At 68.3% G+C, this 57671-nt stretch carries 44 protein-coding genes and 1 tRNA gene (2 of these 45 only partly in view); 33 read left to right on the plus strand and 12 right to left on the minus strand.

Features of this window, described 5'->3' with window-relative positions:
• From ABD719_RS04080 to ABD719_RS04090, 3 genes are all read left to right on the plus strand, one after another.
• Positions 1-1016, plus strand: partial view of a M14 family metallopeptidase gene (locus tag ABD719_RS04080; protein WP_344692112.1) — the final stretch only. 1771 nt of this gene lie to the left of the window's left edge; the window shows 1016 of its 2787 coding nt (coding positions 1772-2787); its start codon lies off the left edge, out of view; its stop codon occupies positions 1014-1016.
• 356 nt (positions 1017-1372) lie between these two features.
• On the plus strand, positions 1373-4423 hold the full coding sequence (locus ABD719_RS04085) for a TonB-dependent receptor domain-containing protein (protein WP_344692113.1): 3051 nt from the start codon (positions 1373-1375) through the stop codon (positions 4421-4423).
• 25 nt (positions 4424-4448) lie between these two features.
• Positions 4449-5909, plus strand: coding sequence for an amidohydrolase (locus tag ABD719_RS04090; RefSeq protein WP_344692114.1), 1461 nt, complete (start codon positions 4449-4451; stop codon positions 5907-5909).
• Positions 5910-6346: 437 nt separating this feature from the next.
• Here the strand turns inward: ABD719_RS04090 and ABD719_RS04095 are convergent, their stop codons facing one another.
• Entirely contained in the window at positions 6347-7339 is a 993-nt protein-coding gene (locus ABD719_RS04095) for a FecR family protein (RefSeq protein WP_344692115.1), read from the minus strand.
• Positions 7340-7855: an RNA polymerase sigma factor gene (locus ABD719_RS04100; protein WP_344692116.1), complete on the minus strand. Its 516-nt coding sequence runs from the start codon at positions 7853-7855 to the stop codon at positions 7340-7342.
• Between the two features lie 156 nt (positions 7856-8011).
• Here ABD719_RS04100 and ABD719_RS04105 point away from each other — a divergent pair, with 156 nt between their 5' ends.
• Entirely contained in the window at positions 8012-10546 is a 2535-nt protein-coding gene (locus ABD719_RS04105) for a TonB-dependent receptor (protein ID WP_344692117.1), read from the plus strand.
• Between the two features lie 427 nt (positions 10547-10973).
• Here ABD719_RS04105 and ABD719_RS04110 read toward each other — a convergent pair whose 3' ends face one another.
• On the minus strand, positions 10974-11672 hold the full coding sequence (locus tag ABD719_RS04110) for an arylesterase (RefSeq protein ID WP_425567119.1): 699 nt from the start codon (positions 11670-11672) through the stop codon (positions 10974-10976).
• 30 nt (positions 11673-11702) lie between these two features.
• On the opposite strand from ABD719_RS04110, the gene ABD719_RS04115 reads away from it, so the two are divergent.
• From ABD719_RS04115 to treY, 10 genes are all read left to right on the plus strand, one after another.
• Positions 11703-12386 carry an ABC transporter ATP-binding protein gene (locus tag ABD719_RS04115; protein WP_344692119.1) on the plus strand — a complete coding sequence of 228 codons (684 nt, stop codon included), beginning with the start codon at positions 11703-11705 and terminating at the stop codon, positions 12384-12386.
• Complete coding sequence (locus tag ABD719_RS04120; RefSeq protein ID WP_344692120.1) at positions 12383-14887, plus strand: ABC transporter permease; 2505 nt, start codon at positions 12383-12385, stop codon at positions 14885-14887. The genes ABD719_RS04115 and ABD719_RS04120 overlap by 4 nt, the downstream gene beginning before the upstream one ends.
• Before the next feature lie 204 nt (positions 14888-15091).
• Positions 15092-15457 carry a DUF4440 domain-containing protein gene (locus tag ABD719_RS04125; protein ID WP_344692121.1) on the plus strand — a complete coding sequence of 122 codons (366 nt, stop codon included), beginning with the start codon at positions 15092-15094 and terminating at the stop codon, positions 15455-15457.
• A gap of 152 nt (positions 15458-15609) precedes the next feature.
• Positions 15610-15951 carry a DUF2934 domain-containing protein gene (locus ABD719_RS04130; protein WP_344692122.1) on the plus strand — a complete coding sequence of 114 codons (342 nt, stop codon included), beginning with the start codon at positions 15610-15612 and terminating at the stop codon, positions 15949-15951.
• 14 nt (positions 15952-15965) lie between these two features.
• Positions 15966-17978, plus strand: a complete 2013-nt coding sequence (locus ABD719_RS04135; protein ID WP_344692123.1) for an alpha-1,4-glucan--maltose-1-phosphate maltosyltransferase — start codon at positions 15966-15968, stop codon at positions 17976-17978.
• Between the two features lie 11 nt (positions 17979-17989).
• Positions 17990-21217: a maltose alpha-D-glucosyltransferase gene (treS, locus tag ABD719_RS04140; protein ID WP_344692124.1), complete on the plus strand. Its 3228-nt coding sequence runs from the start codon at positions 17990-17992 to the stop codon at positions 21215-21217.
• 222 nt (positions 21218-21439) lie between these two features.
• Positions 21440-23539 (plus strand): glycogen debranching protein GlgX, encoded by a 2100-nt coding sequence (glgX, locus tag ABD719_RS04145; RefSeq protein ID WP_344692125.1) that lies wholly within the window; start codon positions 21440-21442, stop codon positions 23537-23539.
• Positions 23536-25245, plus strand: coding sequence for a malto-oligosyltrehalose trehalohydrolase (gene treZ, locus ABD719_RS04150; protein ID WP_344692126.1), 1710 nt, complete (start codon positions 23536-23538; stop codon positions 25243-25245). Before glgX ends, treZ begins: the two co-directional genes overlap by 4 nt.
• A complete protein-coding gene (malQ, locus tag ABD719_RS04155) occupies positions 25242-27224 on the plus strand; it encodes a 4-alpha-glucanotransferase (RefSeq protein WP_344692127.1) in 1983 nt (660 codons plus the stop codon). Before treZ ends, malQ begins: the two co-directional genes overlap by 4 nt.
• Positions 27221-29611: a malto-oligosyltrehalose synthase gene (gene treY, locus ABD719_RS04160; RefSeq protein WP_344692128.1), complete on the plus strand. Its 2391-nt coding sequence runs from the start codon at positions 27221-27223 to the stop codon at positions 29609-29611. The genes malQ and treY overlap by 4 nt, the downstream gene beginning before the upstream one ends.
• Positions 29612-29708: 97 nt before the next feature.
• Here treY and ABD719_RS04165 read toward each other — a convergent pair whose 3' ends face one another.
• On the minus strand, positions 29709-31649 hold the full coding sequence (locus ABD719_RS04165; RefSeq protein ID WP_344692129.1) for an AI-2E family transporter: 1941 nt from the start codon (positions 31647-31649) through the stop codon (positions 29709-29711).
• A gap of 86 nt (positions 31650-31735) precedes the next feature.
• Here ABD719_RS04165 and ABD719_RS04170 point away from each other — a divergent pair, with 86 nt between their 5' ends.
• Positions 31736-32854: a YihY/virulence factor BrkB family protein gene (locus ABD719_RS04170; RefSeq protein WP_344692130.1), complete on the plus strand. Its 1119-nt coding sequence runs from the start codon at positions 31736-31738 to the stop codon at positions 32852-32854.
• A gap of 60 nt (positions 32855-32914) precedes the next feature.
• Positions 32915-35533 carry a TonB-dependent receptor gene (locus ABD719_RS04175; RefSeq protein WP_344692570.1) on the plus strand — a complete coding sequence of 873 codons (2619 nt, stop codon included), beginning with the start codon at positions 32915-32917 and terminating at the stop codon, positions 35531-35533.
• 170 nt (positions 35534-35703) lie between these two features.
• On the opposite strand, the gene ABD719_RS04180 is transcribed toward ABD719_RS04175, so the two are convergent.
• The 3 genes from ABD719_RS04180 to ABD719_RS04190 all read right to left on the minus strand — a co-directional run bounded on the left by ABD719_RS04180 (position 35704) and on the right by ABD719_RS04190 (position 38937).
• Positions 35704-36642: a DUF808 domain-containing protein gene (locus ABD719_RS04180; RefSeq protein WP_344692131.1), complete on the minus strand. Its 939-nt coding sequence runs from the start codon at positions 36640-36642 to the stop codon at positions 35704-35706.
• Positions 36643-36714: 72 nt separating this feature from the next.
• Positions 36715-37899 (minus strand): mechanosensitive ion channel family protein, encoded by a 1185-nt coding sequence (locus tag ABD719_RS04185; protein WP_344692132.1) that lies wholly within the window; start codon positions 37897-37899, stop codon positions 36715-36717.
• Positions 37900-37911: 12 nt separating this feature from the next.
• A complete protein-coding gene (locus tag ABD719_RS04190) occupies positions 37912-38937 on the minus strand; it encodes a DNA topoisomerase IB (protein ID WP_344692133.1) in 1026 nt (341 codons plus the stop codon).
• Positions 38938-39056: 119 nt separating this feature from the next.
• On the opposite strand from ABD719_RS04190, the gene ABD719_RS04195 reads away from it, so the two are divergent.
• The 3 genes from ABD719_RS04195 to ABD719_RS04205 all read left to right on the plus strand — a co-directional run bounded on the left by ABD719_RS04195 (position 39057) and on the right by ABD719_RS04205 (position 41853).
• Positions 39057-39617 carry a type 1 glutamine amidotransferase domain-containing protein gene (locus ABD719_RS04195; RefSeq protein ID WP_344692134.1) on the plus strand — a complete coding sequence of 187 codons (561 nt, stop codon included), beginning with the start codon at positions 39057-39059 and terminating at the stop codon, positions 39615-39617.
• Between the two features lie 106 nt (positions 39618-39723).
• On the plus strand, positions 39724-40206 hold the full coding sequence (locus ABD719_RS04200) for a hypothetical protein (protein ID WP_344692135.1): 483 nt from the start codon (positions 39724-39726) through the stop codon (positions 40204-40206).
• 69 nt (positions 40207-40275) lie between these two features.
• Positions 40276-41853, plus strand: coding sequence for a spinster family MFS transporter (locus ABD719_RS04205; RefSeq protein ID WP_344692136.1), 1578 nt, complete (start codon positions 40276-40278; stop codon positions 41851-41853).
• 18 nt (positions 41854-41871) lie between these two features.
• Here ABD719_RS04205 and ABD719_RS04210 read toward each other — a convergent pair whose 3' ends face one another.
• Positions 41872-42420, minus strand: a complete 549-nt coding sequence (locus tag ABD719_RS04210) for a superoxide dismutase family protein (protein WP_344692137.1) — start codon at positions 42418-42420, stop codon at positions 41872-41874.
• 16 nt (positions 42421-42436) lie between these two features.
• Complete coding sequence (thpR, locus tag ABD719_RS04215; protein ID WP_425567105.1) at positions 42437-43018, minus strand: RNA 2',3'-cyclic phosphodiesterase; 582 nt, start codon at positions 43016-43018, stop codon at positions 42437-42439.
• A 123-nt stretch (positions 43019-43141) separates the two neighbouring features.
• On the opposite strand from thpR, the gene ABD719_RS04220 reads away from it, so the two are divergent.
• The 4 genes from ABD719_RS04220 (at position 43142) to ABD719_RS04235 (ending at position 45842) form a co-directional block, all read left to right on the plus strand.
• The gene (locus ABD719_RS04220) at positions 43142-43882 is read left to right on the plus strand and encodes a Bax inhibitor-1/YccA family protein (protein ID WP_344692139.1); all 741 of its coding nucleotides are present in this window, start codon (positions 43142-43144) and stop codon (positions 43880-43882) included.
• Positions 43883-43979: 97 nt separating this feature from the next.
• Positions 43980-44768 (plus strand): transglutaminase-like domain-containing protein, encoded by a 789-nt coding sequence (locus ABD719_RS04225; protein ID WP_344692140.1) that lies wholly within the window; start codon positions 43980-43982, stop codon positions 44766-44768.
• Between the two features lie 60 nt (positions 44769-44828).
• The gene (locus tag ABD719_RS04230; RefSeq protein ID WP_344692141.1) at positions 44829-45104 is read left to right on the plus strand and encodes a hypothetical protein; all 276 of its coding nucleotides are present in this window, start codon (positions 44829-44831) and stop codon (positions 45102-45104) included.
• A gap of 183 nt (positions 45105-45287) precedes the next feature.
• The gene (locus ABD719_RS04235) at positions 45288-45842 is read left to right on the plus strand and encodes a hypothetical protein (RefSeq protein WP_344692142.1); all 555 of its coding nucleotides are present in this window, start codon (positions 45288-45290) and stop codon (positions 45840-45842) included.
• Between the two features lie 21 nt (positions 45843-45863).
• Here ABD719_RS04235 and ABD719_RS04240 read toward each other — a convergent pair whose 3' ends face one another.
• The 3 genes from ABD719_RS04240 to ABD719_RS04250 all read right to left on the minus strand — a co-directional run bounded on the left by ABD719_RS04240 (position 45864) and on the right by ABD719_RS04250 (position 47511).
• Complete coding sequence (locus ABD719_RS04240) at positions 45864-46595, minus strand: extensin-like domain-containing protein (RefSeq protein ID WP_344692143.1); 732 nt, start codon at positions 46593-46595, stop codon at positions 45864-45866.
• Complete coding sequence (locus ABD719_RS04245; protein ID WP_344692144.1) at positions 46595-47362, minus strand: NUDIX hydrolase; 768 nt, start codon at positions 47360-47362, stop codon at positions 46595-46597. Before ABD719_RS04245 ends, ABD719_RS04240 begins: the two co-directional genes overlap by 1 nt.
• A 73-nt stretch (positions 47363-47435) precedes the next feature.
• Positions 47436-47511 (minus strand) — tRNA-Ala (locus ABD719_RS04250).
• Between the two features lie 237 nt (positions 47512-47748).
• Between ABD719_RS04250 and ABD719_RS04255 the strand changes: the two genes are divergently transcribed.
• From ABD719_RS04255 to mraY, 10 genes are all read left to right on the plus strand, one after another.
• Positions 47749-48957 (plus strand): DUF2171 domain-containing protein, encoded by a 1209-nt coding sequence (locus ABD719_RS04255; RefSeq protein WP_344692145.1) that lies wholly within the window; start codon positions 47749-47751, stop codon positions 48955-48957.
• A gap of 131 nt (positions 48958-49088) precedes the next feature.
• The gene (locus ABD719_RS04260) at positions 49089-50069 is read left to right on the plus strand and encodes an NADP-dependent oxidoreductase (RefSeq protein WP_344692146.1); all 981 of its coding nucleotides are present in this window, start codon (positions 49089-49091) and stop codon (positions 50067-50069) included.
• A 266-nt stretch (positions 50070-50335) separates the two neighbouring features.
• Entirely contained in the window at positions 50336-50839 is a 504-nt protein-coding gene (locus tag ABD719_RS04265) for a division/cell wall cluster transcriptional repressor MraZ (RefSeq protein WP_344692148.1), read from the plus strand.
• 14 nt (positions 50840-50853) lie between these two features.
• Entirely contained in the window at positions 50854-51792 is a 939-nt protein-coding gene (gene rsmH, locus ABD719_RS04270; RefSeq protein WP_344692571.1) for a 16S rRNA (cytosine(1402)-N(4))-methyltransferase RsmH, read from the plus strand.
• Positions 51789-52421, plus strand: a complete 633-nt coding sequence (locus ABD719_RS04275; RefSeq protein WP_344692150.1) for a hypothetical protein — start codon at positions 51789-51791, stop codon at positions 52419-52421. The genes rsmH and ABD719_RS04275 overlap by 4 nt, the downstream gene beginning before the upstream one ends.
• Positions 52418-54136 carry a peptidoglycan D,D-transpeptidase FtsI family protein gene (locus tag ABD719_RS04280; RefSeq protein WP_344692151.1) on the plus strand — a complete coding sequence of 573 codons (1719 nt, stop codon included), beginning with the start codon at positions 52418-52420 and terminating at the stop codon, positions 54134-54136. The genes ABD719_RS04275 and ABD719_RS04280 overlap by 4 nt, the downstream gene beginning before the upstream one ends.
• A gap of 10 nt (positions 54137-54146) precedes the next feature.
• Positions 54147-55562, plus strand: coding sequence for a UDP-N-acetylmuramoyl-L-alanyl-D-glutamate--2,6-diaminopimelate ligase (locus tag ABD719_RS04285; protein ID WP_344692152.1), 1416 nt, complete (start codon positions 54147-54149; stop codon positions 55560-55562).
• Positions 55559-55747 carry a hypothetical protein gene (locus ABD719_RS04290; protein WP_344692153.1) on the plus strand — a complete coding sequence of 63 codons (189 nt, stop codon included), beginning with the start codon at positions 55559-55561 and terminating at the stop codon, positions 55745-55747. Before ABD719_RS04285 ends, ABD719_RS04290 begins: the two co-directional genes overlap by 4 nt.
• Positions 55744-57105, plus strand: a complete 1362-nt coding sequence (locus ABD719_RS04295) for a UDP-N-acetylmuramoyl-tripeptide--D-alanyl-D-alanine ligase (protein WP_344692154.1) — start codon at positions 55744-55746, stop codon at positions 57103-57105. Before ABD719_RS04290 ends, ABD719_RS04295 begins: the two co-directional genes overlap by 4 nt.
• Positions 57105-57671, plus strand: the 5' portion of a protein-coding gene (gene mraY, locus ABD719_RS04300) for a phospho-N-acetylmuramoyl-pentapeptide-transferase (protein WP_344692155.1). It continues 504 nt past the right edge of the window; the window shows 567 of its 1071 coding nt (coding positions 1-567); its start codon is at positions 57105-57107; the stop codon falls past the right edge of the window. Before ABD719_RS04295 ends, mraY begins: the two co-directional genes overlap by 1 nt.

Here is a 57671-nt window from a genome sequence, read left to right on the forward strand (position 1 = left end):
ACGAGACCAACAACGGCTTCATCCTGACCAACCGCCTGCTGAAGGCCGGGGTGCCGGTGGCATGGGTGAAGGCGGAGACGAAGGCCGGCGGCCGCACGCTGGCGCCCGGCGCGATCTGGATACCCGCGTCCGCCGCCGCGCAAGCCGTGCTGACCCGCTCGGTCGCCGAACTGGGGATCGACGCCTATGCGCAAGGCCGCGCGCCCACCGCGACGCTGGCGCTGAAGCCGGTGCGGATCGGGCTGGTCGACCGTTATGGCGGCGTGATGCCGGCGGGGTGGACGCGTTTCCTGCTCGAACAGTTCGAATTCCCGTTCACCGTCGTCTATCCGCAGGAACTGGACGCCGGCAATCTGAACGCGAAATACGATGCGCTGCTGTTCGCCGACGGCACCGTGCCGACCGTGCGCGGCGGCCCCTATCCCGGCGGCTACCGGTTCGACCTGCCCAGGCCGGAGGCGATCCCGACCGCCTATCGCAGCTGGCTGGGCGAGGTGACGACCGACGCCACCCTGCCGGCGGTGAAGGCGTTCGCGGAAAGCGGCGGCACCGTGCTGACGGTGGGCAGCGCCAACCGGCTGGCCAGCCTGCTCGCGCCATCGCTGCAACCCGCGCTGGTGACGAAGAAGGCGGACGGCACGCTCGCGGCGCTCGACAACAAGACCTTCTACATCCCCGGCGCGATCGTGCAGGCCAGCGTCGATCCGCGCCAGCCGCTGGGCTATGGCATGACCGCGACGGTCGACATGTTCTTCGACGACAGCCAGCCCTTCCGCCTGGCGGACGGTGCCGGGGCGCGGGTGGCATGGTTCGACAGCCCCCGGCCGCTGCGCAGCGGCTGGGCGGTCGGGCAGGAGAAATTGCAGGGCACGATCGCGGTCGCCGACCTCGATCTCGGTCGCGGCAAGCTGTTCGCGATGGGACCGGAGGTCACGCAGCGCGCCCAGCCCTATGCGACGTTCAAGCTGCTGTTCAACGGCCTGCTCTACGGCCCGGCCGTGACGGCGACGCGCTGACGGCGGGCGCAGTCATCCGGGCGGGTTCGAGGCGTCATAGCGTCCGACCCCGCCACTGGACCGTGATGACATTGGCCCGACCCGGCCCGTCCTTGCGAGCATAGCGAAGCAATCCAGAGCCCGGTTCGCGACGCCCTGGATTGCTTCGCTACGCTCGCAATGACGACAGGACAGGTTTCACGCCGTCATGCGCCAGTGCCTCCGCCGGAGTGGCTAAATGTTTGATGTCCCAACTTCCCTCAGCGACAAAATCCCCCCGGAACTTTTTCTCTCATCCCGAGTGAGGTAGCGCCCGCCCCCCGCGTCTCCCCCCATGAAGCCGCTCAACGAAGCGGCCACCATCGGGGGCTGACATCATGGTACGACGCATTCTCATCCGTTCCCTGCTCGCCACGGGCTGTGCCACGCTGGCGCTGAACGCCGGGCAGGCCGCTGCGCAAATCGGCGTGCCGACGCCCGAAAATCCCACCCCCGCCGCCGCCGAGGCGATCGCGGAGGCGCAGACGGACAGCGCGCCGCCGCCCTCCGACGAAATCCTCATCACCGGATCGCGGATCGCGCGGCAGGATTATGCCGCCAACAGCCCGATCGTGTCGCTGTCGCAGGATACCATCCAGAACACCGGTCGCGTCACCGTGGAAAGCGCGCTGACCCAGATGCCGCAATTCGCCGGCGCGTTCGGCGCGGCGAACGGCGGCAGCACCTCGACCGGGCTCAACGGCGGACAGGCCTATGCCTCGCTGCGGGGCCTGGGGTCGAAGCGCACGCTGCTGCTGCTCGACGGGCGGCGCATCCAGCCGTCGAACCCCGACGGCTCGGTCGATCTCAACATCATCCCCGATGCGCTGATCGAGAATATCGAGGTCATCACCGGCGGCGCGTCGACCACCTATGGCTCCGATGCGACCGCGGGCGTCGTCAATTTCCGTCTGCGCCGCAACTTCAAGGGGCTGGAGATCGGCGGCCAGACCGGGGTCAGCGATTATGGCGACGGCAACAGCTATCGCCTGACCGGCACGGTCGGCGGCGCGTTCGACGAGGGGCGCGGCCATGCGGTGATCTCGATCGATTACACCAAGCGGCAGCGCGCGCTCCAGAACGAGCGGTCCTATTACACCGCGCGCCAGACCACGCCGGGCCTGTCGACCATCCCGCAGGGCACCGTGCTGTTCGGCGCGAACCTGCCGTCGCTGGCGGTCGTCAATTCGATCTTCCAGGGGCAGTACGGCACGGCGGCGCTGCCGGGCAACGCGGCGGGGCGCTATACCGGGCAGATCGGCTTCAACACCGACCAGACCCTGTTTTCCGGGGTCGGCGTGCCGGTGCTCAACTTCCGCGATCCGCAGACCGACGAGGCGTACATCGTCAACAGCGGCACCAACAGCCAGCAGGTCAATTTCGGTTTCAACGGCAGTTCGCTGCAGGCCAATCTCAGCCGCTACAACGTGTTCGGCAAGATCGATTACGACGTGACGGACACGATCAAGGCGTTCGTGCAGTTCGGCTATACCAGCTACAGCTCGCTCGGCATCACCAACCCGACGCTGGCGTCGAACGTCTATGGCCTGAGCGTGCCGGTGACCAACCCGTTCATCCCCGCCGCCTTCCGTCAGGTGCTCGCCTCGCGGCCGACGCCGGGTGGGGCGTTCACCTTCTACAAGGCGCTGAACATCCTCGGGCCGCGCTATCAGTCCTATGATTACGACGTCTACCAGATCACCACCGGCCTGTCGGGCAAGGTCGGGATCAGGGACTGGACGTGGGACCTGTACGGCAGCGTCAGCAAGGCCAAGTTCGTCAACGCGCAGACCGGCGGCGCCAGCGCCAGCGCGACCGCGCGGCTGCTCAACAGCCCGACCGGCGGCACCGACTTGTGCGCGGGCGGCTTCAACCCGTTCGGCAACGTCACGCCGTCGCAGGCATGCATCGATTACATCTCGCGCCGCACCGTCAATTCCAACGAGCTGAAGCAGCGCACCGTCGAGGGTAACGTGCAGGGCGGACTGTTCGGCCTGCCCGCAGGCGAGGTGCGGTTCGCGGCGGGTGCCGATTATCGCTTCAACGGCTATGGCTTCACGCCCGACGCGGCGCTGGCGCAGCCCGACGGCACCAGCGACATCCTCGGCTACAGCGTGCTGCGCCCGGCCAGCGGCTCGGTCGACACGGGCGAGGTCTATGCGGAACTGCTCGTGCCGCTGCTCCACGATATCCCGCTGATCCAGCAGTTCGATCTCGATCTCGGCTATCGCTATTCGCACTACAACACGGTCGGCGGCGTCCACACCTACAAGGCGGATGCGTCGTGGACGGTGTTCGAGGGGTTGCGCCTGCGCGGCGGCTACAACCGCGCGATCCGCACCCCCAGCGTCGGCGAGCTGTTCGCCCCCGTCTCCACCGGCTCGGTCGCGATCGGCACCGCGTCGGCGACCACGACCAACGGCGATCCGTGCGACACCCGCTCCTCCTACCGCCGCGGCAGCGCCGCGACGCAGGTGCGCGCCCTCTGCCTGGCGCAGGGCGTGCCGACCGGGATCATCGACAGCTACCAGCTGGGCACCGCGCAGGTCTTCGCGCTGACCGGCGGCAATCCGGAATTGCAGGAGGAGACGGCGGACACCTATTCGGTCGGCGGCGTCATCCAGTCGCCGATCGAGGCGGCGATGTTCAAGAACATGTCGCTGTCGGTCGATGCCTACCAGATCAAGATCGGCGATGCGGTCGGCCCGCTGTCGATCGCGCAGGCGTTCCAGTTCTGCTTCAATTCGGGCGGCAACAACCCGAATTACAGCACGACCAATTACTATTGCTCGCTCATCACCCGCAACACCGCGAGCGGCGTGCCGATCAATCCGCTCCAGCCGCTGCTCAACCTCGGCACGTTCAAGGTGCGCGGCATCGACGTGCAGTTCGACTGGCGGTTCGGGCTCGACTCGCTGGGGCTGGGCGCGGACGCGGGCAAGATCGCGCTGAATGCGGCGGTCAGCTACACCGACCAGTTCAAGATCCAGGCGCTGCCCGGCGCCCCGACCTACGACTATGCCGGCAGCATCGGCACCGGCGTGGAGACGACGGCGGGCACGTCGCACCCGCGCTGGAAATCGATCACCTCGCTCACCTACACGCTGGGCGGCGCCAGTCTCGGAATGCGCTGGCGCTACATCTCCGCGATGAAGGCATCGGCGCGCGTGGTCAGCCCGACCAGCACGACGCGCGGGGTGGACAAATACAATGTCTTCGATCTGAATGCCCGGTTCGAGGCGGGGGAGACGACCGAGTTCCGGCTGGGCGTGACCAACCTGTTCAACAAGGCACCGCCGCAGGTCGGCGATATCGAGGGCACGTTCGACGCGCAGAACTACGACGTGATCGGCCGCTATTTCTTCCTCGGCGCGACCAAGCGTTTCTGATCAGACCGGCAAAAGGACTTTCATCATGATCCGCACCATCATCACCACCGCCCTGCTCGCCGGCACCGCCATCCCCGCGGCGGCGCAGGAACTGGCCCCCGCCGACCGCCAGCAGATACTGGCGAAGGTCGATGCGGAGGCGAAGCCGATCGCCGACACCGCGCTCCAGATCTGGAACTTCGCGGAGGTCGGCTATCAGGAACAGCAAAGCAGCGCGCTGCTCCAGTCGCGGCTGAAGGCGGCGGGCTTCACCGTGAAGGCGGGGGTGGCGGGCGAGCCGACCGCCTTCGTCGCCAGCTTCAGGAACGGCGCCGGCCCGGTGATCGGCGTGCTGGCGGAATATGATGCGCTGCCCGGCCTGTCGCAGGCGGCGTCGCCGGTGAAGCAGTCGATCGGCGGCATCGCCGGCCATGGCTGCGGCCACAACCTGTTCGGCACCGCCAGCACCTATGCCGCGATCGCGGTGAAGGACTGGATGACCCGCAACAAGGTGGCGGGCGAGATCCGCGTCTATGGCACCCCGGCGGAGGAAGGCGGATCGGGCAAGGTCTATATGGTGCGCGACGGCCTGTTCGCCGATGTCGATACCGTGCTGCACTGGCACCCCGGCAATACCAACAGCGCCTCGCAGGGGCCGTCCATGGCCAATATCAGCGGCAAGTTCCGCTTTCACGGCGTCTCCGCCCATGCCGCCGGCAATCCCGACAAGGGCCGCTCCGCGCTCGACGGGGTCGAGGCGCTGGACGCGATGGTCAATCTGATGCGCGAACACATCCCCGATCGCACCCGCATCCATTACGTCATCACCAATGGCGGCAAGGCCCCCAACGTCGTGCCCGACGAGGCGGAGGTCTATTACTATGTCCGTCACGTCGATCCCAAGGTGGTCGTGTCGGTGATGGACCGGGTGAAGAAGGCGGCCGAGGGTGCGGCGCTGGGCACCGGTACCACGATGGATTTCGAGACGACCGGCGGCGTCTACAGCCTGCTCCCCAACAACGCGCTGATGGCGGTGATGGACCGCAGCCTGCACGCCGCGGGCGCGATCACCTGGACGCCGCAGGAAACCGCCTTCGCGGAGGGTATCCGCAAGACGCTCGGCCCCGATGCGCCGCCGCTGGCGAGCGTGGGGGAAATCCAGCCCGCGCAACTGGTCGACGATGCGCTGGGCGGATCGACCGACGTATCCGATGTCAGTTGGGTGACGCCCACGGTCGGCCTGTCGACCGCCACCTTCGTGCCGGGATCGGCGGGGCATAGCTGGCAGAACGTGGCGGCGGCGGGCAGCAGCATCGGCGCCAAGGGCGCGGTGCTGGCCGCCAAGACGCTGGCGCTGGCCGCCGCCGACCTGTTCCGCAATCCCGCGACGATCACGGCGGCCAAGGCGGAGTTCGAACAGAAGCGCGGACCCGGCTTCACCTACAAGGCGATGCTGGGCGACCGCAAACCCCCGCTGGATTACCGCAAGGCTCCGGCGGCGGAGTGAACCTCCGAACTTCCCGTCCCGTTCGTACCGAGCGACGTCGCTCGGTACGAACGGGGCAGGGTGGTCCGGGACATAACCTATCCCGTCATTGCGGGCGCAGCGAAGCAATCCAGAGCCCGGCGCGCAACGCCCTGGATTGCTTCGCTGCGCTCGTAACGACGGACGGGTAGGTTCCACGTCATCACGCTTGCTTCCGGGGAGGGTGCCGGTTTCGCAGCCGGCGCTATTCACGACGGCACCAGACCGTCCCAGAACGGCGCCAGCGTGACGTGGTCCGGGGCATAACCTATCCCCGTCATTGCGAGCGCAGCGAAGCAATCCAGAGCCCGGCGCGTGACGCCCCGGGTTGCTTCGCTACCCTCGCAACGACGGACGGGCAGGTTTCACGTCACCACGCTTGCCGCCGGGAAGGGCGTCGGTGTCGCTGCGGATGCCGATCAGAACGGCGCCAGCGTGATGTGGTCCGGCGTCCGCTCGGTCACCCGCGCCGTGCGATACGCGGCCAGCGCGGCGACCAGCGCATCGCTGCCCCCGTCGGTGTCCAGCACGCCGCTGAACGGCCGGCGGGCAAGGGCGGGATCGGCGATCACGATCCGCTGCGCCGAATAATGGTTCAGCCGTGCCGCGACCTCCGCCAGGGGCAGCGAATCGAAGGTCAGCGTTCCCGTCCGCCATTCCGTCCCGATCGCGGCGGCGCCCGCCCGCACGGTGATCGCCCCGTCGGTCAGGGTCAGCACGTCGCCCGGTGCCAGTTGCCGGTTTCGTCCGGGCAGGTCGACGCGCACCGATCCCTCGACCAGCGCGACCGTCAGCCGTCCCGGTTCGACCTCCACCGAGAAATGCGTGCCGAGCGCGCGGATCGACGCGGTGCCCGCGGTCACCACGAAGGGATGAGCCGCGTCCTTGGCCACCGCGAACATCGCCCGCCCGCGATCGATCCGCACCCGGCGTTCGGCCCCCGGCGCATCGACCATCACCACCGATTGCGCGTCCACCGTCATCACCGATCCGTCGGGCAGGCGCACCTGGCGCACCTGGCCGATCGCCGTGGCGACGATCGCCTGCCGCATCACCGGCGCGGTGCGGCTCGCGATCACCCCGCCGGTGATGCCCAGCGTCAGCAGCAGCGCCGCGGCCATCGCCAGCTTCGGTGCCAGCCCGCGTGCCGGCATCGGGAAACGTCGCGTCGATCCGGCCGCGCGGTCGCCCTTCGCCGTCGCGATCATCGCCGCCAGACGATCGTCGCCGTGCAGCGCGTCCAGCGCGTGGCCGACCCGCCCGATCGTCGCCCACGACCGCGCATGGGCGGCGTCGCCGTCGTGCCACGCGCGGAAGCCGGCGTGATCCGCCTCGTCCACGTCGTCGGCGCGCAGACGGGCATACCAGCCCGCCGCCGCCGTGGCGGCGTCGTCGCGGTGCGGCACGGTCATCTACGCGATCGCCGCCGCGAGATGCCTGATCGCCTTCATGATATGTTTTTCCACCGCGCTCACCGTAATGCCCATGTGCAGGGCGATGGCCGCATACTGCATCTCCTCGAACCGGTGAAGGATGAATGCCTGCCGGCTTCGGGCAGGCAGTTCCTCGATCGCGGCGAGCAGCAGCGTCCATTGCTCCTTGCCTTCTAGGACGCGCGCGGGCGACCGGTCCTCAACCGGGTGGTGACGATCCTCCAGCGATTCGTGCTGCGACTGGCACCGGCTGCCGGCGCGGCGCCCGCGATCGGCGAGCACGCTGTGCGCGGTCTGGAACAGATATCCCTCGATATTGTCGATCGGGCGACCGTCGCGGCGGGCGTGCATCCGGATCGCGACATCCTGGACCAGATCGTCGACATCCGCGATCGGCGCGCGTTTCATGAAGAAGCGGCGTACCGCGCCGAGATGCCGGACGAAGCCGGCGGTCGTCAGGTCGGTCGGGTCGGCAGATGCCTGAATCGAAAGCATGATCGTATCCGTCACTCCGTCACCGGGCGTCGGCACCCCCTCCCGAGGTGGTTGACCGGAACGGACCATGTTGCCGAACGGCCGTCAAGAGTGACATTGGTGTGACGGTCGCCACCACCCGAATCCGTTCGCTTCTGGGAGATGCTCCGCCCCGCCATGGCTCTGCCGTCCGCCCCCCGCCGTTCCGGCCCCCGCATCGCCCATTGGGGCGCGGCGCTGGCGGTCGGCTGGCTCGGCTGCGGCGCGGCGCTGGCGCAGCGCGGTGCGCCCGATCGGGCGGTGGCGGTGCCGGCCGGCCGACTCGATGCCGGGTTGCGGCGACTGGCGGCGGCGACCGGATGGCAGATCCTGTTCGATCCGGCGCTGGTCGGCGATCGTCGCACGCGGGCGATCGTCTCGACGACCGATCCCCCCGGTGCGCTGGCCCGGATGCTGTCGGGGTCGGGGCTGAAGGCGCGGCGGCTGGCGGGCGGCGTGTTCATCATCGTGACGGCCGCCCCGCCGCGGCGTCCGGCGTCGGCGTCGGCGACGCCGCCGCCGGCTACGGTCGAGGACGAGATCGTCGTCACCGCGCTCAAGCGCGCCACCGCGCTCGACGATACCGAACTCAGCATCGCCACCCTGTCCGCCGCGACGATCGAGGCGCGCAACGTCACCGACCTGCGAGCGGCGGCACGATTGTTGCCGGGGCTGGCGGCGTTCAACACCAGCGCGCTGCAACAAAGGCTGGCGGTGCGCGGCGTCAGCGCCACGGGCGAGGCGACGGTGGGGGTCTATTACGGCGAAAGCCCGATCGCCGGCCCCTCGGGCACCGGGGCCGATCCCGGCGCGTCCGCCCCCGACATCGATCTGGTCGATATCGAGCGGATCGAGCTGCTGAAGGGGCCGCAGGGCACGCTCTACGGGGCCAGTTCGATGGGCGGCACGCTGCGCATCCTGCCCCATGCCGTCGATCTCGACCGGTCGGGCGCCTGGGTGGAGGCGCAGGGCGATCTGGTCGCGCATGGCGGGGCGGGCGGGGCGCTGGTGGCGATGGCGAACCCCGTGCTGGTGCCGGACCGGCTGGCGGCACGGCTGGTGGCGTATCATCGCACGCTGGGCGGCTATATCGACAACGACCGGCTGGAATCGGCGGATCGCGGCCGGTTGCAGCGGGAAGGGGTGCGGATACAGGTGGCGTGGCAACCGGATCAGGCGATCCGGCTCGATACGCTGTACCTGCACCAGCGCACCGGGCTGGACGATGGCGGCTTCTGGGACCCGGCACTGGGCCGTTACCGCGTCGCGCAGCCGACCCTGACCCCCAATAGCGACCGTCTCGATCTGGCCAGCGCGACGTTGCACGCCACCCTCGACGGGGCGGTGGTGACCGCGACGGGATCGTATCTGCGGCGGCGGATCGTCCGCCAGATCGATTACACCGCGGTGCTGGCGCGGCAACGCGACAGCGTGGCGGGATGCCTGCGGCTGGCCGGGTTGCCGACGGGGGCGTCGTGCGACGCCGCCGCGCGCACCGCGTACCACGCCTATGTCGATGCCCGCCTGCCGGCGATCCTCTATCAGCCCAACCGGTTGACCGGGATCAGCGGCGAGGTGCGGATGGCGGCCCCCGCCGGCGCCGCCTTCGCCTGGACGCTGGGAGCGTTCGTCGAGGACCGGCGTGACGCGGTCGACAGCTATGCGGCGCACGCGGGGGCGGATGACGGGCGGCTGGTGCGTCCGCTCGACATCATCGGCCTGCGGACTATCGCAACCGGGTTCGACCAGCAGGCGGTGTTCGCGGAGGCGACCCATGCCGTCGTGCCGCGCCTGTCCGCGACGGCGGGGCTGCGCCTCTACCGATACCGGCGGCAGGGATCGGGCACCGTACCGGTGCCCAACATCATCACCGGCAGCGCGATGGCGACCGGTGGCCGCTACACCGGCTCGGCGGGCGGCAGCAATCTGAAGGGCGAACTCGCCTATCGCGTGCCCGGCGGGCCGCTGGTCTATGCGCTGGTGTCGGAGGGGTTCCGCCCCGGCGGCATCAACGTGACGCCGGGGCTGGCCGCCGACGAGCGGAGCTTCGGCGCCGATCACCTGTGGAATTACGAACTGGGTGCGAAGGCGGGGCGGGGCCGCTGGAGCATCGAGGCGGCGGCCTATGTGATCGACTGGCACGCCGCGACCTTCGCGGTCACCAGCGCCAACGGCGCGTTCATCTATAACGTCAACCTGTCGAACGTCGCGATCCGGGGCGGGGAGGTGCGCGGCAGCGTCGTGGCGGGGCCGTTCCGGCTGGCGGCGGCGGCCAGCTTCACCGACGCGCGGCTGGGTGAGGACACGCTGCTCGGCACCACCGAGGGGATGGGCCGGCGCGGCGACCGGCTGCCCAATCTGCCGCAATGGGCGTATCTGGTGTCGGGCGAGGCGCGGCTCGGCTCGTGGACGCTGGGCGCGGACGTCAGCGGCAATGGCGCGGCGCCGACCGGTTTCAACGCCGGCAATCCCTATTACGGCCGCACCGGCGCCCGGATCGAGGTGGCGGCCCATGCCGGCTGGCAGGCCGGGCGGTGGCGGCTGGACGCCAATATCGACAATCTGTTCGACGCGATCGCTCCCGTCCGCCTGCAATCGAGTGCGTTCGGCGCGCGCCAGCTCTACAGCGCCCGCCCCCGCACCCTGTCCCTCCGCGCCCGCACCGACTGGTGATCCGCCGCCATTTGATCCGCCGCTGTCCTACACCCCTCGCTTCGGGGTATGGCCGTCCAGCATCTGCCGCCACTACCGGACCGCCCGCTCCGTCCATCTGCGATCACCCCTGTAGGATGCGACCTTCGTGACTTTCCAATGTGACTTTCCACGCCGCCGCTTCCCCCTTCTGTTTCCCGGCGGAGGCCGGGGCCCAGTTGGGTAGATCCCGGTAAATCATTACAAACATTAGTAAAAAACGCTTAGAAGGGAGTTCGCGCGGAGACGCGGAGGATGTCCCGCCCGCGTCAGCGGCCCTCCTCTCCATCATCCGGCATGGGAAAGCCGCTGCGCGACAAGCGCTACCGCCGCCGCACATGAAACCTCCGCGTCTCCGCATCTCCACGCGAACAAATCTTCTCTTTCGCGCCCTCACGAACGCCCGACGTCAATCCGCCAGCCGCTCCTTCACCAGCGGCGCCACCCGGTCGGCGATCTTCGCAACACCGACCGCGTTGGGATGCACCCGGTCGCCCTGCATCAGCGCCGGATCGCCGATCACCCCGTCGAGGATGAACGGATAGAGCGTGCCGTGATAGGTCCTGGCCAGATCGGGCCAGATCGAATCGAACCGCGCGACATAATCCGCGCCCAGATTGGGCGGCGCCTTCATCCCCGTCAGCATCACCGGAATGTCGCGGCGCTTCAGTTCGTCGAGCATCGCGGTCATGTTCGCCCGCGTCTCGGCCGGCGAAATCTGGCGCAGCACGTCGTTGCCGCCCAGTCCCAGCAACACGAGGTCGGGTTTCCGCGCCTGATTGTCGAGCGTGAAGGCCAGCCGCTGCCGCCCCGCCGCGCTGGTATCGCCCGACACGCCGGCATTGACGACGGTGGCGTTCACGCCGGCCGCCCGCAACCGCGCCTGTATGGCATCGGGCAGGCTCTGCCCCCGGTCGAGCCCGTAACCGGCATACAGGCTGTCGCCGAACGCCAGCACCAGCCGTTCGGGGCCGGCGGGGCGGGGTGCCTGTGCCGCGCCGGTCGTGGGGGTGGCGGTCGTGGCGGTGGCGGCGGGAGCCGGCGGCGCCCGGTCGCATGCGATCAGCGCAAGGGGTTGGAGAAGGGCGGCCAGTGCCGCATAGCGCATCATCCGTCCCGCCAACGCGATCGTCCTTACATGCATGAATCTGCCGCCGATATGGTGATCGATGTCCGCAAAGTCACGCTCGCGCTGGGGGAGACGCGCATCCTGCACGGCATCGACCTGGCGGTGGCGCGCGGCGAAAGCCTCGCGCTGCTCGGCGCGTCGGGATCGGGCAAGTCGTCGCTGCTCGCGGTGCTGACCGGGCTGGAGCGCGCGGGCGGCGGGCAGGTGCGCGTCGCCGGGCTCGATCTGGGCGCACTGGACGAGGATGCGCTGGCCCGCGCCCGGCGCGGCCGCATCGGCATCGTGCTGCAGGCGTTCCACCTGCTGCCGACGATGACCGCGCGTGAGAATGTCGCGGTGCCGATGGAACTGGCCGGCATCGCCGACGCGGCCGATCGCGCGACGGCGGAACTGGTCGCGGTCGGCCTCGGCCATCGGCTCGACCATTATCCCGCGCAACTGTCGGGCGGCGAGCAACAGCGCGTCGCCATCGCCCGCGCGCTGGGGCCGCGCCCGCCTTTGGTGTTCGCGGACGAGCCGACCGGCAATCTCGACGCCACCACCGGCATCCAGATCATGGACCTGTTGTTCGACCGGCGCCGGGCGACCGGGGCCACGCTGGTGATCGTCACCCACGATCCCGCGCTGGCCGATCGCTGCGACCGCATCGTCACGCTGGCGGATGGCCGCATCCTGTCGGACGTGCGCGCTTGAGCGCCCGATCCGGAAAATGGTCGCTGGCGTGGCGGCTGGCCCGGCGCGAGATCGACTGGCGCTTCCGGGGCCTGCGGTTGCTGGTCGTGTGCCTGTTCCTCGGCGTCGCGGCGCTCGCGGCGATCGGCAGCCTCGCCGATGCGATCGGTCGCGAACTGGCCGACCGGGGCGCCGCGATCCTCGGCGGCGATCTGCAACTGGCGGTGTCGCAGCGCCCGGCCAGTCCGGCCGAACAGGCGGCGATGACGCGGGCCGGCACCGTGTCGACCACGGTGCGGATGCAGGCGAACGCCGTCGCGGGTGAGGCGGTGGTGCCGATCCAGCTGAAGGCGGTCGACGCGCGTTATCCGCTGGTCGGTCGCGTCACCCTGCGCGGCGGCCGGCAGGTGGACGCCCCCGCCCCCGGCGAGGCATGGATCGCCCCCGCGCTCGCCGATCGTCTCGGCCCGGTGCGCGCGGTGCGAATCGGCAGTGCGCGGTTCCGGGTCGGCGGCGTCATCGTCGACGAACCCGACCGGCTGGGCGAGGGGTTCACGCTGGGGCCGGTCGCGCTCGTTTCGATGGCCTCGTTGCCCGCGACCGGGCTGGTGCAGCCGGGCAGCCTGTACGAATACCGCTATCGCCTCCGCCTGAACCCCGGCCTGTCGCCGGACCGTATCGCGAAGCGGTTTCAGGCGGCGTTCCCGGCGGGCGGCTGGGCGACGCGGACGCGCGACAACGCCTCGCCGGGGGCCTCGCGCTTCGTCGGGCGGATGGGCCAGTTCCTGACGCTGGTCGGGCTCGCCTCGCTGGCGATCGCCGGGATCGGGGTCGGCGGCGGCGTCGCCTCGTTCCTCGCGCAGCGGAGGCAGGCGCTGGCGACGCTGAAGGTGCTGGGCGCGACCAGTGGCGATGTCGCCCGGATCGTCGCGATCGAGGTCGGCGCGGCGGCGCTGGTCGGGGTGGGCGCGGGGCTGCTGGTCGGCGCGGCGGCGGTGCCGGCGCTGGTCGCGGCGGCACGGTCGGTGCTGCCGGTCGCGCCGGGGTTCGTGCTGGAGCCATGGCCGCTGCTCCGCGCCGCGCTCTACGGTCTGCTCGTCGCGATCGCCTTCGCCGCGCCGCCACTGGCCAGCGCCGGGGCGACGCCCGCCGCGGGGCTGTTGCGCGGGGCGCTGGCGCCGATGCGCAGCGGCGGCCGGCGCGGCTGGCTGCCCGCGCTGATCGCGGGCGGGGCGGCGCTGGCGCTGGCGATCGGCACGGCGGACCAGCCATGGCTGGCGGCCGGCTTCCTCGGCGCGGTGGCGGCGACGCTGGCGCTGCTCGCCGGGATCGGCCGGGCGATCCGGTGGATGCTGGCGAAAATGCCGCGCCCCCGCCGGCCGCTGCTGCGCCTCGCGGTCGCGGCGTTGCACCGGCCGGGCGCGCGGACCGAGGCGCTGGTGGTGGCGCTGGGGCTGGGGCTGACGCTGTTCGTGCTGCTGGCGGGCATCCGCACCAGCATCGACGCCGCCGTCGCCGCCACCATCCCCGCCCGCGCCCCCGCGCTGTTCGCGCTCGACGTGCCGCCGGCGCGCGAGGCGGCGTTCCGCGCCACCGTCGCCCGGGTCGAGCCGCGTGCGATCGTGAAGACGGTGCCGTTGATGCGCGGCACCATCACCGGCTACCGCGACATCCGCGTCGCCGATCTAAAGGAACTGCCCGAGGGCGCATGGGCGCTGCGCGGCGAACGCGGCCTGACCTATGCGGCAACGGTGCCGGAGGGGAGCAGCCTGACCGCCGGCAGATGGTGGCCGCGCGACTATCGCGGCGAGCCTTTGGTGTCGGTCGACGAGCGACTGGCCAAGGCGCTCGACCTGAAACTGGGCGACCGGCTGACGGTGGCGCTGCTCGGTATCGAACGCAGCGCGAAAGTGGCCTCGTTCCGGCGGATCGAGTGGGACACGCTGGGCTTCAACTTCGTCATGGTCTTCTCCCCCAACGCCATTCAGGACGCGCCACATAATCTGGCCGCCACGATCGACATGCCGCCGGGGCGCGAGGGGGCGGTGACGCGGGCGCTGCTCGCGCCCTTCCCCTCGGTATCGGTGGTGGAGGTGCGCGGGGTGCTGGCGCAGGTGCAGGGCATCGTCGGGCAGGTAGCGACCGCGATCGCGGCGGCGGCGGGTGTCGCGGTGGCGGCGGGGATCGCGGTGCTGATCGGCGCGATCGCCGCGGCACGGGAAGCGCGGACCTATGACGCGGTGGTGCTGCGGATGCTGGGCGCGACCCGGTGCCAGTTGCTGGCCGGCCAGGCGATCGAATATGCGCTGCTGGGATCGGTGCTGGCGGTCGTCGCGCTCGCGCTGGGGCTGGGCGGTAGCTGGTACGTCGTCACGCAACTGTTCGACTTCCCCTTCGCGCCCGACATGGCGGTGGTGCTGACGACGCTGCTCGTCGGGCTGGGCACGGTGGTGGCGATCGGGCTGGCGGGGGCATGGCCGATCCTCTCGGTCCGGCCGGCGCGTGCATTGCGCCAGTTATAGGACGGGATGATATCGGCCTGACCCGTTCCGTCATTGCGAGCGTAGCGAAGCAATCCAGAGCCCGGCGCGTGACGCCCTGGATTGCTTCGCTACGCTCGCAATGACGAATGGATGGGTTTCACGTCATCAAGCTTTAGGACGCCTATACGGGAACGATCCGCGCCGCCGTCCGCTCTCTCGCCGACCAATCAGCGGAGAGTGACGATGGACGACCAACGCGTCTGGGCTTTCGAGGAAAGCCTGTGGACCGCCGATGCGGACCATTACCGGGAATCGATCGACGACGAATGCCTGATGGTATTGCCGCAGCCCCCCTTCGTGATGAGCGGCGCGCAGGCGATCGAGGCGGTCGCCGCCACGCCGCGCTGGTCGTCGGTCGAGCTGTCCGGCCGGCAGATCGCCCGGCCCGAGGAAGGGCTGATCGTCGTCGCCTATCATGCGAAAGCGACGAAGGGGGACGAGACGTACGAGGCGCATTGCACCTCCACCTATCGCCGCCGCGCGCATGAGGACTGGCTGGTGGTGCAGCACCAGCAAACCCCGCCGCTGACCGCCGCCGTCGAAGCCTGAGGGCATCGGCGCCCTCACCGTCATCGGCCGCGCAGGTGCGCAATCTTGTCGCATCCATGCAACCCGTGGCGGCCATGGCGGTTGTCGCTGTGACGTGCCACGGGTTGCGGCAGCGGGAAACATGAGCGCCCGCTGTCGAGGGAGAAGAAGCCATGTCTGAAGAACGCGAACAATCCATCCGCCGCCGCGCTTACGAACTGTGGGAACAGGGCGGTGGCGATCACGGCCGGGATCAGGATCACTGGCACCAGGCCAGTGGCGAGATCGATGGCGCGGGTGACGCTCCCGCTCCCAATGCGGTGGCCCCCGATGGCACCACGTTCGGTGATGCGACCGGGGCAACCGATACGGCCGAGGGTGACGGCGGCAACGGCGCCAGCATCGTCGAGGCGGAAACGGCCGCGCCCCCCACCCCCGTCGCGCCGGTGAAGCCGGCGGGTAAGGCTGCGGCCTCTGCGTCGAACCGACCCCGCAAGACCAAGACCACGAAATAAGGCGAACGATCCCGATGGCCGATGTTCTTTCCCCCACCACGTCGGCCATCCTCGCCGCCATTCCCGATCCGGATATCTCGACCGCCGCCCCGCGACTGGTTGTCGAGGATTTGTCCCCGCGCGTCGACGGTGGCGACTATCCGGTGCGCCGGCTGGTCGGCGAGACGGTGACGGTGGAAGCCACCGTCTTTACCGATGGCCACGAACAACTGGCAGTCGACCTGCTGTGGCGTGCGGTGGACGAGGCGGACTGGCGCCGGGTGCGGATGGCGGCATTGCCCACCGATCGCTGGCGGGCGGAACTGGTGCTGGAACGGCTCGGCCGCCACGAATATGCGGTGGAGGGCTGGCTCGACATCTATGGTGGCTTTCGCCGCGATTTCCGCAAGAAACTGGATGCCGGCGTCGCGCAGCCGGTCGATTATCAGGAAGGGCGCGGTTTCATCGCCGCCGCCGCCGCACAGGCTGATCCGTCGCAACGCAAGGCGCTGGAGGCATGGGTGAAGCGGTTGAAGGCGGCGTCCGACGATATAGCGGGCGCGGCACTGTTGCTCGACGACGATCTCGCCGTGCTGATGGACGATGCCGATCGACGGCCGTTCGCGCTGCGCTCGACGCGGCAACTGATCGATGCGGAGCGGACCGCGGCGCATTTTTCGTCTTGGTACGAACTCTTCCCGCGCTCGATCACGATCGATCCCGACCGGCACGGCACGTTCGACGATGTGATCGGCCGCCTGCCGCAGATCCGCGACATGGGCTTCGACACGCTGTATTTCCCGCCGATCCACCCGATCGGGCGCACCAATCGCAAGGGGCCGAACAACAGCCTGATCGCCGGTCCCGACGATCCCGGCAGTCCCTATGCGATCGGATCGGCCGATGGTGGGCACGAGGCGGTACATCCCGAGCTGGGCGGCTTCGCGGCGTTTGCGCGGCTGGTGGAGGCGGCACGCGACTATGGTCTGGAAATCGCGCTGGATTTCGCGATCCAGTGTTCGCCCGACCATCCGTGGCTGACCGAGCATCCCGGCTGGTTCGCGTGGCGGCCGGACGGATCGATGAAATATGCCGAGAATCCGCCGAAGAAATATCAGGATATCGTCAACGTCGATTTTTACGGCCCCGATGCCGTGCCCGATTTGTGGCTGGCGCTACGCGACGTGGTGCTGTTGTGGGTCGGACAGGGGGTGAAGACCTTCCGTGTCGACAATCCCCACACCAAGCCGCTGCCGTTCTGGGAATGGATGATCGGCGACGTGCGCGCGCAGCATCCGGATGTGATCTTCCTCGCGGAGGCGTTCACCCGGCCGACGATGATGTACCGTCTCGCCAAGGTCGGCTTCTCGCAAAGCTATACCTATTTCACATGGCGCGACACCAAGGCGGAACTGACCGAATACATCACCGAGCTGACGACGACCGCGCCGAAGGAGTTTTACCGCCCGCACTTCTTCGTCAACACGCCCGATATCAACCCGGTCTTCCTTCAAACGTCCGGCCGCCCCGGCTTCCGCATCCGCGCGGTGCTGGCGGCGACGCTGTCGGGCCTGTTCGGTGTCTATTCCGGGTTCGAACTGTGCGAGGCGGCGGCGATGCCGGGCAAGGAGGAGTATCTCAACAGCGAGAAGTACATCGTCAAGCCGCGCGACTGGAACGGCCCCGGCAACATCGTGCAGGACATCGCGATGCTCAATCGCATCCGGCGGCAATATCCGGCACTGCAGACGCACCTGAATACCCGGTTCTACGTCGCGCAGAACGATAACATCGTCTGGTACGGCAAGCCCGATCCGGATGGCGCTGGCCTGATCTGCGTGATGGTCAACATGGACCCGCACAACGAACAATCCTGCGCCTTCCAGGTACCGTTGTGGGAATTCGGGCTGGACGACGATGGCAGCGTCGACGTGGAGGACCTTGGCGAGGGCTATCGTTTCCGCTGGTATGGCAAGGACCAGACGATCAGCATCGCTCCCGACCAGCCCTATCGCATCTGGCGCCTGACGCCGGCTACCAACGCATGAACGGAACAGCGGTGACGAACGACACGATCGATACGAACGCCACGACCACCAGCGGCATCGGCGACGATCCGCTCTGGTACAAGGACGCGGTGATCTATCAGGTCCACGTCAAATCCTTCTTCGATTCGAACAATGACGGGATCGGCGATTTTCAGGGGCTGCTGCAACGGCTCGACTATATCGCGGACCTTGGCGTCACCTGCATCTGGCTCCTGCCCTTCTATCCCAGCCCGCGCCGCGACGACGGGTACGACATCGGCGCCTATTGCGACGTGTCGCCCGATTACGGCACGATGGAGGATGCGACCGCGTTCATCGCCGCCGCCCATGCGCGCGGCATCCGCGTCGTTACCGAACTGGTCATCAACCACACCTCGGACCAGCATCCCTGGTTCCAGGCCGCACGCAAGGCACCGCCGGGCAGCCCGGAACGCGACTTCTACGTCTGGTCGGACGACGACAAGCTGTACAGCGGCACCCGCATCATCTTCCTCGACACCGAGAAATCGAACTGGACGTGGGATGAAGAGGCGGGTGCCTATTTCTGGCATCGTTTCTATTCGCACCAGCCCGACCTGAATTTCGACAACCCGGCGGTGCTGGCCGAGGTGCTGAACGTGATGCGCTTCTGGCTCGACCTGGGGGTCGATGGCCTGCGGCTCGATGCGATCCCCTATCTGATCGAGCGCGACGGCACCTCGAACGAGAACCTGTCCGAAACCCACGACGTGCTGAAGAAAATCCGCGCCGCGCTGGATGCCGAATATCCCGACCGGATGCTGCTGGCCGAAGCGAATATGTGGCCCGAGGATACGCAGCAATATTTCGGCGACAGCGCCGCGGCGGGCGAGGCGGGTGACGAATGCCACATGGCGTTCCACTTCCCGCTGATGCCGCGCATGTACATGGCGGTGGCGCAGGAGGATCGTTTCCCGATCACCGACATCATGCGCCAGACGCCCGATATACCGGCGAACTGCCAATGGGCGATCTTCCTGCGCAACCATGACGAGCTGACGCTGGAAATGGTGACCGACGCGGAACGCGACTATCTGTGGAACACCTATGCCGCCGATCGCCGCGCGCGCATCAACCTCGGCATCCGTCGTCGCCTCGCGCCGTTGATGGAGCGGGACCGGCGCCGGGTCGAACTGATGAACGCGTTGCTGCTAACGATGCCGGGCACGCCGGTGCTGTATTACGGCGACGAGATCGGGATGGGTGACAACATTCATCTCGGCGACCGCGACGGGGTGCGCACGCCGATGCAATGGTCGCCCGATCGCAACGGCGGCTTCAGCCGCGCCGATCCGCCCCAACTGACGCTCCCCGTGATTCAGGACCCGCTCTACGGCTATCAGGCGGTCAACGTCGAGGCGCAGGAACGCGACGGCCATTCGCTGCTTAACGCGGTCAAGCGGATGCTGGCGGTGCGCCGCGAACACCCCGCCTTCGGGCGCGGCACGCAGCGTTTCCTGCGCCCCGCCAATCGCAAGATTCTCGCCTATGTCCGCGAGCATGAGGGCGATACGATCCTGTGCGTCTTCAACCTCGGCCGCACCGCGCAGGCGGTGGAACTCGACCTCGCCGAATTCGATGGTCGCACCCCGATCGAATTGACCGGCGGCACGCCGTTCCCGCCGGTCGGGACGACGCCCTATGTCCTGACGCTGCCGCCTTACGGCTTCTCGTGGTTCGCCCTGTCGGCGGAGGCGGACGCGCCCGTCTGGGCGACCCCGCCCGCCGCACTGGAGGCGGAACGCTTCACCTTCGTGCTGCGGCCGGACCTGACCGATATCGGCGTCGGCGCCAACCGTTCGGTGCTCGAACGCGACCTGTTGCCCGCCTATATCGCGCAGCGCCGCTGGTTCGGCGGCAAGGACGAAACGCTGCGCGCGGTGCGCCTGCTGCGGCTCGACCCGCTGCCCGGCAGCGACGACCTGCTGCTGGCCGAGATCGAGGTGGAGACCGATCGCGCCGCCACCCGCTATGCGCTGCCGCTCGGCATCGCGTGGGAGGGTGACGTGCAGGGCCGGTTCGCCGCCGGGCTGGCGCTGGCCCGCGTGCGCCGCGGCCGCCGTGTCGGGCTGCTGACCGACGGCTTCTCGGTCACCGAATTCGCGCGCGGCGTGACGGCCGCGATGCAGACGGGCACGGTGATCGGCAACGGTCAGGACGCGCTCGCCTTCTCGGCGGACGGGCTGGAGATCGACGGGGAAGCCGAACTGGAATGGCTGACCGCCGAACAGTCCAACAGCTCGATGGTGCTGGGTCAGTCGGTGGTGCTGAAGCTGCTCCGCAAGCTGGAGGCCGGTGTGCATCCCGATGCGGAGATGGTCCGCTACCTGACCACCCACGGGTTCGAGGCGGTGCCACCGATTCTGGGCGAGGTGCGGCGCATCGGCGACGATACGCTGCTGATGCTGGCGCAGCGCTTCGTCCATAACCAGGGCGATGCCTGGAGCTGGACGCTGGGCGTACTGGAACGGCTCGCCACTGCCGACGACGCCACCTTCGCCAACTATGCCAGCTTCGCCGAGACGTTGGGTCGGCGGCTGGCGGAGATGCATGCGGTACTGGCGCGGCCCAGCGACGATCCCGCCTTCGAGCCGACGACGCTGGCGGCGGGGGATACCGCGGCGCTCGCCGCCGACGTGCGGGGCGATGTCGAACGGGCGCTGGCCCGGATCGACGCGGCGGGTCTGACCGGCGAGGCGGCGGAATGGCTGGCACAGCACCGCGATACGCTGCTCGCGCGGATCGACACGGTGGCGCGGGGTGCCGCAGGGCAGCCACTGACCCGTATCCATGGCGACCTGCATCTGGGACAGGTGCTGGTGACCGGCGGCGACGTGATGCTGATCGATTTCGAAGGTCAGCCTGTCAAGCCGCTTGCCGAACGCCGCGCGAAGGATCTGCCGTTGCGCGATGTCGCGGGCATTCTGCGCTCGTTCGACTATGCCACCGCCGTCGCCGATCGCTCGCGCCCGCCTGGCCCGGAGACGGAGGCGTTGCGTGCCGAGCACCGCTATGCCCGCTTCTGTCACCGCGCGCGCGAGACGTTCCTCGACGCTTATCGGGACGCCAGCGATGCCGAACCGGATGCGGCGCTGCTCGACCTGCTGCTGGTGGCCAAGGCCGCGTATGAGGTCGGGTACGAGGCGGCGAACCGCCCCGACTGGATCGAGGTACCCGTCGACGGTCTGTTCCGTGCCGGGCGACGGCTGGTCGGCGGGTAATCTTCGCCCGGCCGATGTCGATCGACGCCTCGCTCCTTTCAGGAGATGGGGCGTCGATCCGGTTTTCTTTCGAAAGTTTCCCGCGAGAAACATTCCGGGAACATGTTGCCCGGTTGACCTGGTCCGAATGGTTCGATGCTGCCATGCACAATATTGAACCGTACCGGGAACACCGCTTCCGGCGGACGGTTGACCCCCCGCATCCAAACAAGGGGTTCCGTCTTGAGTTCACTGCCCGACCGGCTCGACGCCGGATCGCCTTATCCGCTTGGCGCCACCTGCGTGGGCGAGGGGGTGAATTTCGCCGTCTTCTCCGCCAATGCCGAGAAGATCGAGTTGTGCATCTTCGATGCCGCCGGCAAGCGCGAGCTGCAGCGGCTGGAGCTGCCCGAGTGCACCGACGAGGTATGGCACGGCTTCCTGCCCGATGTCGGCCCCGGCCTGGTCTATGGCTACCGCGCGCACGGTCCCTATGCGCCGGAACAGGGGCACCGGTTCAACCCCAACAAGCTGCTGCTCGACCCCTATGCGCGCAAGCTGGTCGGCCAGATCAAGTGGAACGATGCGCTTCACGGCTACAAGGTCAGGGACAAGCGCGAGGACCTGAGCTTCGACAAGCGTGACAGCGCGCCCGCGATGCCGAAGGCGATGGTGGTCGACGATCACTTCGATTGGTCGGGCGATCGCAAGCCCAACACGCCGTGGTCGGAAACCGTGGTGTACGAGGCGCACGTCAAGGGCCTGACCAAGCTGTTCGAACTGGTGCCCCCGCAGGAGCGCGGCACCTACAAGGCGCTGGGCCACCCCAAGGTGATCGAGCATCTGAAGAAGCTGGGCGTCACCGCGCTGGAGCTGCTGCCGATCCAGGCGTTCACGCAGGACCGCTTCCTGCAGGAAAAGGGCCTGCGCAATTATTGGGGCTACAACACGCTGGCGTTCTTCGCGCCCGAGCCCAGCTATTTCGCGACCGACAGCCAGGACGAGCTGCGTCGCGCGGTGCGCAAACTGCACGCGGCGGGGATCGAGGTGATCCTCGACGTGGTGTACAATCATACTTGCGAGGGATCGGAAAAGGGGCCGACGCTGTCGTGGCGCGGTCTGGATAATGCCACCTATTACCGCGCCGTGAAGGACGACGCCCGTTATTCGATCAATGACACCGGCACGGGCAACACGATCAATACCGACAAGGCGCGGGTGATCCAGATGATCACCGATTCGCTGCGCTATTGGGCGACGAGTTTCGGCATCGACGGGTTCCGGTTCGATCTGGGGCTGACGCTGGGGCGGACGGAGAACGGCTTCGATCCGGGCCATGCGTTCTTCGACGTGCTGCGGCAGGACCCGATCCTGGGGCGGCTGAAGCTGTCGACCGAGCCGTGGGACATCGGGCCGGGCGGTTATCAGCTTGGCAATTTCCCGCCGGGCTTCGCCGAATGGAACGACAAGTATCGCGATACGGTGCGCAAGTTCTGGCGTGGCGACCCCAGCCAGCGGGGCGATCTGGCGGCGCGGCTGTCGGGGTCGGGCGACCTGTTCGACCGGCGTGCGCGGCGGCCCTGGGCGACGGTCAACCTGCTCGCCGCGCATGACGGCTTCACGCTGGCGGATACCGTCGCCTACGAGGAGCGCCACAACGAGGCCAACAAGGAAGACAATCGCGACGGCCACTCCGAAAACTACTCGCGCAACTGGGGCGCGGAGGGCGAGACGGAGGATGCGGGCATCCTGAAGACGCGCGGCGACGTGCAGCGATCGATGCTGACGACGCTGTTCGCCTCGCTCGGCACGCCGATGCTGGTCGCGGGCGACGAGTTCGGCCGGTCGCAGGGCGGCAACAACAATGCCTATTGCCATGACGACGAGATCAGCTGGCTCAACTGGTCGAAGAAGGAGACGCCGGAGGGCAAGTCCCTCTACGACTTCACCTGCCGGCTGACCGAATTGCGCCGGCGTTTCCCCGTGCTGCGGGCGAAGTCGTTCCTTTATGACGGGGACTCGCCGGGACAGGGCATCGGCGCGATCGAATGGTGGGACGAACGCGGCGAAAGCCTGTCGTCCGACGATTGGAACAACCCGGAAGGCCGTGCGCTGCTGATGCGTCGTGCGATCAAGCTGGACAGCGGCGAGATCGAGGCGGTGTCGCTGCTGCTCAACGGATCGGACGATCCGATCACCTTCCACCTGCCGCCCCCGCATGCGACGCGGATCGTGCTGATCGACAGCACGAAGCCCGATCAGGGCGAGACGTCGTTCGAGGACGAATATGAACTGGGCGCGCATGGTGCGGCGCTGATCTGCTGGAAGGTGGAGGCCGAATGACGATGCGCTGGGGGCCGGAACTTGGGGCCGGGGGGCAGACGATGTTCCGCCTCTGGGCACCCGATCGCGACGCGGTGACGCTGGAGATCGACGGCGCGGCGGCGTTGCCGATGGAGCGTGGCGACGGCGGCTGGTTCGCCGTTGCCGCCCCCGCGCCGGCCGGCACCCGGTACCGGTTCCGCCTGTCGGACGATCTGGCGGTGCCGGACCCAGCGTCGCGCGCGCAGGACGGCGGCGTCAATGGCTGGAGCATGGTCGTCGATCCTGCCGGTTATCGCTGGCGCAGCGACGATTGGGCAGGGCGGCCATGGGAGGCGATGGTGATCGAGGAGGTCCATGTCGGCCTGCTCGGCGGCTTCGCAGGCGTGGCGGCGCGGCTGCCGGCCCTGGTCGATCTGGGCACCACCGCGATCGAACTGATGCCGGTCAACGCGTTCGGGGGCATGCACAACTGGGGCTATGACGGCGTGCTGCCCTATGCCCCGGCGGAAAGCTACGGGACGCCGGACGACCTGCGCGGGCTGGTCGACCGGGCACATGAACTGGGCATCTCGGTGTTCCTCGACGTGGTGTATAATCACTTCGGGCCGGACGGGAATTATCTGGGCGAATATGCCAAGGGCTTCTTCCACGCGGATGTGAAGACGCCGTGGGGTGGCGCGGTGGCGGTGGACGAGGAGCCGGCACGGCGCTTCTTCATCGACAACGCCCTGATGTGGCTGGAGGAATACCGGATCGACGGACTGCGTTTCGACGCGGTCCATGCCATTGCCAATAATGGTTTCCTTGATGCGATGGCGGCCGAAATCCGCGAGCGGGTGACAAGGCCGGTGCATCTGGTGCTGGAGAACGAGAGCAACGATGCCGACCGGCTGGCAACGGGGAAGTTCGACGCGCAGTGGAACGACGATTTCCACAACGTGATGCATGTCCTGCTGACCGGCGAAACCGACGCCTATTATGCCGATTTCGCCGAACGCCCGGCGCAGCGGCTGGCGCGGTGCCTGTCGGAAGGCTTCATCTATCAGGGCGAGGGATCGCCCAATCACGACGGCAAGCCGCGCGGCACGCCGTCCGCGCACTTGCCGCCGACCCGGTTCGTGTCATTTCTGCAGAACCACGACCAGATCGGCAACCGCGCGCTGGGCGAGCGGCTGACGCTGCTGGCCGAGCCTGCCAAGCTGCGCGCGGCGACATTGCTGCTGCTGCTGTCGCCGCAAGTGCCGCTGCTGTTCATAGGCGATACCAGTGGGTCGGAATCGCCGTTCCTGTTCTTCACCGACTTCCATGACGAACTGGCGGATGCGGTGCGTGAGGGGCGGCGGGGCGAGTTCGCCAAGTTCGCCGCCTTCGCCGATCCGGCCAAGCGCGAGGCGATCCCCGATCCCAACGCGCAGGCGACGTTCGATCGCTCCCGCGCACAGGATGGCCCGCAGGCCGCCGAGTGGCAGGCGTTGTACCGGCAACTGCTGGCGGTGCGCCATGAAAGGATCGTGCCGCATCTGGCGGGCGCGACGGCGATCGGCGCGGAGGCGGTCGGTGAGGCGGCGGTGGTCGCCCGCTGGCGTCTGGCAGACGGCGCGACGCTGACGATCGCGTTGAATCTGGGCGATACGGCGATCACCGTGCCAGCGGGCAAGCCGGTGGCGGCGGTCGGCACCCCCGGCGATGCGGCCAGCGCTGCCGCCTGGATCGACCCGGCATGAGCGCGCTTCACGATCTCGCGCATGAAGCGGGGCTTCAGATCGACTGGACCGATGCCGGCGGTCAGGCGCAGCGGGTGTCGGATGACGCGCTGGCCGGCGTGCTGCGCGCGCTGGGTCACGCCACCGACAGCGATGTGGGCCTGACCGAAGCGCGCGAGCGGCTGGTGGCGGCGCGGTCGGGTGAGGCGGCATCGTTCGTGTCGGGCGATATCGGGCAACCGATCCCGCTCGCCGGGATGGACGGCACCGGCGAACTGGTGCTGGACGATGGCGAGCGGCGCACGGTCACTATCGCGGGCGCGATGCCCGCGATCGATCGGCCCGGCTATCACACGCTGACGGTGGGCGATCACACGCTGACCGTCGCGGTGGCGCCGGCACGCTGCTTCATGGTCGACGATGCGTCACCCGGCCGGCGACTATGGGGACCGGCGGTGCAGATTCCCGCACTGCGAGACGGTCGCGATACCGCGTTCGGCGATTTCGGTACGCTGGGCCACAGCGCGCGCGCCTTTGGGGCGGCGGGGGCGGATGCGGTGGCGATCAGCCCGTTCCACGCGCTGTTCCCGGCCGATCCCGGCCGCTTCAGCCCTTATGCGCCGTCGAGCCGGTTGTTCCTCAATATCCTGTACGGCGATCCGGGGCTGGTCGGCCTGCCTGTGACGGGCGAGGACGCACCCGACCTGATCGACTGGCAGGCGGCGATCCCGCAGCGGATCGCGCATCTGCGTCGCGCGTTCGATGCGCGGACTGATGCGATCCGCGATGCGGTGGCGGCGTTCGCGGTCGAGGGGGGCGACGAACTGGTTCGCCATGCCCGTTTCGATGCGCTGCACGCGCATTTCTTCGGGCAGGGCGCGCGGGGCTGGCAGGACTGGCCCGCCGCGTTCCACGATCCGGCCGGCGACGCGGTTGCCGCCTTCGCACGGGATCATGCCGATGACGTCGGTTTCTACCTGTTCTGCCAGTGGCTGGCCGATCGCAGTCTGGCCGAGGCGCAGGCCGCGGCGGTGGACGGAGGTATGCGCCTGGGCCTGATCGCCGATCTGGCGGTGGGGATGGACGCGGGCGGCAGCCATGCATGGAGCCGGCGCGACGACCTGATCGCCGGCCTGTCGATCGGTGCGCCGCCCGACCTGCTGGGGCCGGACGGACAGAATTGGGGCATCACCGGCTTTTCCCCGCAGGCGCTGCAACGCACCGGCTTCGCGCCGTTCATCGCGACGATCCGGTCGGCGGTGCGCCATGCCGGCGGCATCCGCATCGATCATGCGATGGGGTTGCAACGGCTGTGGGTGGTGCCGGACGGCCGGTCTGCTAGCGAGGGGGCGTATCTCTCCTATCCGATCGACGACATGCTGCGCGTGCTGGCAATCGAATCGCAGGCGGCGCAGGCGATCGTGATCGGCGAGGATCTGGGCACCGTGCCGGAGGGGTTCCGCCCCCGGCTGGACGCACGCGGCGTGCTGGGGATGCGGGTGATGCCGTTCGAGACGGACGGCGACCGGCTGAAGCCACCCGCCGCCTATGATGCGCAGGCCGCGGCGATGACGGGCACGCACGACCTGCCGACCGTCACCGGCTGGTGGCGCGCGCGCGATCTTGATCTGATCGACGAACTCGGCCGCTCGACCCGGAGCAAAAGCCGTGCCCATGCCGATGAACAGCGCGCACGCGAGCGGACCGGCTGGTGGGACGGATTCATCGCTTCCGGCGTGGCGCACGGGCCGCAGCCCGATCCCGACGACGGCGCACCGGTGGCCGATGCCGCGCTCGGCTTCGTCGGCACCACTCCGTGCGCGATCGCGGTGGTGCCGATGGAAGATGTGCTGGGCCTGATCGAGCAACCCAACCTGCCGGGCACCACCGACGAACATCCCAACTGGCGGCGGCGGATGCCGGCCGACACCGACGATCTGCTGGGGAGCGATGACGTTGCCGCCCGGATCGCCACGATCAATGAAGCGAGAACCGCATGACCCCGCGCGCCACCTACCGGTTGCAACTGCACAAGGACTTCACCTTCGCCGATGCGACGGCGATCGTGCCCTATCTGGACAGGCTGGGCATCAGCCACGCCTATCTGTCGCCGGTCACCACCGCGACGAAGGGGTCTACCCACGGTTACGATGTGGTCGATCCGACCGCGATCAACCCCGAACTGGGCGGCGAGGCGGGGTTCCGCTCGTTCGTCGCTGTTCTCCGCGATCACGGCATGGGCGTCGTGATCGACATCGTGCCCAACCACATGGGCGTCGCGGGCGGTGAGAATGCGTGGTGGAACGACGTGCTGGCGCGCGGCAAGGACAGCGATCATGCCGATGTGTTCGACATCGACTGGCGCACCCCGGTGGTGCTGCCGGTGCTGGGCGATCCGCTGCCCAAGGCGCTGGCGGATGGCGCGATCGCGGTCGAGGGGAACGAGATCGTCGCGTATGGCGAACATCGCTTTCCGCTGCGGCCCGAGGATCACGGCATCGGCGCGGTCGAGGGCGACGAACTGGTCGCCCTGCTCGATCGCCAGCATTACCGGCTGGCGTGGTGGCGCACCGCCGACGACGAACTCAACTGGCGGCGTTTCTTCACCGTCAACGAACTGGCGGGCGTGCGCGTCGGCAACGAGGCGGTGTTCGAGCGCACCCACGAGTTGTATTTCCGCCTGTGGCGCGAAGGGCTGATCGACGGCGTCCGCATCGACCATGTCGACGGGCTGACCGATCCGGTCGGCTATTGCCGCCGCCTGCGCGCCCGGTTCGAGGCGATGACGCGCGCGGACGGCATGCCTGCAATCATCTGGATCGAGAAGATTCTGGGCGCTGGCGAGCCGCTGGCGACCGACTGGGGCATCGACGGCACCAGCGGCTATGATTTCATGGAGGAGGTCGCCGGCCTGCTCCACGATCCCGCCGGCGAGGAACCGTTGGCGACTGCCTGGGCCGCGCTGAGCGGCCGGTCCGCGACGTTCGAGCCGGAGGAATTGCAGGCGCGGCAGGACGAACTGGCGTGGCAGTTCGAGGGGCAGTTGCGTGGGTGCGTCCGCGCCTTCGTGACGCTGGCCGACAGCGATGCCGACAATGTCCTGACCGAGGCGATGCTGCGCCGCGCGATCGAGCGGCTGCTATGGGTGTTCCCGGTCTATCGCACCTACGGATTGGGCGATTCCGCACCGGCCGGCGATGCCGCGATCCGGGCCAAGGCGCGCGAGCGGGTCGATGCGCTGATCCCGCCGGGCGAGGAATTCGTGGTCGACGCGGTGCTGGCATGGCTGGCGGGCGAGGGGCCGGGCGACCGCGATCTGGCGACCGAGGCGGTGCGCCGCTTCCAGCAATTGTCCGCACCCGTCGCGGCCAAGGGCGTGGAGGATACCGCCTTCTACCGGTATGGCCGGTTGCTGTCGCGCAACGATGTCGGCTTCGACGCGACCGTCTTTGCGTGGGAGATCGACGGGTTCCACGAGGCGATGGCGGCACGGGCGCGGAACTGGCCGCGCGCGCTGCTCGCCACCGCGACGCACGATCACAAGCGCGGCGAGGATGTGCGGGCAAGGCTGGCGGTGCTGAGCGAGGTGCCGGACCGGTGGCAGTCGCACGTCGCGCGCTGGAACGAACTGGCGGCGGCGGCACTGGAGGGCGTCGACCCGGCGGATGCGTACATGCTCTACCAGACGCTGTACGGCGCATGGCCGGAAGGGTTGGCGACCGACGATGCCGCCGGGCTGTCGGCGTTCGCCGAGCGCGTCAACGCATGGCAGGAAAAGGCACTGCGCGAGGGCAAGCTGCGTTCGTCATGGGAAGCGCCGCAGGAGGAATATGAGGCGCGGTGCAAGGCCCTGACGGAGACGTTGCTCGATCCAGCGCGATCGGCGGATTTCCTTGCCGATCTGGCCGAACTACATGATGCGACCGAAGCGGCAGCGCGCGCGAACACGCTGGCGCAGATGACGTTGCGGCTGACCGTGCCGGGCGTGCCCGATACCTATCAGGGGACGGAGATGCCCGATCTCAGCCTCGTCGATCCCGACAATCGGCGGCCGGTGGACTATGCCGCGCGGGAACGGGCACTGGCGGATGGCGGATCGCCGAAGCTGGCGGTGCTGGCGGAATTGCTGGCGCTTCGGCGGGCGCATCCGGCGGTGTTTGCCGAAGGTGACTATAAACCCGTGGCAGTATCGGGGGAACGGGCCGGGCATGTCCTCGCCTTCATCCGGCAGGCCGATGACGAGCGGTTGCTGGTCGCGGTGGGGCTGCGGCTGTCCGATATGGACGATGCCGGTTGGTGGGGCGATACGGTGCTGGATGTCGAGGGCGAGATGACTCCGCTCGCGACGCTGTTCAGCGACCGGACCGTGGCGGCGCGTATCCTATAACGTTCCGTCTTTGCGAGCGTAGCGAAGCAATCCAGGGACCTGCATGAAACACTGGATTGCTTCGCTACGCTCGCAATGACGGAGGTAGAGACAAGCGCTACGCCGCTGCCTGCTCCACCTGCCGCCCTGCCACCGTCAGCGCCTTCTCCACCGCGTGGCCGAGCGTGCCGACATAGACATCCGCCCCCAGCGCGCGCTGAATCTGGTCTTCGGTCAGTGCCGCCTCGCCTTCGGGCCACAGGCCGACGAGGATCGCGGCGTCGGGCGCTTCGCGGCGCAGGCGGCGGATCAGGTAGCGCAGGTGGCTGGGGGTGCCGCCGATCTCCAGATAGGACAGGCAGATCAGCCGTGCGCCGGTCAGGTCGACCCGCTCGGTGGCATCGCGGCCGGCGGCGGCATGGGGCACCCGCCGTACGCCGAAGCCGCGCCGGCCGAGCAACTGCGCCAGCATCGCGGTGACTGCATCGTCCAGCACGCCACGCCCGGCGATGCACACGATGCTGCGCGGATCGCGCCAGTCGTCCGGCGCATCGGGCATCGGCCCGGCGGAGGCCGTGTCGTCGGAAAATCCACGCGGTTGCGGCATCGGATGAAGCGAGCGGGCGGGGGCGATGGTGGCCGCGCCATCGTCATGCTCCTCCAGTTCGGCGATCACCGTCAGCATCGATCCGACGATCCGCTTCGCCCCGTCATGATCGATCGCGCCGCGCCGGGCATCTTCCGCCGCCAGCTTCAGGCCGCCCAGCGCCACCTCGTCATAATAGGTGGTCAGCGAACGATCGGTCAGCAGCGCCTCGGCCTGTTCCAGCGCCTCTTCCGGGTCGGCGGCGAGCATCCGTTGGTAGAAGCTCTCGACCGGGGTGAGCGCGGGCTGGTCGCCGAGCAGGATGTCAACGAATTCCAGCGCGGGCACATGCCGCCCCAGCACGACGAGGCACAGCGTCAGCGGCATCGACAGCACGAGGCCGACCGGCCCCCATATCCATGTCCAGAACACCGCCGCCACCACCACCGACAGCGGCGACAGCCCGGTCGAATGGCCATAGAGCAGCGGCTCGACGACATAGCCGACCAGTGGCTCGACCACCGCGAACAGGATCGCCACCGCGATCACCATGCCCCAGCCCGGATCGACCCCGGCCGCCAGCGCCAGCGGCAGCGCCGCGCCTAGCAGCGCGCCGATATAGGGCACGAAGCGCAGGATGCCGGCAAGGATACCCCATAGTGCGGGCACCGGTAGCCCGATCGCCCAGAGCCCGATCGCGATCACCGTGCCGAAGCTGGCGTTCACCGCCAGTTGCGACAGGAAATACTTGCTCAATCGCGCCCCGGCATCGTCCATCGCCAGCGTGGTGCGGTGCAGGTCCGACGATCCGAAGACGCGGATCAGGCGATCGCGCAGGTCCTCCTTCTGCATCAGGATGAAGATCGCGACGACCAGCACGATCACGAACGTCTCGAACGGGGCCAGCACCGGCCCCAGCACCTGCCCGGCGACGTTCAGCGCATCGGGCTGTTCCTCCGCGATCCGCACCGGCACCGGCGCACGGGCGCGGCTGGCCAGCACGCGTTCGGTGTTGGTCTGGGGCGGGCCGGCGACCGGTGCGGCGGCGGGTGACCGGTCGTGCGTGAAGAAGGCGGCCCGGTCGGCGGCGAATTTCTTGGCACCGTCGATCTTGTCGCTGATCGTGCGGGCATAGCGCGGCGCGTCGCCGACCAGCGAGGCGCCCTGCATTCCGACGATCGTGCCGACCCCGCCGAGCAGCCCCAGCGCGACCAGCACCGACACCATCACCGCCAGCGCCTTGGGCGCGCGCAGGCGGCGCAACGCGGCGACGATGGGCGACAGGACGAACGACAGCAGGATCGCCAGCGTGATCGGGATCAGCACGTCCTTGGCGAAGAACAGCCCGGCGATCACCACCACGCCCACCGCCAGCCCGAGCAGGCCGTCGCGCCCCGGCACCTGCGCCGGCGTGACCTGTGCCGGCCCCGGTCGCCGCGTCGGGGCGATAAGTGTTTGATCGGCCTTGGCCATGCGGCAGTCCCCTTCGAAGTCGCGTCGACGATTCGATCGGGCTTCATCGGTCGGAACGTCGGCTGCGACCCGGTCGTTCCGGAAGCATGACGAACGAAACGCCGAGAGCGGCAAATGACGGGGCCGGCGGTGCGGCAAAGGAGCCGGGCCATGCCGCGCACAGCCCATGGGCGATCCCCGCCAAGGGGTGGAAGGCGATCCTCGTGCGGACCTGGCGCGAGGCGGGGGAGGACAATATCGGCCTGATCGCGGCAGGCGTCGCCTTCTACGCCTTCCTGTCGATCGTGCCGCTGCTGGGGGCGGTCGTGCTGATCTACGGCATCGTCGCCGATCCCTCGACCGTCAGCGCCAACGTCGCCGCGCTGACCGGGGTGATGCCGCGGCAGGTCGCCGCGATGATCGGCGAACAGTTGTTGCAGGTCGTCACCACGTCGAAGGATGCCAAAGGGTTCGGTCTGGTCCTTGCGCTGGCGCTGGCGCTGTACGGCGCGATGCGCGGGTCGGAGGCGGTCGTGACCGCGCTGAACGTCGCGTACGAGGAGCATGAGGATCGCGGCTTCGTGAAACAGAAGCTGCTGGCGCTGGGGGTCACGCTGGGCGCGGTGGTCGTCGCGCTGGCGGCGATCCTGTCGGTGGCGATGATGGCGTTCCTCGATTCCCTGATCCCCGGTGCGCCGCCGGCGGTGCTGGTGCTGACCCGGCTGGTGTCCTACCTGATCCTGGCCGGGCTGGGCGCGGCGGGGGCGGCGACGCTCTATCGCTACGGGCCGGACCGGGCGCATGCGAAATGGGCATGGCTGACGCCGGGATCGGTGGCGGCGACGGTGATCTGGATCGCGATGACGGTGGGGTTCGGATTCTACGTCGCCAATTTCGGCAGTTACGACGCGACCTACGGATCGCTGGGCGCGATCGTGGTGATGCTGACCTGGCTGTCGCTATCCGCCTATGTCTTCCTGCTGGGGGCGGAACTGAATTCCGAACTGGAACGCCAGACCGATGTCGACACCACCATCGGCCCCGATCGCCCGCCGGGCGAACGCGGCGCGGCGGTTGCGAATGATGCAGGGCCCCCGCGGGCGCCGGCGTCGATTCCGCCGGTCTGGATCGGGGTGGCCGGGCTGGCGGTGATGCGCGCGGGGAAGCCGATCGGGGTCGCCCTGATCGCCACGGCAATCGCCCTACGCTGGCGCGGAAAACGTTGATCCGGCACAATTGTGCGACAATTGCCTGATAGCGGCTCGCCCATCAGGGAGAGAGACGTGATGAAGGCGATCGGGTTGATGGTGGCTGCGGGCGTGATGCCGGTGGCGGCGATGGCGCAACAGGCGCCCGGTACGCCGGCCACCGCACAGGACGCGACGCCGGCGACCACCGCCGGCACGACCGACAGCGGCGGGGGCACGGCGGAGGAGGCGGGGAGCGACGAGGAGATCACCGTCACCGGCACCCGGCAGGCGGGATCGGTGGTTGGCGACATCCCGCCCGACCAGACCCTGAACGCGGCAGACATCCGTTCCTACGGCGTCAGTTCGGTCAGCGACCTGCTGGCCGAACTGGAGCCGCAGACGCGCAGCGGCCGGGGCGGCCCGCCCGTGGTGCTGCTGAACGGCAAGCGCATCTCCGGCTTCCGCGAAATCCGCGACATCCCGACCGAGGCGATCCAGCGCGTCGAGATTCTGCCCGAGGAGGTCGCGCTGAAATACGGCTATCAGGCCGACCAGCGCGTGGTGAATTTCGTGCTGCGTCGCCGGTTCCGCGCGCTGACCGTCGAAGCAGCGGACCGTCAGTCGACCGATGGCGGGCGCAACACGCCCGAGGCGGAGGTCGACCTGCTGCGCATCCGCAACGATGTGCGCACCAACCTGCACCTGGAATATCAACAGAGTTCGTCGCTGCTGGAATCGCAGCGCGATATCGTCGCGGCCGCCGGCGACAATCCCGCCAATCCCGGTTTCGACCAGCGTCCGTTCCGCACGTTGTTGTCGCAAAGCCGCAATTTCAACGCCAATGGCGTCTATGCGCGCCCGTTCCTCGGCACCTCCGCCTCGATCAACGGCAGTATCGAGACGACCGAATCGACCGGTCTTTTCGGCCTGCCCGTGGTGTCGCTGACGGTGCCGGCCGGCGGTCCGTTCGCGGCGGGCACGGTGACGCGTCGGGTCGAGGATGCCGATCCGCTCCGCCAGCGCCGTACCGGCGTGACCGCGCATCTGGGTACGACGCTGAACGGTGAATTCGGGCGCTGGCGCTGGTCGTTCACCGGCAATTACGACCGGGACGAGACCTGGACCCGGACCGATACCGGGCTGGATACGACCGCCGTCCAGACGCGGCTGACCGCCCTCGACCCCACGCTCGATCCCCGTACCGTCGCCACCGCCGGCCTGTTCGGGCCGCTGTTGCAGAACCGGGCACGATCGGTCTCGTCGCAGGGTGGCGGCGACATGCTGGTCAACGGCACGCTGTTCGAACTGCCGGCGGGATCGGTGTCGACCAGTTTCCGGATCGGCGCCAGTACCAGCGAGTTCGATTCGCGATCGACCCGCCTGGGTACGACGACCACCGGCAGCATCTCGCGCGATATCGTCAACGGGCAGGCCAATATCGACCTGCCGATCGCCAACCGCACCCGTGGTGGGCTGGAGGCGCTCGGCTCGCTGTCCGCGAACCTCAATCTGGGCGTCGACCGGCTGTCGGATTTCGGTACGCTGGTCAGCACCGGCTATGGCCTCAACTGGTCGCCGATCGAGGGACTGCGGCTGATCGGATCGGTCACCGATCAGGAGCAGGCGCCGACCGCGCAGCAACTGGGCGGACCGACCGTCATCACCCCCAATGCCCGCGTGTTCGATTACGTCCGTGGTACCACTGCGACGGTGACGACGATCAGCGGCGGCAATCCGCTGCTGTCGAGCAACGAGCGGCACATCGAGCGATTGGGGCTGACACTGAAGCCATGGACGCAACGTGATCTCGTCCTGACCGCCAGTTATACGCGGACCAAGACAGACGATGCGGTGCGCAACTTCCCCGCCGCGATCGCCTCGATCGAGCAGGCGTTTCCGGATCGGGTGGTGCGCGATGCGACCGGCCAGTTGCTGCGGCTGGACACGCGGCCGATCAACTTCGCGCGGCTGAACGAATCCGAACTGCGCTGGGGTTTCAACTTCTCGAAGCCGCTGCAATCGAAGGTGCAGCGCGAACTGGCGGCGTTCCGTGCCGGCACCGGGCCCAATCCGTTCGCGGGCATGACCCCGCCGGCCGGCGCGCAACGACCGGAGGGGGCGGATGCGCGACCGCAGGCCAACGCGGCGGGTGGCGATCGACCGGCACCCCCGGGCGGCGGTGCCGGCGCGCGGGGCCCGGGCGGCTTTGCCGGCCGCGGCGCCGGCGGTGGTGGAGGACGGCTCAATTTCGCCGTCTATCACACCTGGCACATCACCAACCGCGTACTGATCGCGGAGAACGGCCCGTCGCTCGACTTGCTGAACGGCGATGCGATCAGCGCGACGGGCGGCCAGCCGCGACATGAACTGGAAGGTCAGGCGGGCTACACCAACAATGGTCTGGGTGCCCGGCTGTCGGTCAATTACCGCAGCCCGACCGAGGTGCGGACGCTGGCCAGCACCGACGACCTGCGCTTTTCCGACCTGACGACCGCCAATCTGCGGCTGTTCGTCGATTTCGGCGGGCGGATCGACTGGGTGCGGGCGCATCCATGGTTGCGCGGCGCCCGCGTGGCGTTCGAGATCAGCAACGTATTAAACCAGCGGCAGCGCGTGACGGACGACACCGAGACGACGCCGGTCAGTTATCAGCCCGACTATCTGGACCCGGTAGGCCGCACGGTGCGGCTGTCGATCCGCAAGTTGTTCTTCTGACGGCTTGGAACCCGTCATGGTGAGCGTAGTGAAACCCACCCTGCCGTCATTGCGAGCGTAGCGAAGCAATCCAGGGCGTCACGCGCTGGACTCTGGATTGCTTCGCTACGCTCGCAATGACGGAAATAGGATGGCTGATGCCTGATGCCGCTGGTGTCAGGCGGGACGGATCAGTGCGCGTGGCGGTGTTTCACCTTGTGGACCACGACCGCGATCACACCCCCGACGATCAGGCCGACGATGCCCGATCCGATCGCGGTAACGATCCACGCCAGCACGCCGTGCAGCCCCGGCACCGCACCCGCCACCGCTTCCGCCGCGTGATGGATGACGTGTTCCGGCCCGGCCCAGCCCAGCCCGGCAAGGCCGTGGACGATGATGCCGCCGCCGACCCAGATCATCGCGGCCGTGCCGATCGTCGCCAGCGCGGTCATGATGACGGGCATCGCCTTCACCATTCCCCGACCCAACGCCTGCGCGGCGGCCGACGGGCGCTTGGCGAGGTGGAGGCCGATATCGTCCAGCTTCACGATGATCGCCACCGCGCCATAAACACCCGCGGTGATGGCGAGCGCGACAAGAGCCAGCGCCACCGCCTGCGCGACGATGCTGGTGCCCGCGACCTCTGCCAGCGCGATCGCCATGATCTCGGCGGACAGGATGAAGTCGGTGCGGACCGCACCCGATACCTTCTGTTTTTCGAGCTCTGCCGGCGTCGTCGCCTCGGCTGCCGTATCTTCGGCGGCGTGATGGCCGGATATCGCCTCCCACGCTTTTTCCGCCCCCTCGAACGACAGATAGGCGCCGCCCACCATCAGCAGCGGCGTCAGCGCCCAGGGGGCAAAAGCGCTCAGCAGCAGCGCGACCGGCAACAGGATCAGCAGCTTGTTGCGGATCGACCCCAGCGCGATCTTGCCGATGATCGGCAGTTCGCGTGCCGGGCTGAGCCCGACGACATAGCGCGGGGTGACCGCGGTGTCGTCGATCACCACGCCGACCGCTTTGGTCCCTGCGCGCCCCGCCGCCGCGCCGACATCGTCAAGCGATGCCGCCGCCAGCCGCGTGATCCCGGCGACGTCGTCCAGCAGCGCGGCCAAACCCGATGGCATATTATTCTCCCCAGCAATCGATGCCCGTCTGTGCGTTGAGCGTGACGGTGGCAATCCCCCGCCGCAAATGCGTCAGGCGGGTGGATGATCCGTGACTGTCACCGGCTGCACCGACGGATAGGGCATCACCAGCGTGCCATCGGGCGCGGCGGTGAAACTGGTCTGGGTCGGGTAGGGGATCGATATCCCTTCCGCCGCGAAGCGCCGCAGCAACGACACCATGATCCGGTCTCGGGTGGCGTGCGCGGTCGGCCAGTCATCGCCTGGCACGTCGAACTGCAACGCGAAGTCGAGCGAACTGGCACCGAAGCTCTCGAACCCGGCACGCGCCACCTTGCCGCCTTCGCCTTCGACGATCTCGGTCAGGATGGCGGGGATGCGCGCCAGCGTGTCGGGCGGGGTTTCATAGGCGACGCCGATCGTGAAGGGCACGCGGACGTGATCGCGATTGGAGATGTTCTGGATCTCCTTGTCGAGCAGCTGCCGGTTGGAGATCACCCGCATCTCGCCCCCGAACGAGCGGATGCGGGTGGATTTCAGCCCGATCGCCTCGATCACGCCCGTCGTCGTGTCGTACGATACCTTGTCGCCGCGCCGGAACGGGCGGTCGAAGATGATCGCCAGCGCGGCGAACAGGTCCGCGAAGATGCCCTGCGCGGCAAGGCCGATCGCGATGCCGCCGACGCCCAGACCCGCGACGAGGCCGGTGACGTTCACCCCGACATTGTCCAGCACCACGACCAGCGCGATCGCGAACAGCGCGACGGTGACGAGCAGCCGGATCAGCCCCATCGCGGACAACAGCGCCTCGCCTGCATAATGCGCGGACTGGGTACGATGCTCGATCGCGCCTAGGATGATCTCGCGCGCCCAGCTGGCCGCTTGGAAGACCGAGGCGACCGTCCACAGGAACGTGATCGTCGTATCGATCTGCGACGGCGCGCCGGCATAGCCGACCACCAGTTTGGCGGCGAGCATCAGGATGAAGAAATTGCCCGTCTTCACCAAAGCCCGGCCGATGATCGATGCCCAGCCGGCCCGCCCCTGCGGATCGCGCACCGCCAGCCGTCCGGCCAGCCGGCGCGCGCCGTGCAGCACGACGACGATGGTCGCGCCGATCGCGAAGGCGATCAGGATCTGCAGCCAGTGGGTGTGAAGCCATTCACCGCTGGCGGCAACGATCCCGCGGGTCTGGACGGCGACGTCACTGGCGTCGAACAGCGGCTCCTGCGCGTTGGCGGCGGCGGTAGTGGACATGGGTAAGACTCTTCAGGCTGCTTTGGCCAAGGGGGCGGCAAGCGTGGCGGTGGCGGGGGTGCCCGCCTCCAGAAAGGCGATCAGCCCGCATTCGCAGCGGGACATATAGCGTTTGGCGCGGGGCAGGCGCAGCGCCTGCCGAAACGCGGACTGCCCCTTTTTGACGAGGCCGATCAGCGCGGGGTGGACATAGCTTTTCCGTGCGATCGCGGGCGTGTTGCCGAGGCGTTCGACCACCGGTTCCAGCATTGCCTTCAGGCTGAGATCGCGTTCGGCATGAGCCAACGCCTCGAACGCCGCGACGCTGGCGCCCCAGGTGCGGAAATGCTTGGCGGTGAAATCCTGCCCGCTCGCGCGCCGGATATAATCGTTGACGTCGGACGAACTGACCGGGTGCGCGGCCCCCTCCGCGTCGACCCAGGCGAACAAATGCTGTTCGTCCAGGTCCTGCATCTTCTTCACGGTGCGGGCGAGCGACCGGTCGGTCACTGCCATGTCGCGTTCCTTGCCCGATTTGCCCTTGTAGCGCAGCCGCAGCGTCGCGCCCTTCACCTCGCCGTGCCGCTTGCGCAGCGTCGTCGCACCGAAACTCCGGTTCGCGGCGGCATAGGCCTCGTTGCCGACACGGATATGGCCGATGTCGAGCAGGCGGACCACGGCGGCGATCGCCCGGTCGCGGGTCAGGCCGCGCTCATGCAGGTCGGCATCGATCCGCCGGCGGATTTTGGGCAGGGCATGGCCGAAATCGGCGCAGCGCTCGTATTTCGCCGCCTCCTGCGCCTCGCGAAACCCGGTATGATAGCGATATTGCTTGCGGCCCTTCTCGTCCCAGCCGACTGCCTGAATATGGCCATTGGGGTTCGGGTTGAACCATGCATCGCCATAGGCGGGGGGCAGGCCGATCGCGTTCAGCCGGTCGATCTCGTCGCGGTCGCTGACCCGGTCGCCGCCCGGCTGGTGATAGGCCCAGCCGTCACGCAGTTTCCGGCGGGTGATCCCCGGTTTCGAGTCGTCCGCATACACGATCCGCGCGGCCATCGGTGCTCCTTCGCTTCGACCGGGCCAATGCGCGGGCCGGGGGCTTCGTTCCGGTGATGCGCTGGAACAGGCACCCCCGGCGGTGGGTTGAGGTCGCTCACCTAATGCTGGAGTGCCCCATGGCCGATCTATCCAACGCCCGCGTGCTGATGCTGGCCGCCGACGGTTTCGAGACGGTGGAATTGTTCGAACCCCGCCGTGCGCTGGAAGCGGCCGGGGCAACCGTCACGCTCGCCTCGATCCGTCTCGACCCCATCCAGGGGATGGAGCAGGACCTGAACAAGGCCGAAACCGTCACGCCGGATCTGACGCTGGATCAGGTCGATACCGACGATTACGACGCGCTGGTACTGCCCGGTGGCACTAGCAATCCCGACAAGCTGCGGCTGGAGGAGCGCGCGGTCGAGATCGTTGCGGAGTTCATGGAGGACGACAAGATCGTTGCCGCGATCTGCCATGGCCCATGGTTGCTGGTCGAGGCCGATGTGGTCGATGGGCGCACGCTGACCGGCTATCCCTCCATCCGCACCGACCTGGAAAATGCCGGGGCCGAGGTGGTGGACCGCGAGGTGGTGGTCGACGGCAACCTCATCACCAGCCGCAACCCGGACGATCTGCCCGCCTTCAACCGCGCAATCATCGATGCGCTGGTCGAGGAACTCGCCGACGAACCCGCCTGACGCCGATCTCCGGCGACTGCGATAAATGTGAATTTGGCAGTCAACAGAAATGCGGTATAACGACATCTACCAGCGGCTGGTTGAAGCCGTTCGTTAGGCTGTTCGTATGACCCGCCCCGCCCGCGCCCGATATATCAGCTGGTTGCCGGCCGCCGGAGCCGTGGCGGGGGCGGGCGGCGGTGCAATGGGTGTCGTGGCCATGTCGCCGGCCTCTCTGGATGACACGATCCGTATAGTGGGGCTGGCGGGGTTGCCGGACGGGACGACACTGGCGATCGCCGCGGCCGTCATCGTAGGTGCGGTATGCTGGGCGGTGCTGTACCTGCTCTGGGGCAGGGGCGGCGTGTTTAACCCCGCCCGGCGCGGGCGACCGGTGGTCCCGCCGCGCCGGCTGGTGCACCAGCCCGCAGCCCAGCCACGGCCGCGAGCGCAATGGCCGATCGCGGCGGTCGATATTCCGGCCCCTACGCCGAGGGCGCGGCCCTTGCCCGCCGACCTCAACCAGCCCCTGTCGGCATTCGATCCGAACTCGATCCCTTCGGTGTCGTTCGAGTCGATCCGTCGCCGGGGGCTGCGGCCGAAAAGCTGACCTGCAAAACCGCTTGCCGCGTTTCGAACCTTTGGTATGCTCGGTGGAACAAGAACACCGGGAGAGATCATGGCCGTCCCCCTCGACGCCGCCGTATCGGGTGCGGGCGCTTCGCCCCATGCTTCGCGTTATGCCTGGTACGTTCTGGGCATCCTGTTCGTGGTCTATGTCCTCAATTTCGTCGACCGGCAGATCATCTCGATCCTGGCGGAGGATATCAAGCGCGACCTGAACCTGCGGGATGAGGATCTCGGCTTCCTCTACGGCACGGCGTTCGGAGTCTTCTATTCACTGTTCGGTATCCCGCTGGGGCGGCTGGCGGACAATTGGCATCGCGGGCGGCTGATGGTGATCGGGCTGGCGCTGTGGTCGACGATGACCGCCTTGTCGGGCCTGTCGCGATCGGGCGGCGATCTTGCCGCCGCACGGATCGGCGTCGGCATCGGCGAGGCGACGGCCAGTCCCTCCGCCTATTCGCTGATTTCGGACTGGTTTCCCAAGCGGCTGCGCGCCACTGCGCTGTCGATCTATTCGGCCGGCCTGTATGTCGGCGGCGGCGTGTCGCTGTTCATCGGTGGGCTGATCGTCCAGAACTGGAACCGGGCATGGCCGACCGGCGGGCCGTTCGGGCTGGTCGGCTGGCAGGCGGCGTTCATGGCGGTGGGCATTCCCGGCCTGATCGTCGCGCTGTGGATCGCCACGCTGCGCGAACCGGTGCGCGGCGCAGTGGAGGGGTTGCCTCCGCCCGCCCCGCACCCCGCGCCGTTCCGCGCCTTCGGCGCCGAACTCGTCACGATCATCCCGCCGTTGACGCTGATCGGCGCATGGGCGGGCGGGGCACGGGCACTGGCGGTCAACCTGCTGGCGGCCGGCATCACCGTCGCGGTGGTGTCGGGCCTGATCGCCATCGGCGAGCCATGGCCGCAATGGACTGCGGTCGGGATCGGGGCCTATGCCGTCTTCTCATGGGCCTGCGCGCTGCGGCGGCGCGACCCTGCGGCGTTCGCACTGATCGTCGGGACGCCTGCCTTCATCTGTACCGTCGTCGCCTATGGGCTGAACGCGTTCCTCGCCTATGCCGCCAGTTTCTGGGCCGCGCCCTATGCGCTGCGCGTGCTGGGCGCGTCGCCCGCCACCGCCGGTTTCTACATCGGCGGCACCGGCGCGCTGGCGGGGTTTCTGGGCGTGACGCTGGGCGGGATGATCGCGGACCGGTTGCGTGCGCGCCATCCGGCGGGGCGGCTGATCGTGGTGATCTTCGGCGCGGTGGTCCCGGTCCCCTTCCTGGTCATGGCGTTCACCGCATCGAGTACCGCCATGCTTTATCCGATGCTGTTCCTGGCGCAGATCACCGCCAGTTGCGCGCTGGGATCGGCCGCCGCGACGACACAGGATCTGGTATTGCCCCGCATGCGCGGCACCGCGACCGCGACCTTCTTCATCGGCACGACGTTGCTCGGGTTGGCGCTCGGCCCCTATCTGGCCGGGCGGGTGTCGTCGCTGTCGGGCAGTCTGTCGACCGGGATGCTGTCACTGTTGCTCAGCGTGCCGATCACGCTGGCCGCTGCGATCGCCGCATACCGTCTCGTTCCCGCCGCCGAGGCCACGCGCGAGGCGCGGGCACGGGCGGCGGGGGAGGCGATCTAGGATCGGGGCCGGCTGGGGTCAGCTCTGGCGGAAGACACCGCAGACGATCCGGCCACCGCTGTTGCCAGAAGGGTCGGTCTTCAGATCGTCCGGATTGGCGTGGACGACCATCGCCGATCCATCCGCATCCAGCACGCCGTCGATCGTCGCGCCCGGCACCGTCACGCCCAGCGTGCCGCGTCCGTCGGTGCCGACGATCAGGTTCGGCAGGTCGCCGTTATGCGGCCCCTGCGGGTTCATCGTGCCATGCTGCGTGCCCGCCGGGTTCCAGTGCGCGCCGGCGGTGGTGAAATCGGGCGCGTCGCAGCGGCCGACCATGTGGACATGCGCGCCATGCGTGCCGGGCGGCATCGCCTTGCCGTCGATTGTGAAGCGTACGCCGCCGCCGACTTCGGTGGCGGTCGCGCGTCCGACATCGGCCCCCGCGGCGGTGCGCAACAACGCGACGGCAGTGCGGCCGCCGGGAACCTGTTCGCCCATCTCCACCTTGGCCGCGCCGTCGCGTTGACAGCCGGCCAGCGCCAGCGCCGCCAGCCCGATCACCATGCCCGTCGTCATCGTCCGCATCGTATTCTCCCCGTTGTCAAATATCGTATCCATGCGAACCAGCAGCAGTCGCCCCGGTTCCCAGCGGCCAGCGCGCCACCGTTTCATAGGCGGCGCCGCCCCGCGCCAGATGGCTGCGATAGAGGATCAGGTGCGGCAGCGCGAACGGTTCGCTGGCCAGGGCGGCATGACGGGCAAGCCATTCGCCCGGCTCCGGCCCCGCGCCGGCCGATCGCGCCAGCCGCGCGACCGTGACGTGCGGGTGATATCGCCGCCGCTCCGGCGGTAGCCCCGCCTGCGCGCATGCCCGCTCGACCCGCGCATGAAGGTCGGCCAGCACCGCGGCAGGCGCGACGCCCGCCCATAGCGTATCGACCCGGCCGCGCTGCCCGAACGATCCGACCCCTGCCAGCGTAACGATCGGCGCGGCGGGCAGATGAACATGGCCCAGGGCGACCGCCAAGTCCTCCGCCTGCGGCCGTTCCACCTCGCCGACAAAGCGCAGCGTCAGGTGCAACTGTTCGTCATCCTGCCAGCGCGCCGCCGACACGCCGTCCATCAGGTCGAACAATATCTCGCGGATCGGCGGCGGCGGGCGCAGCGCGATGAACAAGCGCATCATGACAGCGTTGTTAACACCGATACGGCCAAACCGCACGACCGCTTTCGCTTGAAAACGGCAGGGGCAGGGGCGATATTGCAACCAGCCGGCATCTGGCCGGCACCAAGGAGATTTCTTCAGATGGCAAACTGGTCTGATCCTCGGCCCACCGCCGCGCCGTTCGGGACGACGCGCGCGCGGGCGGGTGACGCGGCCTATGACGCGGGTCTGCGTTCATACATGCTGTCCGTGTACAACTACATGGCGTCGGGCGTCCTGCTGACGGGCATCGTCGCACTGCTGTTCGCGACGAGCGGATATGCCGAGGCGGTGTTCACGCAGCCTGGTATCCTGAAATACGTCATCATGTTCTCGCCGCTGGCGATCGTGTTCGCGATGAGCTTCGGCCAGGGACGGATGTCGACCGGCACGATGCAGGCGATGTTCTGGGGCTTCGCGGTCCTGATGGGTCTGTCGCTCTCGACGATCTTCCTGCAGTACAGCCCGGTCGCGATCGCACAGGCGTTCTTCGCGACCTCGGCGGGCTTCGTGGCGCTCAGCCTTTATGGCTACACCACGAAGAAGGATCTGTCGGCGTTCGGCACCTTCCTCATCATCGGTGTGGTCGGCCTGCTCGTCGCCAGCGTCATCAACATGTTCGTGCAGTCCGGTCCGCTCGGCATGCTCATCAGCGCGGTCGGCGTGCTGCTGTTCGCGGGTCTGACGGCTTATGACACGCAGCGTACCAAGAGCCTGTACGCGCAGGTCGCCGGTACCGACATGCAGGGCAAGGTCGTCATCATGTCGGCGCTCAGCCTGTATCTCGACTTCATCAACATGTTCCTGTTCATCCTTCGTCTGTTCGGCGCCAGCCGCGACTGATCGGATGACGGTGTGATATCGGGAGGCTCGGCGGGCGACCGCCGGGCCTCTTTTCTTATGTGCCTCGTCCTCGATGCCTCCGACTAAGGAATCCCCGATGCCCGTCCGTCTGGCGATCGAAGCCGACCTGGATTACTGGCTTCCCGAACCTGCCGACATATTGCTCCAGCTGGAAGCGGCGGCCCTGCCCGATCAGCGACTGGACAGTCGTGCGCTGACGGTCTGGTCCGATCACCCGATCGCCGCGACCGACGGTGACGAGGGGATGGGCCAGCGGTGCTGGGCACGCACGCAGTACCGGTTGATGGCACAGTACCGCGCGACCGTGACGGTCGACCGGGTCGCGGTCGATATCGCGGCGCTGCCGCCTACCCCCCCGCGGGCGCTGCCCGGTGCGGTGATCCCCTATCTGTTGCCGAGCCGCTATTGTCAGTCGGACCGGCTAGAGGGTTTCGTGCGGCGTGAATTCGGCGGTCTGAGCGGGGGCGCGATGGCGCAGGCGTTGCTGGAATGGACCAGGGGTGCACTGATCTATCGTTCCGGCGTCAGCCAAGGGGATACGACCGCGCTCGACACCTTCGCCAGCCGGATGGGGGTGTGCCGCGATTATGCGCATCTACTAGTATCGCTGGCGCGGGCAGCGGAAATCCCCGCCCGCTGCGTCGGCGCCTATGCGCCCGGCGTAGAACCGCCCGATTTCCATGCCGTGGTCGAACTGTGGCTGGATGGCGCATGGCGGCTGGTCGATCCGACCGGCATGGCGCGGGTGGAGGAGATCGTCCGCATCTGTGTCGGCCGGGATGCCACCGATATCGCGTTCATGACCGTGTTCGGCACCGCTTTCTTCCAGGCGCAACGGGTGGCGGTACACCGGCTGGACGGTTGAGAGGAACGGGGGCGTCTTCCGATCGTTTTCGGAGGGTAATGATTTGAAAGGACGCTCAAGATGACCGACATCGACGATCGCGCGCTCGACAGCCTGTCCGTGGCCCCCGCCGACGACGAACGCGAAGGCCGCAGCCCCCGTCAGGACGCGGGGCAGGATAAATCGATCGCCAAGCGCCTCCAGAAGAATCCCGACAGCATCGATGCTCGGTTGGACAACGGACTGGACGAAACGATGGACGGCAGCGATCCGGTCGCGATTTCCGAGCCCAATGGGCGCGGCGATTTCGTCCCATCGTCGGGCTACGACGAAGCGGACAAGCCCGCCGATAAGTGATTGTCCGGACGCGGGGCCGCACATGGCAGCCCCGCGTCACTCGGCTCGTCGCATCGCATGTTGCAGCGCAACCGGTTTCGTCGTTCCCTGTGATCCACCGGGTGAGCAGACCGGAAGTCTGGTGTTAACCATTCTTGCGGCACGATCACTCGGGTTGATGCAACCAGTAGGCGGGGTGATGCGATGGGATCGAGGAAGAAACCGGCCGAAGGCGCGATGACATTGGCCGAGATGAAGGAATTCGCCAGCTTTCCGGCAGCGACCCAGCGATATATCCGCCGGTCGCTCGATGTCGGACTCGACCGTGACGATGCCATGACCCGCTGGTCGCGCGACGTGGTGGAAGCGGCCAGCATTCGGGCGCAGGCCCGCCTTTACCGTTCGCTCCCGGCACTGCGCGAACTGGTACCCGAAGATAGTGGGCTCGACTCGATCGAACCGTTCATCGCACCGCTCATCACCATCGTCGCATTCGATCTGGGGCAGGGGCGATTGCCGAGTTTCTCGGCCGCGCGCTTCCTGTACGAACGACTGGTCGGGGCCGAGGTGCGGCCATGGCTGCCCGCTGCCTTCTGCGCGGCGGCGGCGCTGCCCCATCTACATCCCGAATTGCGGCGCAAACTGCTTCAGTCGATCAGCGAGGCGGCGGCAACGGCATCGGGCTGGTCGAACCGTCAGCCGGCCTTTTTCCCCTATTGGGTGGAAAAGGTGGACACCGGGCAATCGCTGGCGAACTGACCGCCACCACCACGTCGGGGATCAGCGGCAGGCGCGCCAGCCCATGGCCCCTCGCGCCGCCTGATCGAGGTGGAGGTGGTCGCGGTGCGCCGCGTTGTAATCGGGCGACAATGTCGTCGCGAACAACTTGCAGGCGCCGTCGCGCACCATGTGCAGGAACCGAGCCTTCGCGTCGTCGCCGCGCCAGTCGCCCACCACGCTGATCCGCCGACCATTGGCCAGCCGGAATCCTGCGATGTCGACCGCGTCCGCCGTCGCATGTTCGCTCCAGTTGCCGGTGTCGCGGCCATAGAGGCGGCGACAGCTGTAGCTGCCGAAATGGTCGATCCGCGTCACGCGTGAGCCGAACAGCCGTTCGGCAGCCGGCTGGACGACATGCCATTCCCACGCCGCCAGTGCTGCGGCGACCGGGCAGGCGACACCGAGCCCGGCGGGGGCGAAATCGATCCGTCGCGATCCTCCTGCCGTGAAACGCACGCCATCCGCATAACCGCATTGCCCTTCCCCCGATCGGGGCGGCAGCGCGGTGTAACGAACCCCCGCGCGGTCGAGCAGTACGCGGCAGGCCGGAAAATCATCGGTCAGGGCGGTCAGCTTGCGGCCGGTGAACAGCCCGACCGGACGACCCAGGTCGACCGCCGTCCAGGGCAGGTCCTGGGGCCGGCCGCGCAGCATCGCCCAGCCGACGAACAGGAGCGCCAGCGCGATGCCGCCCCACACCAGCAGGCCGGCGATCCGCCGCACGTTCCGCATCAGCCGCGCACCGCTTGCCCGATCGGCTCGGCGGTAACCGGATAGCCGAGTTCGGTCGGGATGCAGAGATGATCGATATCGCCGCGTCGTTCGATATAGGGTATGATCGTGATCACCGGATACGCACCGGCATCGGCGACCGCCGCCGCGAACGATCCGAACTGCGCCAGCCGTTCCAGATTGCGTCGGGTCGGATAGATCAGCGTCATCCGCCCGGCCGCTGCTTCAGCCAGTGCGGTGGCCGCGGTCAGCCAGACCAATCGGGCATTCTCCGTCCCGTCGACTTTGGCGGGTACCGATCCGTCGGGCAATTGCGCGAGATAAAAGCGGGTGTCGAAGATGCGCGACATCCGATGCGCCGGGCACCAGCGCGCGAACGGCACCATGACCGTCGGATCGATCGTCAGACCCTCCTGCGCCAGCAGCCCGCCGAACGCCTGACCGGCATGAAGGCCGGCGCGCAACCGCCGTGTCATGGCCGGCGAGGGTGGGGGGGAAAGACCGATCGCCAGCCCCACTTCCTCCAGTGTCTCGCGGATCGCGGCGACACGGGCGGCGCCGTCGTCATCCGCATCGCCGATCACCGCCGCCAGTGCGTGGTCACCGGGATCGACGCGCCCACCCGGAAACACCATCGCGCCGCCGGCAAAGGCCATCGATCTGGCGCGCTCAACCATCAGCAGGTCGGGCGCACGGCCAGGTACGTCGCGCAGGATCACCAGCGTGGCGGCGGGAATGGCGGGAGTGGTGTTGGGCGGCAACGTCATCGTGCCCCCTCAACGCGCGGGGCGGCGGATGATCCCGGCGGTCTGCGGCAGCAAGCGGAAGGACGAAGGTGGGTGGTGGAGCTGAGGGGAATCGAACCCCTGACCTCTGCAGTGCGATTGCAGCGCTCTCCCATCTGAGCTACAGCCCCGCCCGCCCTTCGGCATCAACCGGCATAGCCGGGTGCGTCGCATTTAGACGGCCGATCCGGGCATTGCAAGCCGTGCCGATATTCGGTTTCATCAACGGCAGGGCGGCGCAGGAACGCGATAGTCCGCCCGTCTTTGTCCGGCGATTTTCGGAACATCGGCCGTATCGTACCGTTTTCCATCCGTGTCACGACCGCCCGATAAACGGGGGTCGCCACCGCAGGAGAATGGAGACCATCATGGTTTACGAACGCTATCCGCGCAGCACCGGTTCACAGGGCGATCAGGGCGGCGATGCCGGCTATGGGAACGACTACGGCAGTGGTCGCGACTATACCTATTCCAGCGCACGCGATTATGCCGCCGCCGGCCGATTGAATGACGACCGCTATGGCCGGCAGGACCAGGGCCGACAGGGCGGCGGCGGCCGGCCGAATTATGGTGATCAACGCTATGAGCAGCGTGGCGCCGGCTTCGATCGCGACGGTGAGGATTATCGTGGCGGCTACGGCCGGCCGGAGCGGTCGTCCGATTGGGGTCATTCCGATTATGGCCGCGACGGCGGGGGCCAGCGTTTCCAGGACCGGGGCGACGATCGCTATTCGCGCGGGCAGCGTGACGACTATCGGGGTTCCTACGCCTCCGATGGACGCCGGTTCGAGAATGTCGGCCGCGATCGTCATGCCGATGACGATCAGCGCCGGGATCGGGATGGCAACCGGGGTTATGGTCGCCAGCCACAGGGCTATGACTATGAGGAGCGCGGGTTCTTCCAGCGCGCGGGCGACGAGGTGCGTTCGTGGTTCGGCGATGACGATGCTGAACGTCGGCGCGAGGCCGATTCCCGGTACGACGACCGTGCCTATCGCAACGGTGGCCAGCATGACGATCATTACGGCAACTGGCGCTCCAGCCAGATTGCGGCGTTCGACCGTGATTACGACGAATATCGCCATGAGAACCGGTCGCGCTTCGAAACCGAATTCTCCAACTGGCGGACCAATCGGCAGACGCAGCGCGATTCGCTGAACAAGGTGAAGGAGCATCAGGAGGTCGTGGGCTCCGATGGCACCCATGTCGGCACGGTCGACAAGGTACGTGGTGATCGCATCCTGCTGACCAAGAACGACACTGATGCCGGTGGCCGTCACCACTCGATCCCGTCGAGCTGGCTGGTTTCGGTCGACGACAAGGTGACGTTGTCGAAGACCGCTGACGAAGCCAAGTCCGCATGGCGCGACGAAGAGCGAAATCAGGCAATGTTCGGTTACGGCGATAACGAACGTGGTCATCGCGATACGCAGAGCCGCGACAACGCGACGGGCCGGACCGATGCGACGTCGGCGACGTCCAGCGCGTCGTCGACCGGAACCGCGTCGACGGGGGCTTCATCGTCCAGTACCGGCGATGACAAGAACCTGAATCGCAGCTTTTCGGGCACCTACTGACCCAAAGCTCTAATATGAACGAGTGATCGTTCATCGGAAGGCCCGGTCGTCATTGCGACCGGGCCTTTTCGTTTGCGCGATCATTATCCGCAAGACATACCCATTATTCGAACAATCGGAAAGGATCGAACATGGCACGTGCCTGGACCCTGGCATCGCGACCCGCAGGAACCCCTGTCGCCAAAGATTTCGCCCTGGTGACGCTGGACAGCGTCGCTCTGGGCGACGGGGAGGTGCGCGTCGCGAACCGCTGGCTGTCGGTCGACCCCTATATGCGCGGCCGGATGAACGACGTGAAAAGCTATGTGCCGCCCTTCGCGATCGGTGCGCCGATGGAGGGCGGCGCGATCGGCGAGGTGATCGAGAGTCGCGACCCCGCCCTGAAACCCGGTGACCTCGTGCAGCATATGCTGGGGTGGCGTGACGAAGCGACCGGCCCCGCCGGCGCGTTCAGCAAACTGCCGGCGATCGACGTGCCGCCCCAGGCCTTTCTGGGTCAGTTCGGCATGCCGGGCATGACCGGATACTGGGGGCTGCTGGCGGTGGCCGAGGCGAAGGCGGGCGATACCGTGTTCGTCTCCGCAGCGGCGGGTGCGGTCGGATCGACGGTGGTGCAGATCGCCAAGGCCAAGGGGATGACGGTGATCGGCTCCGCCGGCGGTGCGGCCAAGGTGGAATGGGTCCGCTCGCTCGGGGCGGATGCGGTGATCGACTACAAGGCGGGGCCGGTCGTCAAGGCGCTGGGCGAGGCCGCGCCCAAGGGCATCGACGTCTATTTCGACAATGTCGGCAGCGACCATCTCGACGCGGCGCTCGCCCATGCCCGAGTCGGCGCACGGTTCGCGATCTGCGGGATGATCGACGTCTATAACGATGCCAAGCCGACCGAACTGAAATATCTCGCCCGCCTGATCGGCAACCGGGTGCGGATGCAGGGGTTCATCGTCACCGACTTCTTCCCCCGCGCGTCCGAATTCTATCGTGACATGGCCGGCATGGCCAACACGTTGAAACGCGAGGAAACTGTGCATGACGGGCTGGAAGCGGCGCCGGCGGCGTTCATGGCGCTCTTCACCGGCGGCAATACCGGCAAGATGCTGGTAAAGCTGTAAAACCCCGAAACGCACCGCCCGTTCGCCGGTGTCGGGCGGCGAACAGGCGGTGCGAAGCGGGCTTTACCCATGATCGCCCTCGTTCTGCCGCATTGGCCCAGCAAATCCCCAATAATCCCTAAAAATCCCGTTGCGACGCCATAGGGCGACTGATAGACCCAAGTTACTTCAGGGGCAGACTCTCCGCATGCAGTGGCATCCGGATCGCGGCGATGGTCGCGGTTCGTGGCGGAGGAGTCGTGCTTGCCGGGTGCGAGGGCTACGTGGTGAGCAGGGGGCGTTATCAGGGAGACGGCATCGGCCTTGTCGACGACAAGGGTCGGGTAGCCATTCCCAACGCACTTCGCGCCACGCTGGCGGCGAACGCGCCCAAGGCGGACGGCAAGAATGGCGGCACGATCGTGGTCGGCCCCCATCAGAACCCGGTCAACAAATGCCTCGTCGCCTATGATCCGGGCTATCTCGACATCCTTGCCGAGCAGCTCGACCGGCGCGAGGCGGCGTTCACCGGTCCGGACGGCGAGTTCGACTACAACATCAAGCGCCGTGCCGCCGCCGGCGAGGCGGTGCCGTTCGACGGTTCCGGTCGCTTCATCATGCCCGCCTTTCCCCGCTTCTATGCGGGGATCGGCGAGCACGCGTTCTTCTTCGGCGTGTTCGACTATATCGAGATCTGGGATCCCAAGACGCTGATCGAAACCGAATCTATGGCCGCCAACGTCAAGGCCGCCTGCCGCTTCTACATGATGCAGAAGGGGATCGCACTGTGAGCGACGCCCCGCACATGGCCCCGCACATCCCGGTCCTGATGGACGAGGTTGTCGTCGCGCTCGCGCCCGCCCCGGGCGAGACGATCGTCGACGCGACCTTCGGCGCGGGCGGCTATACCCGTGCGCTGCTGGCGGCGGGGGCGCGGGTGATCGCGTTCGACCGCGATCCCGATGCGATCGCCGCCGGGCAGGCCGCGCCACTGGACGGGCTGACGCTGGTCCATGCCGATTTTTCCGCGATGGTCGCCGCGCTCGCCGATCTGGGCGAGGAGCAGGTCGATGGCGTGACGATGGATATCGGCGTGTCGTCGATGCAGCTCGACCAGGCGGGGCGCGGCTTCTCGTTCCAGTCGGATGGCCCGCTCGACATGCGGATGAGCCAGGAGGGGCAGAGCGCAGCCGATTTCCTGAACGAGGCGGACGAGGCGGCGATCGCCGACGTGATCTATCGGTACGGCGACGAGCCGAAGTCGCGCCGCATCGCCCGCGCGATCGTCGCGGCGCGGCCGCTGGTCCGCACCGGCGATCTCGCCACGGTGGTCCGTCGCGCGCTGGGGTACAAGCCGCACGACAAGAAGGACCCGGCGACCCGCACGTTCCAGGCGATCCGCATCCATGTGAACCGCGAGCTGGACGAACTGGCCGAGGGGCTGGCGGCGGCGGAGCGGGTGTTGAAGCCCGGCGGTCGGCTGGCGGTGGTGACGTTCCACAGCCTGGAGGACCGGATGGTGAAGCGGTTCCTGCGCGACCGGTCCGGCGGCGCCCCTGCCGGATCGCGGCACGCGCCGCAGGCGGCGGCTCCGGCCGCCCCCAGTTTCGAATCCGTCGGCCGCGGTATCCGCGCCGGCGACGCGGAGGTGGCGGTGAACCCGCGCGCCCGCTCCGCGACACTCAGAATGGCACGGCGCACGGCGGCGCCCGCATGGACGGCACAGGTGGAGGTGAGCGTATGACGGCGGCGTATCGGTTCAAGGGGATCGGCTGGTTCGGCGGCTGCGTCGCCGTCGTCCTCGGCTTCTACCTCGTCTCGCTGCAGGTGGCGGGCGAGCGGAAGAAGCTGGAACAGATGGATCGCCGCATCGAATCCGCGCAGCGCGATATTCGCGCGCTGGAGACGGAGTTCGATACGCGCGCCAATCTGGCCCAGCTGGAAAAGTGGAACGGCGACACGCTGGCGCTGTCATCGCCCACTGCCGGCCAGTTCGTGGGTGACGAAGCGCAGCTCGCCGCGCTCGACCTGACCACGCCTGCTATGGGTGGCGTGACGGGGCAGGCGACCGTGCGCACCGCCGCCTTGGTCGTGCCCGCCGGTGCGCCCGCGCCGGTGGCGATGACGCTGGTCGCCGCCAACGCCCCCCGTCCTGCCGCCCCCGCCGCGACGGCCGCCGCCGCCACTGTCCAGCGCACCGCCGCCGCCACCGTCCGTACCGCCGATGCCTCCGTCGCGCGTCAGGTCGCGGTCGCCGCGGTGTCGCGCGTCCGGCCGGAGGCGGTGGCGCTGCTCGATCGCAAGCTGCTGTCCGACAATACGCTGGGTGACATCCTGTCGGGCGCCCGGGCGGAGGCACGCACCAAGCGATGACCACGCTCGTCGCCCGTCCGCTGCCGCAGCAGGGCGGCCTCCGCCAACGTCATCAGCTGGTGGCGACCGCGCATACCCGGCTGATGGTGATGCTGCTGCTGTTCGCCGGCGCGGTGCTGCTGGTGCTGGGGCGGCTGGCGGTGCTGGCGGTGTTCTCCGGTACCGAGGCGAAGGCGCGCGTCGCGGTGCTGGCGGGGCGCGGCGACATCGTCGACCGCAACGGCGCACCGCTGGCGCGGACGATCGACGCCTGGACGATCGCGGTCCACCCCAGGAAGCTGATGGGCGACAAGACCGAGATCGCCGCCAAGCTGGCCGCGCTGATGCCCGATCGCGGCGATCAGGCCTGGTTCTATGCGCAACTGACCAAGGACGTGTCGTTCACCTATCTCCAGCGCCGCGCCAGTCCCGCGCTGGTCGAGCAGGTGAACGCGCTGGGCGAACCCGCGATCGTCTTCGCGCGCGAGACGCAGCGCCTCTATCCGCAATCGACGATGGCGGCGCACGCGCTGGGTTTCCTGTCCACCGACGGCCACGGCATGAGCGGGATGGAGCGGGTGCTGGACGAGCGGCTGACCAATCCCGCCACCAGCGGCGCGCCCGTCGCGCTGTCGATCGATACCCGCGTGCAGGCGGCCATGGAAAGCGAACTGGGTCGCGCGATGACGACCTTCTCGGCGCGTGGCGGCGGCGGCATCGTGCTCGACGTCGCCACCGGCGAGGTGATCGCGATGGTGTCGCTGCCCACCTTCAACCCCAACCGGGTCGGCATGGCGGGCAGCGAGGAACTGCGCAACATCACCACGCAGAGCGTGTTCGAGCTGGGATCGACCTTCAAGCCGATCACGATGGCGACCGCGATGGATACCGGCGTCGTCACCTCGTTCGCGCGCCGGTTCGACGCGACGCACCCGCTGAAGGTCGGCGGCTATACGATCCACGACGAGCGCGGTGATCCGCAGCGCTGGCTGAACATGGCGGAAACGCTGATCTATTCGTCGAACATCGCCACCGCCCGCGTCGCCGACGAGGTCGGGCCGGAGCGGATGCAGGCGATGTTCCGCAAGCTGGGCTTCGACACCAAGCCCGATATCGAGCTGCGCGAAAAGGGCCGGCCGCTCTGGCCGACCTATTGGGCGCGGACGACGACGATGACGACGGCCTATGGCCATGGTATCGCGGTGACGCCGCTGCACCTCGCCAATGCCTATGCCACGCTGGTCAACGGCGGCATCTGGCGGCCGACGACGCTACTGAAGGTCGCGCCGGGCCATGTGCCGGAGGGGCGCCGCGTCATCAGCGAGCAGACCAGCGCACGGATGCGCCAGATGCTGCGGCTGATCGTGCAGCGCGGCACCGGCCGCAAGGGCGAGGCGCCCGGCTACCGCGTCGGCGGCAAGACCGGCACTGCCGAGGCGGCGGTCGCGGGCGGATACGACCGGTCGCGCAACGTCGCCACCTTTGCCGCGGCGTTCCCGATGGACGCACCGCGTTATGTCGTGCTGGCGATGCTCGATTCGCCGCTCGGCACCAAGGAAACCGGTGGCTGGAAGACCGCGGCGTGGAATGCGGCCCCCGTCGTCGGGCGCACCGTTTCGCGGATCGGTGCGATGCTGGGCGTGGTGCCGGACGAGACGCGCGACATCGACGTGTCGGACATCACGCCGACGCTGTGGGACGATCCCAGCCGTCGTCCGGCGACGACCGGGCATTGAGGCGGGTACGATGAAGCTGGGTCAGCTTACCGGCGGCGGGCAGGACATCGCCGTCACCGGGTTCGCGATCGATCACCGCAAGGTCGCGCCCGGCACCGTGTTCGGTGCGTTCCGCGGCACGCGCGTCGATGGCGAGGACTATATCGCTGATGCCATTCGCGGTGGCGCGATCGCGGTCGTCGCACGGCCGGAGGCGGTGGTCGAGGGGGCGGTGCATATCGCCGACGACGAACCCCGTGCCGCCTTTGCCCGGCTCGCCGCGCGGTTCTTCGCGCCGTTCCCGCCGACCACGGTCGCGGTCACCGGCACCAACGGCAAGACCTCGGTCGTGGAGATGACGCGGCAATTGTGGCGGATGGCGGGGCATCACGCCGCCTCGATCGGCACGCTGGGCGTCACCACCGCCGACGAACGCGTGACGACGGGGCTGACCACGCCCGACATCGTCACCTTCCTGTCCAACGTCGCCGGGCTGGCGCGTGAGGGGGTGACGCATCTCGCGTTCGAGGCATCGAGCCACGGGCTGACGCAATACCGGACCGAGGGGCTGCGCATCGCCGCCGCCGCCTTCACCAACCTCAGCCGCGATCACCTCGATTATCACGGCGATATGGCGGCGTATCTGACCGCGAAGATGCGGCTGTTCTCCGAAGTGCTGTCGCCGGACGGCATTGCCGTCGTCTGGGCGGACGATCCGCAGGCGGACCGGGTGATCGATCTGGCGCGCGAGCGGGGCAACCGGCTGGTCACGGTTGGCGAGCGCGGTGCGACCCTGCGGCTGGTCGGCCGTGACCCTACGCTGCTGGGGCAGGGGCTGGTGATCGAGGCGGAGGGGGAAACGCACCACGTCAACCTGCCACTGATCGGTGCGTATCAGGCGGCGAACGCGCTGGTCGCGGCCGGGCTGGTGATCGCGACCGGCGCACCGGTCGGCCCGACGCTACAGGCGATTGCCCGGTTGCAGCCGGTGCGCGGCCGGCTGGAGCGGGCGGCGATCGCGCGCAGCGGTGCGCCGGTCTATGTCGATTACGCCCATACCCCCGATGCGCTGGAAGCGGCGATCGCGGCACTCAAGCCCCATGCCGGTGGCCGCCTGATCGTGGTGTTCGGCGCGGGTGGCGACCGTGACGCGGGCAAGCGCGAACCGATGGGGCAGGTTGCCGCCGCGCAGGCCGATCGCGTGATCGTGACCGACGACAATCCCCGCAGCGAGGATGCCGCCGCGATCCGCCGGATGGTGATGCTGGGGGCGCCGGACGCGACCGAGATCGGCGACCGCCGCACCGCGATCGCCGCCGCGGTGCGCGGGGCGGACGCGCAGGACATCGTCCTGATCGCGGGCAAGGGGCATGAACAGGGCCAGATCGTCGGCGATCTGGTGCTGCCGTTCGACGATGTGGCAGTAGCGCGGGAGTGTGCGGGATGAAGAAGGCGGACGTGAGTCAGACGGACGGAATCTCCCCCGACTGGTTCCGACCCGCGCCCAAGGGCAAGCGGCTGTTGCCGCCCGACCTGCGCGTCCGCCCGGCGAAGCCCGCGATCAACGACGATGGCGAGCGGCCCCGGCTTGGCCTGCGCTATGGCGGCCTGCCCCCGGCGACCGGTCGATGAGCCTGTGGACCGCCGCCGAACTGGCGGCCGCGACCGGGGGCGTGACTTCCGCCGACTTCACTGCCGGTGGCGTCGCCTTCGACAGCCGTGAGGTCGGGCCGGGCGACCTGTTCGTGGCGCTGGCGGGGGAGGCGACCGACGGCCATCGCTTCCTGCCGCAGGCATTCGCGCAAGGCGCGGCGGGGGCGATCGTCTCCACGGCGTGCGATGGACCGCATGTCCGGGTGGCGGACAGCTTCGCCGCGCTGGAGGATATCGCCCGCGCCGCCCGCGCGCGGACCTCGGCACGGGTGATCGGCGTCACCGGCTCGGTCGGCAAGACCAGCGCGAAGGAGGCGTTGTTCGCCTGTCTCGACCGGATCTGGCCGGGGCAGGCGCATCGTTCGGTCAAGAGCTACAACAACCATACCGGCGTGCCGCTCAGTCTGGCGCGGATGCCTGCCGCCACGCGGGCGGCGGTGCTGGAGATGGGGATGAACCACCCCGGCGAACTGGCGCACCTGACCACGCTGGTCCGCCCGCACGTCGCGGTCGTCACCGCGATCGCGCCCGCGCATACCGAATTCTTCGCCGACGAGGCCGCAATCGCCGATGCCAAGGGCGAGATATTCCGTGGGCTGGAGCCGGGCGGTACCGCGATCGTGCCGTTCGACAGCCCGCACCGTGACCGGCTGATCGTGGCGGCCCGGCCCCATGCCGGCCGCATCGTCACCTTCGGCAGCGGCACCGGCGCGGACGTGCGCGCGATCGAGGCGGTGCGGATCGGCGCCGGCACCTTCATGACGGTACGGACGGGGGAGCGCGAACTCAGCTTCACCTTGTCGCAGCCGGGCGCCCACTGGGTATCGAATGCGCTGGCGGTGCTGGCGGCGGTCGAGGCGGTTGGCGGCGATCTGGGGCTGGCGGGGCTGGCGCTCGCCGATCTCGGCGGGCTGGCGGGGCGCGGTGCACGGTTCCATATGGCGGTGGCGGACGGCGAGGCGCTGGTGATCGACGAAAGCTACAACGCCAATCCTGCGTCGATGCGTGCGACGCTGGCGGTGCTGGCGACCGAGCCGGGCCGCCATGTCGCCGTGCTGGGCGAGATGCGCGAACTGGGCGACGCCTCGGCCGACTATCATGCCGGCCTCGCCGGCCCGGTCGAAGACGCCCGCGTCGAAACGGCCGTGCTGGTCGGCGAAGCGATGCGACCGCTGGCGGAAACGCTTGAGGGACGGATGAACATCGTCCATGTGCCCGACGCTTCGGCGGCACTCGACCGGTTGCGCGCCCTGCTGGCGCCCGGCGACGCGGTGCTGGTCAAGGGATCGAACGGGGTCGGACTGGCCCGCGTGATCGCAGCGCTGAAGGGCGGATAATGTTGTTCTGGATCGCCGAGCATCTGGGTTTCCAGGGGCTCCTCAACCTCATCCGCTACCAGTCGTTCCGGACGGGCGCGGCGGTGGCGACGGCGCTGTTCATCGGCCTCATCATCGGGCCGCGGTTCATCGGCTGGCTGCGCGTGCGCCAGGGCAAGGGGCAGCCGATCCGCGCCGACGGGCCGCAGACCCACCTCGCCAAGCGCGGCACGCCGACGATGGGCGGGCTGATGATCCTGACCGCGATGGCGCTGGCGATCCTGTTGTGGATGGATCTGGCCAATCCGTATGTCTGGGCGTGTCTGTTCGTGACCCTGGGGTTCGGCGCGATCGGGTTTCTCGACGATTACGACAAGGTGCGGAAGGCGACGACGGCGGGCGTGCCCGGCCGCGTGCGGCTGCTGCTGGAGTTCCTGATCGCCGGGATCGCGGCGTGGATCATCATGCGCCAGAACGGCACTGGCCTGTACCTGCCCTTCACCAACCGCATGTATATCGAACTCTGGTATTTCTACCCGCTGTTCGCCGCGTTCACGATCGTCGCCTTCGGCAACGCGGTGAACCTG

It is taken from the genome of Sphingomonas cynarae, from assembly GCF_039537815.1.
Classification (GTDB): Bacteria; Pseudomonadota; Alphaproteobacteria; order Sphingomonadales; family Sphingomonadaceae; genus Sphingomonas; species Sphingomonas cynarae.

Bases quoted from the DNA above. Each gene is read 5' to 3' on its own strand.
- ABD719_RS04115 (WP_344692119.1), top strand. From the start codon at position 11,703: ATGCATGAATCTGCCGCCGATATGGTGATCGATGTCCGCAAAGTCACG.
- ABD719_RS04290 (WP_344692153.1), top strand. From the start codon at position 55,559: ATGAAGAAGGCGGACGTGAGTCAGACGGACGGAATCTCCCCCGACTGG.
- ABD719_RS04165 (WP_344692129.1), bottom strand. From the start codon at position 31,649: ATGGCCAAGGCCGATCAAACACTTATCGCCCCGACGCGGCGACCGGGG.
- ABD719_RS04260 (WP_344692146.1), top strand. From the start codon at position 49,089: ATGGCACGTGCCTGGACCCTGGCATCGCGACCCGCAGGAACCCCTGTC.
- ABD719_RS04275 (WP_344692150.1), top strand. From the start codon at position 51,789: ATGACGGCGGCGTATCGGTTCAAGGGGATCGGCTGGTTCGGCGGCTGC.
- ABD719_RS04175 (WP_344692570.1), top strand. From the start codon at position 32,915: ATGAAGGCGATCGGGTTGATGGTGGCTGCGGGCGTGATGCCGGTGGCG.
- ABD719_RS04100 (WP_344692116.1), bottom strand. From the start codon at position 7,855: ATGCTTTCGATTCAGGCATCTGCCGACCCGACCGACCTGACGACCGCC.
- treZ (WP_344692126.1), top strand. From the start codon at position 23,536: ATGACGATGCGCTGGGGGCCGGAACTTGGGGCCGGGGGGCAGACGATG.
- rsmH (WP_344692571.1), top strand. From the start codon at position 50,854: ATGGCCCCGCACATCCCGGTCCTGATGGACGAGGTTGTCGTCGCGCTC.
- treY (WP_344692128.1), top strand. From the start codon at position 27,221: ATGACCCCGCGCGCCACCTACCGGTTGCAACTGCACAAGGACTTCACC.
- ABD719_RS04085 (WP_344692113.1), top strand. From the start codon at position 1,373: ATGGTACGACGCATTCTCATCCGTTCCCTGCTCGCCACGGGCTGTGCC.
- thpR (WP_425567105.1), bottom strand. From the start codon at position 43,018: ATGCGCTTGTTCATCGCGCTGCGCCCGCCGCCGCCGATCCGCGAGATA.
- ABD719_RS04180 (WP_344692131.1), bottom strand. From the start codon at position 36,642: ATGCCATCGGGTTTGGCCGCGCTGCTGGACGACGTCGCCGGGATCACG.
- ABD719_RS04230 (WP_344692141.1), top strand. From the start codon at position 44,829: ATGACCGACATCGACGATCGCGCGCTCGACAGCCTGTCCGTGGCCCCC.
- ABD719_RS04295 (WP_344692154.1), top strand. From the start codon at position 55,744: ATGAGCCTGTGGACCGCCGCCGAACTGGCGGCCGCGACCGGGGGCGTG.
- ABD719_RS04240 (WP_344692143.1), bottom strand. From the start codon at position 46,595: ATGCGGAACGTGCGGCGGATCGCCGGCCTGCTGGTGTGGGGCGGCATC.
- ABD719_RS04200 (WP_344692135.1), top strand. From the start codon at position 39,724: ATGACCCGCCCCGCCCGCGCCCGATATATCAGCTGGTTGCCGGCCGCC.
- ABD719_RS04220 (WP_344692139.1), top strand. From the start codon at position 43,142: ATGGCAAACTGGTCTGATCCTCGGCCCACCGCCGCGCCGTTCGGGACG.
- ABD719_RS04210 (WP_344692137.1), bottom strand. From the start codon at position 42,420: ATGCGGACGATGACGACGGGCATGGTGATCGGGCTGGCGGCGCTGGCG.
- ABD719_RS04095 (WP_344692115.1), bottom strand. From the start codon at position 7,339: ATGACCGTGCCGCACCGCGACGACGCCGCCACGGCGGCGGCGGGCTGG.
- ABD719_RS04285 (WP_344692152.1), top strand. From the start codon at position 54,147: ATGAAGCTGGGTCAGCTTACCGGCGGCGGGCAGGACATCGCCGTCACC.
- ABD719_RS04110 (WP_425567119.1), bottom strand. From the start codon at position 11,672: ATGCGCTATGCGGCACTGGCCGCCCTTCTCCAACCCCTTGCGCTGATC.
- ABD719_RS04185 (WP_344692132.1), bottom strand. From the start codon at position 37,899: ATGTCCACTACCGCCGCCGCCAACGCGCAGGAGCCGCTGTTCGACGCC.
- ABD719_RS04135 (WP_344692123.1), top strand. From the start codon at position 15,966: ATGGCCGATGTTCTTTCCCCCACCACGTCGGCCATCCTCGCCGCCATT.
- ABD719_RS04225 (WP_344692140.1), top strand. From the start codon at position 43,980: ATGCCCGTCCGTCTGGCGATCGAAGCCGACCTGGATTACTGGCTTCCC.
- ABD719_RS04280 (WP_344692151.1), top strand. From the start codon at position 52,418: ATGACCACGCTCGTCGCCCGTCCGCTGCCGCAGCAGGGCGGCCTCCGC.
- ABD719_RS04245 (WP_344692144.1), bottom strand. From the start codon at position 47,362: ATGACGTTGCCGCCCAACACCACTCCCGCCATTCCCGCCGCCACGCTG.
- ABD719_RS04130 (WP_344692122.1), top strand. From the start codon at position 15,610: ATGTCTGAAGAACGCGAACAATCCATCCGCCGCCGCGCTTACGAACTG.
- ABD719_RS04105 (WP_344692117.1), top strand. From the start codon at position 8,012: ATGGCTCTGCCGTCCGCCCCCCGCCGTTCCGGCCCCCGCATCGCCCAT.
- ABD719_RS04195 (WP_344692134.1), top strand. From the start codon at position 39,057: ATGGCCGATCTATCCAACGCCCGCGTGCTGATGCTGGCCGCCGACGGT.
- ABD719_RS04190 (WP_344692133.1), bottom strand. From the start codon at position 38,937: ATGGCCGCGCGGATCGTGTATGCGGACGACTCGAAACCGGGGATCACC.
- ABD719_RS04235 (WP_344692142.1), top strand. From the start codon at position 45,288: ATGGGATCGAGGAAGAAACCGGCCGAAGGCGCGATGACATTGGCCGAG.
- ABD719_RS04090 (WP_344692114.1), top strand. From the start codon at position 4,449: ATGATCCGCACCATCATCACCACCGCCCTGCTCGCCGGCACCGCCATC.
- malQ (WP_344692127.1), top strand. From the start codon at position 25,242: ATGAGCGCGCTTCACGATCTCGCGCATGAAGCGGGGCTTCAGATCGAC.
- ABD719_RS04205 (WP_344692136.1), top strand. From the start codon at position 40,276: ATGGCCGTCCCCCTCGACGCCGCCGTATCGGGTGCGGGCGCTTCGCCC.
- ABD719_RS04170 (WP_344692130.1), top strand. From the start codon at position 31,736: ATGACGAACGAAACGCCGAGAGCGGCAAATGACGGGGCCGGCGGTGCG.
- ABD719_RS04125 (WP_344692121.1), top strand. From the start codon at position 15,092: ATGGACGACCAACGCGTCTGGGCTTTCGAGGAAAGCCTGTGGACCGCC.
- ABD719_RS04255 (WP_344692145.1), top strand. From the start codon at position 47,749: ATGGTTTACGAACGCTATCCGCGCAGCACCGGTTCACAGGGCGATCAG.